Here is a 57,671-nt window from a genome sequence, read left to right on the forward strand (position 1 = left end):
CCGGTGATCGCCCCCCCGCCTTCAGCGGTCAGCGTCACGAATTTTCAAAACGGCAGCATTTTGACGGGCGCGGCGATGAGCGGGCAAGGAAAGCTGCGCAACCGCAACGGCGTGACAACCGCGACAATGTGCAGTTGTCGCAGATGTTCAAGCGACTGGCCGATCTTGCCGAACGCGTCAGCAGTGCCGAGTTGCAGGCGCAGCGCGCGCTGGTGCTTGCCGAGCGCCGTCTCGAGGCCGCTGATCAGGCAGGTCCGGTCACCGCCCGTCACGTCAAAGCCTTTGCCAGCGAAGTCGACCACGTCCATTCTGATCTGGCGGCTGTAGAGCGCGAGGCGCGGCGCGCCGTTCGCGACCTTATCGGCGAGACGCGCACGCTGGGCGGCAGCCACCTTGCCGATGATCCCCGCCTGTCGGCCATCATGGCAGCCATTCATTCGGTTGAAGCCCGGCTCGATCACATCAGCGAGCGGTTGAACAAGCCGGCGCCTCCCCTTCCACCCTTACATGATGACGGTCGGCTGGCGAAGATCGAGGCGCAACTCGTCGACATCGCCCGCCAGCTTGAGGATAGCGGATCGCAGCCGGTGTTGTCGATTGACGCCGGTTTGAGCGAAACCGTTCGCCAGATCGCCAGCCGGCAACGCGAACTGGAAGATTCGGCGGCCTCCCGCGACCAGGCTGATTTTCTTCATCATCAGCAGGCCCAGCGGGTCGACGCGGAGTCGCTGCGCGACATTCAGGAGCGTCTGAGCGGCCTTGCAGCGCAGATTGCCGCTTCGCGCCACGAGCCGTCCTTCGATCGTCGGCTGAATGACCTGCCCGAGCGCTTCGAAACATTGCGGCGCAGTCTCGAGCGCTCCGCAGGCGAGCCCCAGCTTGGGCAATTGCTGGCTGAAATCCGCATGCTCGATTCCAAGATCACCGGGGCGCGCGATGCGGAGGTCGACCCGCTGGCCCTGTCACGGATGGCAAGCCAGCTTGATGAGATGGGCGAATTGTTGCGGGCTGGCCAGCCCGGCGACGTTCTCGTTCATCTGAAAACAATCGGCGACAAGCTTGAACGACTGCAGCCAAGGCAGGATATCGCGACCATCGAGCGACTGCGCGAGGACATCGCGGGGCTGCGTGCCCAGATTTCAGAGCGACCGGCCGAGGCGGCAGCTTTTCACAGTCTGCCGGATGAGCGCATTGATGATCTGCGCCACCGTATGGAACAGATTCAGTCACTTCTGTCGACGCGTGACGAGACACCGGATGCGATCAATGTGCTCGCCGGGCGCATCGACGCGCTGGCGGTGCAGTTGCTGGCTAAAGGAACATCAGACACCACGCAGCGCATGATTAGCGAACTGCGCGGGCGTGTTGAGGAACTGGCAAGCCATCCGCCCGACACAACGGCCTTTTCGGTCATCGAAAAGCGTCTGACGGCGCTTGTTGATAAAATCGAGCGGGCGCAAAGCGAACGCCCCGCCGCCGAGACATCGTACAGCGACGTCGACAGCCGACTAAAGCGCCTGACTGAACTGATGGAATTGCAGCGCGACACCCCGCCGCAAAGTGATGTCATCCAGTCGCTGGAAAAGCATGTCAGCGAATTCCGGCGCAGCGCCGAAGGCTCAGACCGGCGTGTTACCGAAACGCTCAACTCGATGCACGAGGCGCTGACCCGCCTCAACGAGCGCATGCGCGATAACGCTCCGCCAGCCGAGATGCCCGTCACGCGCGCCGCCGCCAAGCCGGGGGCAGCCGTTCCTGCAGCACCACCAGCGCTCCCGGTCGACGCACGGTCGGCTGCAGCGAAAGCCCCCGTTCAAACCGATCAATCGGCCCTCAGTGCCGCTCGCGAAGCGGCTGCGCGTGCGGCTGAACTTCAGCGCGCTCATGATGATCGGGGCGAACTCGATCTGCCGCTTGAGCCAGGATCAGGACGCCCGCAAGCGCAGATGCCGCGAGCACCCGGCAAATTGCCAGCAGCGAAAGCCGATGCGGGGAGCGAGAGCCTTGGTGCGGGCGATCCGATCCGCGCTGCCCGCGTCGCCATACAGCGACAGACCGAGAAAGGCGGCGGCGCCAAAAGCAGCCTGCGCTCCTCATTTATTTCAGCCCTTCGGCGAAACGGCACGCCCAAAGCGGCAGCCGCGCCCTCGCCATCGGGTGATGCGTTGCTAGCAAGGCCCGCCCAGCGGGCACCCCGCAAAATCAGCGGCCTCGTCATCCGCGTCGGCGTTGCCCTGTCGATTGTCGCCATTGTGTTGAGCGCGGCGCGCATCGTCTGGTCGCTTGGCCAGTCGGGCGGCGACATCGCCACGCCGACGCATGACGAACGGCCGATCGGCAAATCACCATCCGAACCGACAAATGGCGAAAACACCCGTCGCAACGATGATGCAACCAGCAGTCTCGACAAGCGCGGCGAAGTGGCGTCATCACGTGTCGCGACGACACAGGCTGGCGTCACTCTGCCTGCGCTTCCCGAGGGCGTTTTATCCCAGCGCCTGAAGCAGGCGCTTGAAGCCCAGAACCCGCGCGCTTATTTCGATGTCGCCATTCGCCTGGCTGACGGCCGTTCGATCCCGCGCAATGTTGAAGCAGCCATCCCCTGGCTGGTGCTGGCGGCCGAGCGGGATCATGCGCCGGCCTATTACCGGCTGGGCAACATTTATGAGAAGGGGCTTGGCCCGAAGCGCGATATCGGCCAGGCGGTCAGCGCTTATGAGAAGGGTGCCGCCCTTGGCAACCGCAAGTCGATGCATAACCTTGCCACCCTTTATGCCGCCGGTATAGCGACGGGAAACCCAGATTATCAGCGGGCGTTCCCGCTCTTCGAGCAGGCAGCCGAGCTGGGGCTGGTCGACAGCCAGTTCAATCTGGCTGTGCTGCTGGTCAATGGGCTCGGCGCCAAGCAAAATCTCGGTGAAGCCTACAAATGGTTCACAGTCGCGGCGCAAAACGGCGACAAGGAAGCCAGCAAAAAACGCGATGAGATCGCGGCCCGCCTGAATGGCCAGGCACTGGTCGATGCCCGGCTGGCTGCGCAGAATTTCCGCCCCAAGGCGATTGCGGCGGCGGCCAACGAAGATACACCGCCCACCTTGCTGTTCGAAGACAATCCCCTCGCCGCGCCGACGGCGAGCGGGCCGCAGGCAACGCCAAATCTGGGAATTTCCGTTGCGCCGGCGAGCAAGCGCAGCTGAAACGTCGCGTCCACGATCAGCGCACCGCTAAATGGCTAGTCTTCCTCACTTGACGAGGGTCTGACCGCCCGGCACGACACAGGCTGACAAAGCGATGCTGATCGCAAACCTCCGTTTGCCGCGCCCGGCAGCGCCATGATGTGGAGCCATGATGATGTCAGTTCGAAACGGCGCTGGCGCTGCCACGTCAGGTGGCAATCATGGCCTGCAGCGCGCCATTATCGTCGGCATCATCGCCTTTCTGACTCTGATCGATCTTTTCGCCACGCAGGCCATCCTGCCAACGCTGACCCGCCATTACGGCGTCAGCCCGGCCGACATGGCGCTGGCGGTCAATTCCAGCACCATCGGCATGGCGGTTGCGAGCCTTGCGGTCGCGCTTTTAAGCCGACGCCTCAATCGCCGCACCGGTATCGTTGTCAGCCTGTCGCTTCTGGCCCTCCCGACGCTCCTGCTGGCGAATGCGCCTGACCTCACCATTTTTACCACGCTTCGCATCGTGCAGGGTTTGCTGATGGCAACGGCCTTCACCCTGACGCTGGCCTATCTGGGCGAAGAACTCAGCATGGAGGAAGCGCCACGCGCCTTTGCCGCCTATATCACGGGGAATGTCGCGTCCAACCTGATCGGTCGGTTATTATCTGCGTCCCTCGCGGATCATTTCGGGCTGGCGACAAACTTCTACGTTTTCGCCGGGCTTAACCTGCTTGGTGCCGGCCTTGCGCTGCTGGCCATCCATCCGGCCATGCGCCTCACCGGCACCGAGCCGCTGGGGCAGGCGGTCGCGTCCGTACGCAAGCATTTTTCCAATCCGCTCACCCGTTCGAGCTTTCTCATCGGCTTCTGTATCCTGTTTGTGTTCATCGGGACCTTCTCCTTTGTCAATTTCGTGCTGGTGCGCCCGCCGCTCAGCATCGGCCAGATGTCGATTGGCTTTGTCTATCTGGTCTTTCTGCCGTCAATCGTCACCACCCCGCTCGCCGGCAAGCTGGTTGCCCAACTTGGTACGCGCGCATCGCTGTTGATCGGGCTTGGTGCTGCCGCTCTTGGCCAGCCATTGCTGCTCACCGGAAATCTCGCCGCCGTCCTTCTCGGGTTGTCCATCATCGGGGTTGGGACTTTCTTTGCGCAGGCGACTGCCACCGGTCTTGCCAGTCGCGCGGCTGACGGCGACAAAGGAGCTGCGAGCGGCATTTATCTCGCAAGCTATTTCTCGGGCGGGCTTGCCGGCAGCGCTGTCCTCGGTCAGATTTTCGACCGTTTCGGCTGGACGGCGTGTGTCGCTGCGATGACCTTCGTCCTGGCGATCGCGCTGTGGATTTCGTTTCGACTGGCGCCCGCAGCAAAACAGTGAATTGAACCAGTCGCGCGTGGCTGCATTTGCCGGCGGTTCAGCCCGTCGGCGGGGTCTGGATTGCCAGTTCGCCTGCCCCGGCGCTGCGCAGCAGATGCCCTTTCATAAGCGCCGCCGCGCCACGCCTGTCGCCAGTCTCCAGAACATCCAGTATGTCAAGATGCTCTCGGGTGAGGCTTTCGAGCCCGTGTGCGTCGGGCATCTGGCAATAGGCAAAGAGCCGGCGCATATGGTTGACGCGCTTCAGCGTGTCGAGCAGGAACACATTGCCTGAACACTCAGCAATCGCTTCGTGGAATTCGCAACCAAAGCGGAACATTTCCGACAAATTATAGAGGCGCATGCCATCCCTCAGAACTCGCTCCTGATGCTCGCGGACAATGGCCATGCGCTCGGGGTTCCAGCGAAAGGTCGGTTCAAGAATGCCCGCCGGCTCGATGATCAGCCGCAGCCGCGCCGTCTGGGCGTTTCCCGTCGGGTCACGCAAGGATTGCGCGAACATCCAGCCATACCCCTTGGCGCGCTCGACCCAGCCCTCGGCGGCAATACGGTCAAGCAATCGCAGCAATTGCGCGCGCGTGAGATGGTAGCGGCGCATCAATTCCGCCTCGCTGACAATCACCGGAAACTGCCCGTCGAAATGATCCCGGGCGATCGCCTCGTAATGCTTCTCACCGACATCGGCAGCGATCAGAGCCTGTGGCGATGACAGGGACGCCAGCGGTACGCACAGGATGAACCCCTTGTGCGGTATCAATTTTGTCAAACCTTGCGTACTCAGAGCCAGAAGGGCTTGGCGGACAGGCGGGCGCGACACCCCCAGACGCTGCGCCAGGCGCGACTCATACAGACGTTCACCAAAACCGATGCCGTCACGGCGGATGATGTCAACAATCTGGCCGATCAGAGCGGGATTTGCTGATTTTTTTATTCGTTTTTGCATTGCGCGCGCCCTTTGATGTAGAATTACTGATTGACAGAAAAGTTCAATTATCTGTACTTCATCAATATAAAATACACAATTTTGATTTTACGGCTTTTGGAAAATTGACCCCGATGCACGGAAGCCAGCAACGTGACGTGGATATCTGCGAAGTCGGCCCCCGCGACGGGCTGCAATTGGTTAGCGAACTTGTGCCGACAGAGACGAAATTGCGCTGGATCGAGGCGCTTGCCGCGACCGGTCTGCCGGAGATAGATGCTGCGAGCTTTGTGCCCGCAACCTCCATGCCGCAATTTGCCGACGCCGCCGACATTGTCACCGGTGCCCGCAACCTGCCTGCGCCATGGCGCGTCGGCGCTCTTGCCCCCAACCTCAGGGGAGCCGAGCGCGCACTTGGAGCAGGCGCTGAAATGCTGTTTTGCATCGTCTCGGCCAGCCATAGCCACAGCCTCGCCAATACGCGGCGCAACCGCGAGGACCAGGTCAGGATCGTCGGCGATATCGTTCGCCTGGCCAGACAGGAGAAGGGGCGCCGTGTGCTGGTTTCTGGCGGCATTCCCACCAGCTTCGGCTGCTCCATCGAAGGCCGGGTGTCGGAAGCCGATGTATGCCGGGTTGCTGCCGATCTGGCGGAAAGCGGCGTCGACGAAATCGGACTGGCTGACACGGTCGGTTATGGCGATCCGGCCCTGGTCAGCGCGCGCATCAAGGCCGTGCGCCGGGCCGTTGGCAAGGACATCTCGCTGCGCCTCCATTTCCACAACACGATGGGGCTCGGGCTCGCGAATATCCTGGCCGGCCTTGAGGCGGGGGTCACGGTGTTTGATGCTGCCTCGGGCGGGCTTGGCGGCTGCCCCTTCGCTCCGGGTGCCTCGGGTAATGTCGCGACCGAGGATCTCGTTTTCATGCTGGAACAAATGGGGATGAGAACCGGCATCGATATCGACAAGCTTAATGCGGCAACCGATATTCTCGCCAAGGCGTTGCCAAATGAACGCCTGCGCAGTCATGTGCGCGAAGCAGGCGTACCGAAAGTCTATGGCTGCGCTGCATGAGCCTCGCGCCGCTGGCCGCCATGCCATTCACTGAATTCCCGCAGATGGTGACGAGGCCCCGTACGGATGGGGATCGATATCGCCATTTCGGCGCCAAGGCTGGATAAAGCGCCGACTACTCCTCCATGACATGATGTCCGCCACCCAGATCACGCCAGCGACGAAGCGGCGGCACGAAATCCGCGGATCGCACCGGGCTTGGTATGTCGCTGGTTGACAGCGCGCGCGCCGGCCGGCGCCGTGCCGGATCGGGAACAGGAACAGCTGCCATCAGGCGGCGGGTGTAGGGGTGGGCAGGATGATCGATAATGGCAGCGCGCGGGCCGATCTCGACGATCTCGCCCAGATACATCACCGCAACGCGGTGGCTGATGCGCTCGACGACCGCGATATCATGCGAGATAAAAAGGAAAGCGAGGCCAAGCTCATCCTGCAATTCCATCATCAGGTTGATGATCTGCGCCTTGATCGACACGTCAAGCGCTGACACGGCTTCATCGGCGACGATGAGTTTGGGCGCAAGCGCGAGCGCGCGCGCGATGCACAGACGCTGGCGCTGGCCTCCGGAAAATTCGTGAGGAAATCGCCCGGCCATGTCGGGGCTGAGGCCAACGCGCTTCAGCAGGGCGCCAACGCGCTCGGCTGCTTCCGCCCTGCCCGCAAGGCCGTGCACGATGATCGGCTCGGCAATGGCGCCGCCGACCGTCTTGCGCGGGTTGAGACTCGCATACGGATCCTGAAAGATCATCTGCATGCGCTGGCGCGCCCTGCGCAGCCCTTCACGATCAAGCGCGCGGACGTCGTGGCCCTCGAAGCGAATACTGCCGGCAAGCGGCTCGACGAGACGCAGGATGGACCGACCGGTCGTCGATTTGCCGCAGCCTGATTCGCCGACAAGCGCCAGCGTCTCGCCAGCGTGCAGGGCAAACGATATATTCTCCACCGCATGCACACGGGCACTGACTCGGGAAAAGACGCCACTCCTGACATCGAAGCGCGTGGAGAGGCCGGCAACCTCCAGGAGCGGCGCGCCTGCCGCATCGATGCGTCGCTGTCGCTTCGCGGGCATCGTCTCTGCGCCGCTCAGCACATCAATGAGAACAAACGGCTCCGGCTCGCTCCTGCCCGCCATGTCACCAAGCCTCGGCACGGCAGCGAGCAGGGCGCGGGTATAGGGCGCCTGGGGATTTTTGAAGAGCGCCGGCGTCGCCCCCTCCTCCACCTTCTCACCCTGAAGCATGACGACAACGCGATCAGCGATCTCGGCCACAACGCCCATATCGTGCGTAATGAAGGCAACCGCCATCTCCTCCTCGCGTTGCAGCGTCTTGATGAGTTCGAGGATTTCCGCCTGGATGGTCACATCGAGCGCGGTTGTCGGCTCATCGGCGATCAGCAAGCGCGGACGGCAGGCAAGGCTCATGGCAATCATGACGCGCTGGCGCATGCCGCCGGACAGGCGATGCGGGTAATCGTCAAGGCGGCTGGCGGCAGCGGGCATGCGTACGCGCTCGAGTATGCGCAACGTTTCGGCTGCAGCCGCACTGCGATCAAGACCGCGATGATAGATGAGCGCCTCGGCGATCTGAAAGCCGATGGTGAGCACCGGGTTGAGGCTCGTCATCGGCTCCTGAAAAATCATGGCGAGGCGATTGCCACGCAGCTGGCGCATCTCCTCTTCCGGCAGGCTGAGAAGGTCGCGCCCGTCAAACCGGATCTCGCCCGTGGTGCGGCTGTTGGCCTGAGGCAGCAATCCCATGATCGACAGGGCGGTGACGCTTTTTCCCGAACCTGACTCGCCGACGATGGCGAGCGTTTCGCCTGCCCGAACATCAAACGAAACATGGCGCACCACATCGCGCCATTGCCCGTCGACACGAAAGGATGTCGTCAGATCGCGAATGCTGAGAAGCGCTGCGCTCATGCCTCTCCCTTGAGCTTGGGATCGATGGCATCGCGCAGGCCATCGCCAAGGAGGTTCAGGGCGAAGACAACGATGAGGATCGCCGCGCCCGGCGCAAGCACGAGCCATGAGCTGTCGAGGATGTTCTCGAAGCCCTCGCGGATCATCCCGCCCCAGGTCGCGGCGGGAGGCTTCACGCCCAGCCCGATGAAGGCAAGCGAGGCTTCGGTGCGGATGGCGTTGGCAAGCCATAGCGACCCCATCACCAGAATTTCCGGCAGGATGTTGGGGAGAATATGGAGGCCCAGAATGCGTGCGTCGGAATAGCCAAGCGAGCGACACGCCTCGACGAATTCGCGCTCCTTCATGGCAATCGTCGGCGCCCGCGCGATGCGGGCGAAGGGCGGGATGGAGGTGAGCGCGATGGCAACGATGATGTTGATCATCGAGGGACCCAGCATGGCAACGATGATGAGGCCGAGGATGAGCGAGGGGAAGGCCAGCAGCACATCCATCACCTGCATGATGAGGGTATCGACGCGCCCGCCACGCCAGCCGGCCAGCATGCCGATGAGCGAGCCGATGACCAGCGCAAGCGCCGTCGAGGCAAGGCCGATGATAAGCGAAATGCGGGCGCCATAGAGCAGGCGCGACAGGATATCGCGGCCGAAATTATCCGTTCCCAGCCAGTAGGTGTCGCCTGGTCCTTTCAGGCGGGCAATGAGGTTCTGCTCGAGGGGGTCGTGCGGCGATAAAAAGGGCGCAAGCAGCGCCAGCATGACAACAAGAACAAAGACCACGAGCCCGACCCATGACGTCTTGTTGGCGTTGAAGGCACGCAATGTCGCCATCAGCAGATAGCGTACCGGCGAGCGCGGTTTTGCTGGCGCCGCGATGTCTGTCATCTGAGCTTCACCCGTGGATCGGCGATGCCGTAGGCAAGGTCGGTGAGCAGGTTCACGATGACAACGACGAGGGTGTAGATCACCATCATGCCCTGCAGCATGGTGTAGTCGCGCTGGTTGAGCGCGCCGACGATCAGCTTGCCAAGGCCGGGGCGGCTGAAGACAATCTCGGTCAGCACGGAATTGCCGATGAGAATGCCAAGATAAAGGCCGACGATGGTGATGACCGGGATCAACGCATTGCGCAGACCATGACGCCAGATCACGGCACGCCACGGCACGCCCTTGGCGCGGGCGGTGCGCACGTAATCCTCCTGCAACACCTCCAGCATCGCCGAGCGGGTGACGCGGGTGATATAGGCCGCTGTGATCAGGCCGAGATTGAGAGCCGGCAAAGTGATCGACTGATACCATTCATAGAACGTTGCATTCTTGCCGCTGATGACCGGAAACCAGCGCAGAGCGATGGCAAAACCCAGAAGCAACAGAAGCGCCGAGACAAAGGGCGGGAAGGACAGACCGAGCAGGGAGGCAATCCGCGCTGCGTAATCAACGAAGCGATTGCGCCTGACGGCAGCGGCAACCCCCAGAGGCACACCGATGACGATGCCGATGGCGAGCGAGAGCAGCGTCAGCTCGATTGTCCACGGCAGGACGTTCAGCACCTCGCCAATGACCGGGCGCCCGGTGACAAGCGATGTCCCCCAGTCTCCGCGCAGCGCGCCGGCGATGAACACGCTATATTGCTCGAACAGCGATTTATCGAGGCCCAGACGCTGGCGCAGCGCCTCGATGGTTTCGCGGCTTGCCTGATCACCCAGAATGAGCTGAGCCGGATCGCCAGGAACGATGCGCACCAGCACGAAGACAAGCGTCAGCACCGCAAAAAGCGTTACAAGCGCGAAACCACATCGCCGCACGAGAAAAGCCGTCATTACCACTCCCGACGGAGGCCGGGGATTGCGAGAAGCGCCCCCCGGCTGTCAACGGCTTACTTGGTGAAACGCGTTTTCTCGGTGATGGGCGGCGACAGATTAAGCGACCCGTTCAGCTCATAACCAAGATCAAGCGTGTCCTTCCAGGCCCATAGCTGCAGCTGCTCGTAGATGGGAATGCCGCAGACATTCTTCACCAGCTTCTCCTGTGCCGCCTTCCACAGCGCCAGCTGCCTGGCCGCGTCGGTCTCGGTGCGAGCGCCGCGGATGTCTGCATCCGCAACATCGCAATGGGTGAAGTTGGTGACAGCCGTTGGCTTGCCGACGATTGAATTCGAATCGTAGAACTGCGTCAGATAGACATCGGCCACCGGGAAGCGCGCTGCCTGATAGTGAACGATCGGCGACAGATCCTTGCGGATATTGGCATGGAAGGTTGCGTGTTCCACAAGCTCGATATCAAGGGTGATGCCAGCCTTTTTCAACTGTGCCTGCACGGCTTCAATCAACGTCTGCATGCCGGTGAGGGTGGTGTGGATCGTCTTGACCGTGACGCCATTGGGATAGCCGGCTTGCGTCAGCAACTGCCTGGCTTTGGCAATGTCGTAGGCGTAAAGCGCGGACTTCTGGTCAGTGCCGAGATAGCCGGAGGGAACCACTGACACCGCCTCGCGCGACGAGCCCTCGCCCTTGAACTGGACGATCGCCTTGCGATCAATGGCGTGGGCAATTGCCTGGCGAACGCGGATATCATCGAGCGGCTTTGCGGTGACGTTGAGATAGAGCGCCGACAATTCGCCAGGCTCCATGGCTTTTACCTTGACACCCGGCAATTTGGCCGTGCGGTCGACCCAGGTCTGGTCCTGTTTGCCATAGATCATGTCAAGCTCGCCGGACTGGAAGGCGAGATCGCGACTTGAATCGGCGGGGATATAGCGAAACGTGATGTCGTCGAGCTGTGGCGCGCCACGGAAATACTGCTTGTTGGCGACGAGCTTGACGAATTGCTGCGGCTGGTATTCGGCAAACATGAACGGGCCGGTGCCAATCGGGCGCTTGCCGAAATTGTCGCCCGCTTCTTCAGCAGCCTTCCTGCACACCATGTTGCCGCCATTGATGTTGGCGACATAGCCGAGGAAGCCTGCAACCGGCGTCTTCAGCGTGATTTTGAGAGTTGAGGGATCGACAACATCGATCTTGTCGACGGCGGAAAAATCGCCCGAATAGGAGGAGGTTGCCTTGGTCGCGGCGCGCTTCAGTGAGTAGGCCGCATCCTCGGCCGTAAACGGCCCAAAGCCGTGATGGCACTGGACGCCGGCACGGATCTTGAAAATCCATTCACTGCCATTGGCGTTCTGTGTCCAGCTTTCGGCAAGATCGGGCTCAATGAAATTGGGGCTTGCCTCGCCCGGCTTGATGCGCACGAGACCGTTGAAGACATAATTGAGGAGCCCCTTGTCGGGCGTCGTGGATGCCAGATGTGGATCAAGCTTGCCGGCGTCCGCCGAGCCCATGCCAATCACCAGCGATTTCTTCTGTGCCAGCGCCGGGCCGGCTGCCACGAGGCCGGCAAATGCCAGACCCAATATCCATTTTTTTGTCATGAATGCGCTCCCTTTGTTTTATAGGCGCGATTGTGGGCGAAAGGCAGCCGGTGATGCAAGCCTAAAGCGTCCGCAAACGCCGGTGTGCCGCATGATTGACGCCTCACACCATATCTTCCAGGCGGCAATTGACGAGGAGTTCAGCGATGCTGGCCGTGTTTGGCAGCGCCATGATGGTGGCGACCAGTTCGGCCAGATCAGCGGGATCGGTCATGTCGGCGGCAGCAAAATCCTTCACCGATGACGTCATGTCGGTGCGCACATAAGACGGGCACAATGCGGTTGCCCGGACACCCTTGTCCCAGCTGATGCGGCGCAGCGCATGGGTGAGCGCGACGACGGCAAATTTCGACATCTGATAGGCGACATTATCGCCGCGCACCCGCTTGCCCGACAGGGAGGCGACGTTGACGATGCGCCCCTGCCCTGCGGCTTCAAGATGGGGCAGGCACAGACGCGCGAGATTGAGCGGGGCCTTGCAATTGACGGCCCAGATGCGGTCAAGCTTTGTCTCGTCGGCCTGCATCAGCGGCATGGCGATGCTGATGCCGGCATTGTTCACCAGGCCGTCTATGCGCCCGAATCGGGTCAGCGTCGCCGCCACCCACTCCTTATGGCTAGCCCAGCTTTCCGCCTGATAGGGCGCGCTCATGAGGCGCGCCGGGTCGCGCCCGGCCGTAAAAGACTGGAGGCTTTTGTTGTCCCGCACGCCAAGGCTGAGATGGCACCCGCGCGCGTAGAGGATCTCAGCGATGGCCCGGCCGATGCCGCGGCCGGCGCCCGAGACGAGAACGACGGTTCCGGCCAGGTCACGCATGGCAAATCCCTCCTGTTGGCGCCCGCAATGGCAGCATGCTGGAGGCAGAGCGAGGATCAGCGCAAGGGGTGCTTGCAGGCACACCGTTATCAGGTCAGGTTTGGCGCTGGCGACACAACCGGACAGGCAAGCGATGAATACGCTCACGCAGGATCCCTATTGGTGGCAGGCAGCGCCCCGCGAGGCCGCATCCAACATCACGTTGCCGGCCAAAGTGGATGTGGCGGTGGTGGGGGCTGGCTATGCCGGGCTGTCGGCCGCACTCACCCTGGCGCGCGCCGGGCGCTCGGTCGTGGTGCTGGACGCGGGCGCCCCAGGCGCGGGCGCTTCCAGCCGCTCGGGCGGCATGATCGGCCATGGCCACCGCCTGTCCTACTCGAAGCTCATTGCGGCGCATGGCGCGCCGAAGGCAAAAGCGATGATCGAGGCGGGTATGGCGTCTCTTGCCTTCGTCAAGGAGATGATCGAGGCTGAGCGTATCGACGCGCGGCTGCAACCTGTCGGGCGCTTTCGCGGCGCCTGGACGTTAGCTGACTACGACGCGATGGGCCGCGAGGCGGACCTGCTGTCGCGCGATGTCGGCCTGCCGGTCGAGATCATCCCCAAAAGCGCGCTTCACCGCGAGATCGCCAGCGACTGCTATCAGGGCGGGCTTGTGTTCCACTCCCATGGCGGCGTCCACCCCGCCCTCTTCCAGCAGGGCCTGCTGGCGGTGGCGCGCAACGCCGGCGTCGTGGTGGCGGGCTATAACCCGGTGCTGCGCATCGAGACCGGCAAGCGGCAGCACCGCGTGATCACCGCCAGCGGCGTCGTTGTGGCGGGCGACGTGGTGGTGGCAACCAACGGCTATTCCGGGCCGGCTGTTGCAGATTTCGCGCGCCGCCTCGTCCCCTTCCCGAGCTATCTGATTGCCACCGAAGAGATCGGCGAGAACCGCGTCCGCGCGCTCATCCCCAATGGCAGGATGATCGTCGAAACGCGCGAGAAGCACCTCTACTACCGCCCCTCACCCGATGGCAAACGCCTCATCCTTGGCGGGCGCGCAGCACTTCATCCGATCGCGCTGATGGAGGCCGGCGAGCGGCTGCGGCGCGAACTCGTCGCCATTTTTCCCGATCTGCGCGACACTGCGATCACCCATGCCTGGACCGGCAATGTCGCCATGACGCGCTCTGATCTGCCGGGCATCGGCCAGCGGGGAGGCGTGTGGTATGCGCTGGGCTGCAATGGCTCGGGCGTGGCGCTGATGCCATGGCTCGGCCATCGCCTGGCGCAGAAGATATTGGGCAACCCCGAGGGCGCCACCGCCTTCGACGATATACCGTTTCGCGCCCTGCCCTTCTACGATGGTCGGCCGTGGTTCCTGCCGCTGATGACGGCGTGGTACCGGGGGCGCGACTGGTGGCGAGCAAGCAGAGTGGGTTGAGGCTGCGCCTTCATCCTGAAACGCTTGCCCGCTGTCGGGCTGCTCTGCTCTCCCCTGCGGGAGAGGATGACGCGCGAGCGCAGGGTGAGGGAGAGAATTGCACAATGATCACAAAAACCTTGAAGCCAATGAGGTATGTCACAACGCCGCTTGGTTACCCTTCCTTTTTCGCGGGAGGCATTCGCTTGCGGCCTCCCGTGCTCGCCGGGTCGTCGAAATCGTCGAAGTCCGTGAATTCAAACATCTCCATGAAATCCGAACGCATCATTTTCAGTGACATGCGATCGAGCCCAAATTCTTCGAAGAATGGACCTCGTTGCATCAGCTCCAACGCATCGCGAAATCTCTGCAAGGATTTTTGCCCCTCTTCCTTTTCCCCAGATCTGATTGCCCGGTACGCCTCAAGCGCGAGTTCGTAAAGCCATGGCACATCGTCGCGAAGTAAACCGGCAAAGAAAGGAATCTGTATTGGATGACGTGGTCCTTGTGCAACGCGATGCAGATAACTCCAAATTTACAACTCTCTCATTCCTTCGCAATCTCAATGCTCCAGCGCTCGCCAGCCTGAATATCCGACTGCGAAAGCCAAGGTTCAACAAAATGCAGAACAAGCGGAAACCATTCATGGAGAGCCTTCGCAAGGGCCTCGCTACGTTCGCCGCTCCAACTAATAAAAATCTTCATCGTCAATGCTCAGCCCTGATCACTCCATCCAGCGGTAGAGGACTTTGCTAATCCGCGCAGAGCAATAGTTAAACGCCGAGCATCGGCCCTAACAATTTCCAATCCCATCAATAAAGCAAAGATGCTCAGATCGATTCGAGCACACCCTGACGTTACCCTTCCCTCTCATCCTCACCTCAAAATTGTCGGCAGCCTCAGCCTCTTCTCCTTGGCGCAGGTGATTGCCTCCTCACAGCCAGCAACGGCACGGCGCCTATTGGCGCGTCAGGGTCATGGCAACGGGCGCGGGGCCGAGATTGACGGTTCCTTCGAACCCTTGCGTGCCCCTTTGCTGAAGGCGCGCAGCGAGCTCCTGGCCTTTATAGATCAGAAGCGTCCCGCTATCGAGCCGCCAGGCGGTTATGCCAAGAACCGGGCTGAAGGCCGGACAGTACTGGGTATCGGCTGTACCCTCGACGCCATTAGGCTGTCCGTTGAGTATGATCGTGCAAGGGGTAGCAACCGTATTTGGGTTCGACACCAGATATCGGCCAGGTGCACCAGTATTGGGCGAAAGGGGCGGGTTTGACGCTGGCACCAGTGGCCCCAGAAGTCCTCCCACAACCACGCCCGGCGCCACCACCCGCGAGGTGTCAGGGCTGATGCTGACGCTACTGGAACAAGCTGTCAGGGGCAAAGCGGCAACAAGGCACAGGAACCGGGCTACATGTCGGGCGATGGTCGTCTGCATGCTGGAAAACCCCTCCGACTAAACATGCCTATTCGTCCTTACGGCAGGCCAGAATGGATTGCAATGCCGGTTGCCTCGTAATGACGGCGCGGCTATTCACCTCACTTCCCCAAAAATCGTCGGTAGCCTCAAACCCTTCTCTTTGGCGCAGGTGATCGCCTCCTCATAGCCGGCGTCCGCATGACGCCACACACCCGAGGCCGGATCGTTCCACAGCACACGCTCAAGCCGGCGCGCGGCTTCCTTTGTGCCATCGGCGACGATGACCATGCCGGCATGCTGGCTAAACCCCATGCCGACCCCGCCGCCATGATGGAGCGACACCCAGGTGGCGCCAGAGGCGGTGTTGACGAGCGCATTCAGCAGCGGCCAATCGCTCACCGCGTCCGACCCGTCTTTCATCGCTTCGGTCTCGCGGTTGGGCGAGGCGACCGAGCCTGAATCGAGATGGTCGCGGCCAATCACGATCGGGGCTTTCACCTCGCCGCTCGCCACCATGTCGTTGAACGCCAGCCCGGCCTTGTGGCGATCACCAAGCCCGATCCAGCAGATACGCGCCGGCAACCCCTGAAAGGCGATGCGCTCGCGTGCCATATCGAGCCAGCGGTGGAGAGGGGCATTGTCGGGGAACAGCTCCTTCATGCGCTGGTCGGTCTTGTAGATATCCTGCGGATCACCCGACAGCGCGCACCAGCGAAACGGGCCGATGCCGCGGCAGAAGAGCGGGCGGATATAGGCCGGCACGAAGCCTGGAAAGGCAAACGCATTCTCCAGCCCTTCGTCTTTGGCAACCTGGCGGATGTTATTGCCGTAATCGAGCGTCGGCACGCCGGCGTTCCAGAAATCGACCATGGCGGCCACATGGGTGCGCATGGAGGCGCGCGCCGCCTTTTCCACCGCCCTGGGCTCGCTCTCCTGCTTCGCCCGCCATTCAGCCACGCTCCAGCCCTGCGGCAGATAGCCATGCAGCGGATCATGCGCCGAGGTCTGGTCGGTGACGATATCAGGGCGAGGGCCGCCAGATTTCATGCGCTTGACGAGTTCGGGAAAGACGTCGGCGGCGTTACCGACAAGACCTACCGATTTTGCTTCGCCTGCCATGGTCCAGCGGGCGATGAGGGCCAGCGCCTCGTCCAGCGTCTGCGCCTTCTCGTCGACATAGCGGGTGCGCAATCTGAAATCGATGCGCGTCTCGTCGCACTCAACCGCAAGGCAACAGGCGCCCGCCATGACGGCGGCGAGCGGCTGCGCGCCGCCCATGCCGCCAAGTCCGGCGGTGAGGATCCATTTGCCGGTGAGATTACCGCCATAATGCTGGCGGCCTGCTTCCACGAACGTCTCGTAGGTGCCCTGAACGATGCCCTGCGTGCCGATATAGATCCATGAGCCGGCGGTCATCTGCCCGTACATCATCAGGCCCTTTTTATCGAGCTCGTTGAAATGCGCCCAATTGGCCCAGTTCGGCACGAGGTTCGAATTGGCAATCAGCACGCGCGGGGCGTCCGTATGGGTTTTCACCACGGCCACCGGGCGGCCTGACTGGACGATGAGCGTCTCGTCCGATTCAAGGTCTTTGAGCGCAGCAACGATACGGTCGAAATCGCCCCATGAGCGGGCGGCCCGCCCGATCCCGCCATAGACCACCAGCTCATGCGGGTTTTCGGCGACATCGGGATGGAGATTGTTCATCAGCATGCGCATCGCTGCTTCCGTCTGCCAGGATTTGGCGGTGCGCTCCGGCCCGGTGGCGGGGAAGATGTCGCGAGCGTTCTTGCGGTCAAACATGGGTAATCCTCGTGATCAGATAGAAAGCTCAGGGGCCGCGAGGCCTGATGCCTCGACCAGCGCGCCGCTGGCAACCAGGGTAGCGGCAGCTTCAAGATCGGGCGCGAGATAGCGATCTTCCTCCAGACGTGGCGCCACCTGCCGCAGGCAGGTGACAACCTTGGCGAGCGGTGCGCTCGTCACCAGAGGGTGGCGAAATTCGATGCCCTGCACGGCGCACAACGCCTCGATACCAAGGATGCGGTCGAGGTTTTCGATCATACGCTGCAGACGCCGGGCGCCGTGGGCAGCCATGCTCACATGATCTTCCTGATTGGCGCTCGTTGGCGTTGAATCGGTGACGCAAGGTGTGGCGAGATGCTTGTTCTCGCTCATCAGCGCCGCACTCGTCACTTCGGCAATCATGTAGCCCGAGTTGAGGCCGGGATTGGGGGTGAGGAAGGGTGGCAGGTCAAAGCTCAGCACCGGGTCAACCATGAGGGCTACGCGGCGCTGCGCTATGGCGCCGATCTCGGCGATGGCCAGCGCGATCATATCGGCGGCAAAGCCGACAGGTTCGGCGTGGAAATTGCCGCCTGAGACGATCTCGCCACTCTCGATCAGGACGAGGGGATTATCGGTCGCGGCATTGGCCTCGATTTCAAGCGTGCGGGCAGCCATGCGCAGCACATCCATCGCCGCGCCCGTCACCTGTGGCTGGCAGCGGATGCAGTAGGGATCCTGGACACGGCTATCGTCATGGCGGTGGCTTTCGCGGATGACTGAGCCTTCCAGCAAAGTGCGCATATAGGCTGCCGCCGCGATCTGCCCCGCATGGCCGCGCAGGGTATGGATGGCCGGGCTGAGCGGGGCCGTCGAGCCCATGACGGCATCGGTCGAGAGTGCCGAGATCACCAGCGCGCCCTGCGCCGCGCGCCAGGCTTCAAACAGGCCGGCAAGCGCGAAGGCGGTTGAAAACTGCGTGCCGTTGATCAGCGCCAATCCCTCTTTGGGTCCAAGGACAACGGGGCTGAGGCCGGCTGCAGCAAGCGCCGCGCCAGCCGGCATGACATTACCCTGATATTCGGCCTGCCCCTCGCCGATCATCGCCGCTGCCATATGGGCAAGCGGGGCGAGATCGCCGCTCGCGCCCACCGAGCCTTGCGCCGGGATCACCGGCGTCACACCCTGCGCAAGCATCCCTTCGAGGAGCGCCACCACGTCCCAGCGCACGCCAGAGGCGCCGCGCCCGAGGCTCAGCAGTTTCAGCACCATCATCAACCGGGCATGGCGGCGGGCAATCGGCTCGCCCACCCCGCAGCAATGCGACAAGATGAGATTGCGCTGCAGGGTGGCGGTATCGCGCGCCTCGATCTTGAGAGACGCAAGTTTGCCAAAGCCGGTATTGACGCCGTAGACGGGGAGATTACCGGCAGCAGCGGCAGCAATCCGGGCATGGGCTACTTCGACGCCGGGGCGCGCCTTATCATGAAGGCGCGCGGGCGCCTCGGCCCAGTAGATGGCTGCGAGCGTATCAAGACCGACGGCGCCGGGTTGCAAGGTCATGACCTTCACAGACAGCCTCCGATAATGCGGGCATGAAGCGGATTGACACCAAAGCGATAGGAAAGCTCAGCCGGCTCGGCACAATTCCACACCGCCAGATCAGCCTTCAGCCCAGCCGCGATCCTGCCTCGATCATCACAGCCGAGCGCCCGGGCTGCGTGTCTCGTGGTGCCAGCGAGGGCCTCTTCCGGCGTCATGCGAAACAACGTGCAGGCCATGTTCATGGCAAGCAGCAGCGAGCCCAGGGGCGAGGAGCCCGGATTGAGATCGGTCGAGACGGCAATTGGCACACCCGCCTGGCGAAAGCCGTCAACCGGCGGCATCTGTTTTTCGCGCAGCGTGTAGAAGGCACCGGGCAGCAGGACGGCGACGCATCCGGCAGCCGCCATGGCAGCTATGCCCTCGTCATCGACATATTCAAGGTGCTCGCATGACAGCGCGCCGAAGCTCGCGGCAAGTTTGGCGCCACCCCGGTTAGACAATTGCTCGGCATGGAGCTTGACTGGCAGGCCAAGTCGTTTCGCCTCGCTAAAAAGCCGCGCCATCTGCGTCGTGGAAAAGGCAATTCCCTCGCAAAAGCCGTCGACTGCGTCGACAAGACCTTCAGCGTGGGCAACGCGCAGGCCGGGGATGCACACCTCGTCGATATAGGCATCCGCCCGGCCCGCATATTCCGGCGGCACGGCGTGAGCGGCCAGATAGGAGGCGCGGATATCAATCGGGCGCAAGGACGACAGCCGGCGGGCAGCCCGCAGCATGGTGCATTCGCTGTCAATCGTCAGCCCGTAGCCGGACTTGATCTCGACCATCGACACACCTTCAGCGATGAGACCGTCGAGGCGCGGCAGGGCGCTTTCGACGAGTTCATCGACGGTTGCAGCGCGGGTGGCGCGAACGGTTGACAGGATGCCGCCGCCAGCGCGCGCCACCTCCTCGTAAGTGGCGCCTTTGAGACGCATCTCGAATTCATGCGCCCGGTTACCGCCATGGATGAGATGAGTATGGCAATCAATCAGCGCCGGCGTCACCAGCCGGTTGCCGAAATCATGACGGGGGAGTGTGGCAAACCGCGCCGGTATCTGATCGCTGGCGCCAACATAAGCGATCATGCCATTCTCGACCCCGATCGCGCCGTTCTCGATCAAGCCGTAGGGTCTGTCCAACGCCTCCATGGTGGCGATGCGGCGGGCCGTGAACAGGGCGAGGTTTTGCGTCATGGCGGAGCGCTGATCCAGGTGCGGAACAAACCGGTTGATCGCATACCCTCTATGCGATTAGAATTATTATGTCTAGACATAATGAGAGGTGCTTTATGATCTTTGCCAAGCGAGCGCTGATCGATGGGCGGTGGTCCGAAAATGCGCGCCTGACGATTGCCGAAGGTCAAATCACGGTGCTGGAAACCGGGGCTGCTGCGCTGGCTGGTGATACGCTCGTTGATACGCTGCTACCGGCGCTCGCCAATCTGCACAGTCACAGTTTCCAGCGGGCGATGGCCGGGATGACGGAACACCGCGCGGCCGGGCGCGACAGTTTCTGGACATGGCGGGAGATGATGTACCGTTTTCTCGGGCGGCTGACGCCGGAGATGGTGGAGGCGATTGCAGCGCTTGTTTTCGTCGAGATGCTGGAAGCGGGCTACGCGTCGGTCGGCGAGTTTCACTACCTGCATCACCAGAGCGGCGGCACGCCTTACGACAGGCCGGCGGAATTGTCGTTGCGTATCATGGAAGCCGCCAGCGCCACTGGCATCGGTCTTACCCATCTTTCCGTACTCTACAGCTATGGCGGGGCTGGCAAAGCGCCCTTGGCTGGCGGCCAATTGCGGTTTGCCAACACGCTGGAGAGCTATCTTGAGCTGATCGAAGACGTGCGCCTGGGGGCGAAGGCAGCGCCGCACGATACTATTGTCGGCATCGCTCCGCATTCTTTGCGAGCAACCACGCCGGAGGATCTGACCGCACTTCTGGCGATCGTCGGCGATGGTCCGATCCACATGCACATCGCCGAACAACCAAAGGAAGTCGACGATATCACGACCTGGCTCGGGACCCGACCGGTGGCGTGGGCGCTTGACAATCTGCCGCTCGACCATCGCTGGTGCATGATCCACGCCACTCACATGAATGACGCAGAAACGGCAGGTCTGGCGCGAAGCGGGGCGGTCGTCGGCCTGTGCCCGATCACCGAGGCAAATCTCGGTGACGGGCCGTTCAATGGCCGCTCCTGGCTCGCGGCCGGCGGTGCGTTTGGTATCGGCTCCGATTCCAATGTGCGCATCTCGCTCAGCGAAGAGTTGCGAACGCTTGAATATTCCCAGCGCCTGCGTCATCTCGAGCGCAACGTCATGGTTGCGGATGTCGGTTCGGTTGGTCTCCACCTCTATCAAGGAGCAGCGCACGGCGGCGCGCAGGCGCTGCGACGCAATTGCGGCGCGATTGCCGTCGGCAAGCTCGCCGATCTGGTTGCCATCGACAGCACCCATCCGGCGTTGTGCGCACTTGACGCCGACCAGATCGTCGATGGTTTCATTTTCGCCGGCTCGGATACCATCATTACTGATGTGTGGTCGGCTGGTCGCCACCAGGTGCGTGGCGGGCGACACATAGCGCGCGAGGCGGTGCACAGACGCTGGCGCAAGGTCGCCCATTCGCTTTTTACGGCACGCTAGACGGTCATGGGCAGCACCGCATCGGCGATGATCACGATCACACAACTCGCGGCAGACAGGACGAGCTGCTGCCGGCAGCCGAGCGCTGCGGCACCCACGGGAAGCCGCGCGCCGTCAACCTGCACAAGCCCCTCGATACAGATCGCGGCAGCGACAGCGGTGGCGTGCAGATTGATGTTGGCCGGGCCATCACGTCGTGACATGTCGGCGTTGAGATTGCTGGCGTCGAAGATGAAATTGAGGTCGCGTACGGGGCCTTTCGTCAGGCGCCCTTCTATTGCTGCATCGCCGGAAAAGCGTACGGGCTGGCGCGGCTTTGCCGTCAGGATGGCGTCGTCTGCTTCGAGGGTCATACCGTTGCCAGTGATGACCGTCAGCAGCCGTGTCATGCCAGGGAAAAGCGAAAAGGCGCCGTCGCTGGCGACCTCGGCGATGCTGAGGCGCCACAGCATGGCGCCATTGCGCTCGTCGCGCGCAATCTCGTGGGTGACCCCGCCGCCATTCTTCCATGGCATGGTCGTGAAATCACCGGGGAGCAGAATGGTTGCCATGGTGTTCGTTTCGCTTGTGGCAAAGCTGCACATGCCTGTGAGGGCATCAGGCATGAACCGGGAATTACGTACATACTACAGTCGTGAGCAGGTCAACCCATGATGACCAATGGATCGCTCGAGCGCGCCTCCTTCCGCCATATCAAAGAGGAAATCCTGCGCCGGGTCACCCAGGGCGAATGGGGACCGGGTACGCTGCTGCCGGGAGAAATCGAGCTTGCGGTTGAATTCGGTTGCTCGCGCGCCACCGTCAATCGCTCGCTGCGCGAACTCAGCGAAGCGGGGCTGCTTGAGCGCCGGCGCAAAGCCGGAACCCGGGTCCGCCTTACGCCGCTGCGCCAGGCGCGCTTTGAAATACCACTCATCCGCGAGGAGATCGAGGCTGCTGGCGCCGCCTACCGCTATACACTGCTCCAGCGCGCGGTTGGCCCGGCGCCTGTGGCAATGCGCAAGCTGTTCCATACCAGACCGCGCGAGCGGCTTCTCCATCTCCTGTGCCGGCATGATTCCGACGGCGCGCCCTATCAGCTGGAGGATCGCTGGATCAATCTTGCGGCCTTGCCACAGGCAGGCACTGCTGATTTTTCAACGCTGGGCCCCAATGAATGGCTGGTCCGCGCGGTTCCCTATTCGCAGGTTGAAATCAGCTTTCTGGCCGAGGCTGCCGGTCCTGCCGCCTGCGAGCATCTAGGCTATGCAAGCGGCGAGCCGGTGTTCATGACCGAGCGCACGACGTGGTGGGAAGGGCAGACGCTCACCCATGTGCGGCTTGCCTATCGGCGCGGCCATCGCATGACGGCGCGCTATTGACACGACGCCGGACGTCGCCGCTGAACACATCGCCCGCGACCAGGAACTGCAGCGAGTGTCCTTGAAAATTGTCAGACTGCCCCTTATTGAAGCTAAAGGGATGACAATCTGCTAGCTTTTTGCCTTTCACCGACTAGTGGCGCTTCTTCGGATTTGTTGGTCGATGGCTGACGTATTCATTTCCTATAAATCGGACCGGCGTGCGGCTGTCGAACATCTGACGCGCATCCTTGAGCTTAATGGCTACAGCGTGTGGTTCGATTATGGACTGCTGTCGGGGCAGAATTTCGCCCGCCAGATCGAGCGGGAAATCAGAGCTGCTAAAGTCGTTCTCGTACTGTGGTGCCAGTTGTCTGTCGACAGCGAATGGGTGAACGGCGAGGCACGACTGGCAACGCGCCTGGGAAAGATGATCCCCGCGTGGATTCAAGACGTTGATCTTCCGCTCGAATTCAACGGTGCTGATACCATCAATCTCGAGCATTGGGACGGCTCGCCGCGCAGCCATGTGCTTGACCGCCTGTTCGAACAGATCGGCGCCAGAGTCGGACGGGAGCAGGTGCCACAAATCGCCGGGTTGAAGGATTTTGATAGTTTGTGGCGCCGGTACGGAGCGCCAAATCTGTTAAGTTTTCCGCTTGAAAAAGTAATTCCGGAATTTGAAAAAAACGATGGCTCGCCCAGCGAAGCCCGGCACGTGACGAGCAGACCTTCCGTCACACCTTCTGATGAGCCAGTCGACAAATCCGGCCAAGATAACCGCAGCGATGGACATTCAGCCGCCGCACGCGAGAAAAAGACAGGAAGTTCCTCTGCGTTCCTGATGTTTACAGCTGGCCTGCTACTTGCCGCGCTGCTCGGCGGCGGAGGGTATGCGACTTGGCATTACCTGCGCCCGGCGGCCCAACCGCCAATCATCGTACCACCGCCGGTCGAAGCCCAGACGGCAATCATCGCCCCGCGACCAGTCGAAACCCAGACACCAATCGTCACACCGCCGCAAGTCATCGCCCCGCCGCCAATCGAAACGCAGACGGCAGTCATCGCCCCGCTTACCCTGCCAAGTCCGAGCAGAGAAAGGACGCCCGGACGCAGCGAGAACCAGTTTCGCGACTGCGAGGCATGCCCGCTTATGGTTATGATTCCGGAGGGTAAATTTCTAATTGGATCGCCCGATGCGGAAAGCGGTCACAAGGCAAACGAAGCGCCGCGACGCGAGATTTCCATCAAACGCAAATTTGCGATCGCGCGTTTGGAAGTATCATTCGCGGAATGGGATGCCTGCGTCGCCGATAGCGGATGTCGCTCGTACCGCCCCAATGATTATGGCATGGGCCGCGGCAACAGTCCGGTGATCTTCGTCTCCTTCTTCGATGCCATTGCCTATGCTGCCTGGATGTCGACGAAGACGGGCGCAACTTACCGTCTGCCCTCGGAGGCCGAGTGGGAGTTCGCCGCCCGCGGCTGTATTGCCGCGGGTTGCGCCAATGATCCCTTTGGATTTGGCGGCGATATCGGGCCTGACTTGGCCAATTACAATTGGAACACTGCTTACAATGGCAGTCTCAGACGTCAGCCGCGACGCCAGACCATGGCGGTCGAGGAAGGCTCCAAGGCGAACGGCTTTGGTCTTCTCCACGTTCACGGCAATGTTGCCGAATGGGTTCAGGATTGCGTCAATGGCAGCTATGATCGCCTTCCCGAGAATGGTGCGCCCGCGACCAGTGGCGATTGCCGTTCGCGTGTTGTGCGCGGGGGCAACTGGAATGATAATCCACGTGAGCTGAGGTCATCGGCGCGCGCCTTTGAAGAAGCGACAACACGCTCGCACCTCATCGGCTTCAGACTTGCGCGTGATTTGACAAAATAGCGTTGTATACAGCTCGGGCAAAGGCGTCGTCGATGATGAAGGATTAAGGATCAAGATATGCGGCACCGATTAGCAGGGTTCATTGTCACCGCTGGCGTTATTGTTTTGACGTTGATCGGGTCCGCGCAAGCCCAGACCAGGCGGGCTTTCCTTGTCGGGAACAATGCCTACAGCGATAAGAACCTGCAAAGACTGTCACGGTCGGTTGCCGATGTGAAGGATCTTGAGGGCGAACTGATTGAAGCCGGTTTTGACAAGAAAAACATCAAGCGTCTGGAAAACGTAAAAACCAAAGCAGAGTTCGACAAGCAGTTCGATGCCTTCCTGAAGACCGTTCGGGCTGACGACATCGTTTTCTTTCACTTCTCCGGGCATGGCTTTGGCATCGAGGAAAAACAGGATAATTTTTTGCTGATGGGGGATATCAAGAGCCCCTTTACTTTTACTCGCTCGAAATTGCCGGCAAATGAGCAGAAGGACGCGGCGATCACGCGATTGCGCATTACCACCTATCTTGGTGATTATCAGGAGCAGGAGGTGGCACGAGGCGGCGTCTCAACCAGGGAAATCACCAAAAAGATAGCAGCCGTTAAGCCAAAGGCAGCAATCATTGTCCTTGATGCCTGTCGCACCCTGCTTACTGACGACGGGCTTGATTCCAGGACCATCGAGCGTAGCTCCACCAGCGGCAGCCGATTAGTGCCGGCCGAGGGCGTGCCGCCTGGGTTCCTGATCCTTTATTCCGCATCATTTGGCGAGCAGGCCATCGAAGCGTTCAATCAATACGACCGGCGGCGAAACTCGCTGTTTACCGAGGTGCTGCGACAGGAAATGATCCGTCCCGGCCAAACGGCGGTCGAACTTGCCGAGCGCATTAAACTGGTCACACGCGATATCGCCTCGCTATATGGATTGCAGCAGGAACCTGAATTCTATCACAGCTTCGACAAGGCTGAGGACTTCTTGTTTATCGATTCAATCGGCAGTGAACGCTTCAAGCTCGATGTTGAACCGTGCAAGGATAGTCTCAGCGATATCAAGGACATCCGCAAGCTGCCGACGCGTGAAGCACTGGACAGCCACCGCCGTCGTTTTTCCGGCTGCGAAACGGCTGAGGAAGCGCGCCGACTGATCGCCCAGATCGAACTTGGTTCCGATGAGCAGCCTGACCGCTGCGACGGCTCGCGCATCGACCTCATCGACAATCTGCGCCAGTTGCGGCCAGAGCTTCTGGAGCGTCACGCAAGGCGCTTCGAGGGATGTGCGAGCGCGGAGGCGGCAACGCGTCTCAACAATGTCGTCAAGTCCCCGCCCGGCAGCGACGAGAACAGCCTCAAATGCCAGACGGCTTTCGCCGAGAGCCTGCGCCAGCTTCAGCGCGAGAACCTTGAGCGATTCATCACCACCTTCGCCCAGTGCCCGGCACGCGGCGCCGTCGAGGCGGTCCTGGCTGCCTTGCCGCCCGGTTCGGGCGAGCTTGGTGATGTGAGGATCACACGTGGCGCCATACGCCGCATCGATTCCTGCGATTATTTTGCTGCCTCCGAGCAAGATAAAGCCCGGCCGCCCGAAGTCCCCGGCGTATTTTTTTCCTATGTGCGATTTGAAGATGCGATCGAGGCCTGCGAGAAATCAATCAGGGAGAATCCGCGCATCAGCCGCTACCTGTTCAATCTGGGGCGCGCCTATCACCGCAAGGGATGGGATGAAAAAGCTGGCTCGAAAGAACGAGACGACAATTTCCGCAAGGCACGGACAGCCTACGCCGACGCTGAAAAGCGTGGCTATGTCAGCGCGCTCAACGGCCTGGCTGTTCTTCTTGGCAACACTGGCGACGGCAAGGAAAATGAGGATGAGATTGTGCGCCTCCTCGAACAGGCGGCACAGCAAGGCCATCCGCTTGCCATGTATAATCTGGCGAGGCGCTACGCTGCGGGCGACGGCATTTTACAACGCAATCTGAAGAAAGACTACCAACGCGATCTGAGGAAAGCCTACGAGCTGTTCGCCCGCGCAGCCGAAGGCGGCTATGTGCCAGCGATGGTGCAGGCGGGTTATGCGCTGCGATATGGCCGCGGCGTGGCACAGAACCCAAGGCGCGCAGTCGAGACGTTGCTGCGCGCGGCAGATGCTGGCTCCATCTTCGCCAAGCGATATCTCGGGCAAATCTATTTCGACGGAGTGACCAATAGTTCGGACCGCAATCTCAGAGTCGAAAAAGATCGGCAGCTGGCGCTTCTTTTCCTTAGCCGGGCAGCAGACGAAGGTGACAGCTATTCCCGCAAGCGGGTGGCGCAGTTGATGGAGGAGGGCGACGGCCTGCCATCAACGCAACCCGAGCTTGCCGAACGCTTCTGGCGGCTGGCGGCAAATGGTGGTGATAGCGAAGCGCAGTATAATTTTGCTGAGCGTCTACGCACCGGAACCGTTCTGATACGCCCTGAATTCGGTGCGAAGGAAGCTATTTTGCTTCTGCAGCGGGCTATGGCACAAGGCTCGGCCCCGGCGGCCAAGCGGCTGGCGGAAATCTATCGGCGAGGTGAGCTCGGTGAGACGATTGATATCGATAGAGCCATCAAATATGCTTTTCAAACGATCGCGCTTGCATCACGTACAGCACCCAGTAACTGGGCTGGCAGTCCCTATTACGAGATTTCAGCTGGCCATCTGTTAGTGGAAATGGCGCGTAATGGCGAGGCGGTGGATGCTCGCGGTCGACCATTATTCAGCGCGGATGAAATTGAACGGTTGGAAAAATTCTACGGAAAACCGGATGGGGACACGAAAACCGTCAAGGTTCGCCGCGTCGAGATACCGCTGTATTATTCCTGCGAGAATTCGAAGCAGCGCGTTCCGTGGCGCTATGATCATATCTGGATCTGGGATTGGGGTCGTGCAACCTCGCCAACCGAAGCCCAGATCACGCTCCTTGAACACAAGAATCTATACTGCGCCGACAATCGTCCCGAGCGTCAAACGCTGATTGCCAGCTTCGAAACGGCAAAGCGCAACAAGGTGCTCTTTGCCGATCTGATCGAACAGCAAATCAGAGCGGCACAACTTGCTGAAGCGACGAAAAATAGCAAGAAACGCAAGTGAACCGACGCAGGCGCCGGCCGATCAGCCTGCGGATGGGCTTGCGCGCCATGGTCAGAACAAATATATTTCTTGTATCGTAAAAAATGCATATTCGCTTGCGCGGAGGCTTTTATGATCATCACATGTGGTCAACGTTATCTGGCGATTGGTTGTGCCGTGCTGATGACGGCTTCCCTGCCGCCGCGGGAGACCCATGCAAGAGGCTTTGACACTGGATTGGCGATTGGTGTCGGCGCTGCCATTATCGGTGGGCTCCTCGCCAACGGTAACAGAAATGCGCAGGCTGGAGTTCGCCGCGAGACCCGCGGCACGAAGTCGGCAAAGAAATCGCGGGCACGTCAAAGTGATACCGCGTCCACGACCAATGAAAGCAGCTCGTCGCCCTCAAATGAGCAGGTTCTCTCGTCGCTTGCCGGTCCTGCAGGTAAAGTGTCTCTTCCCGTCCTTGCGACGTTCCGTTCCAGCACGGTGATCGGTTCAGTTGGCACCGTCTCGGAAAACGACAACATCCTCAAACTGCGCTCGAACGATGAGGAACGTGATTATTCTTCGAAAATGGCGACGATCCTTCAACGTTTTCAAATCGAAAACAAGGATCGCCGGAGCGGCGACGTCACGGCTTTGGCGATCGAGACCGCTCTGGATGAAGCTTTACGCAAGTCTCGGCTGGACCAGTTTGAAAGTTTCCTCAACGAGAACTGGACGACCGATCGCCTGCGGGTGATGATTCTCAACCGGGTCATTGGCGAACTGCCCTCGCTGTTTAACGGCAACAATCGCGGTCTGGCGCCGATGGCAACACTTCATTCGCTGATCCAGCGCTCAGCCGAAGCGATCTATGTACGGCTCTTCGAGTCCTCGGAGCTTCTTGCGGCAAACAAGAGTATTGTCACCTTCCAGCGGCGCGTCTACGAGGCGCAAGGGAACGGCGCCGCGCCTGTCAATGTGTCCGACGCTGCTGACGCTGCTTCCGCCCATGAGACCGAACAGAAGCTTTCGGAAGAACTGCGGGAGCGCGCTGACTCCATTCTCTCCAGCGCCGCCAAATTGGCGATTTCGCGTTATGAAACAGCCTTTCGTCTCGATCCCAACAGCTTTGCGCTTCGCTATCGCGCCCAGCGGATCATGTATGATTGCTTGTCGGAGTATGTCGAGGAAATCACCACGTCAGCTTCAGCGACAAGCCTGGCTGAAATTCCCGAGATCGAAAGGCGTGCCTTTCAAACCGCTTTGAATACATGCAATGATTGGCTGGTCGTGACGTTTGGTGAATCGCTCGACAAGCTGAAGGAGCAGAAGCCCTATCCTATTCGCGTCATATGGTCGGCCGGTGGGCCCAAGGACGAGCCTAAACTTTACGGGCGGGCTAATCGAGGCTTGTAGATTCTGTTGAGGCCTTCGTTGGATCAACGGATGGCAATCAGCGATTTTGACAGGCCGAAGACACGCTCCGAGCTGATGCTTGCATCGGGAAACAAAGCGCTCATACGTTTGCGGTCAATGAGAATTGAATCTTCAATATAGCGCTGCGCGTCGTCAAGCGTGGCGGCGCGGGGAAAGGCGCCGCAGTCAAAGCGCATGACGAGGGCGAGACGCACCGGCTCCGGCAGCCAGTGGAAGAACGGCACACGGAAATGCGGCTCCAGCGGAAACCAGAAATCCGGTGTCTGGACGAAATAGCGCGGCGCCAGTCGCCTCACCTCACGCGCCATGGCGCGCATGGCCTGCCAGCGGCCCACATGCTCCAGGACTGAATTGGAATGGACGACGTCAAAGGAATTATCGGCAAATTCCGCCATGTTGGTGCAATCGCCAACGCGGCTTTCGAAGCGCTGATCATCGAGGCGCTGGGACATCAGATTAATCAGGACGAAGCTGACAGAGCGGCCTGACCAGACGGCCTCAAGATCACGCCAATACTCGATGTTGCCGCCCAGATCGACGATCCGGCAGTGACCTTTGCGGGCGATGACCTCATCGACGATCTTAACGAAGCGCACCAGCCGCCGGGCACGAAAATCAGTCTGCGTGCCCCAATGCTGTTCACCGATATGAATAGCGGCATCCGACATGGTATAACAGTTCCTCGCTCATGACGTTTCGATTTGATCAACTACTAGCTGGCAGAATGATCCGGCCGGCGGCGGCCTTCGCCGGAGCGTCGGTCGCGTCGCCGAAAGCGCCTGGCACAGCGCCGTAAGACACGCGTTTTCTACGCGCAAACCCGGTTATTGCGAAGCCATTTCCCTGATCAAGGTTAAGCTCGATGACGGTCAACAGACGCGATCTCCTTGCTCTTCTCGCAGCCCCTCTGGCGTCCGGAACCATACCGGCGATCGCGGCTGAGGGAACCAGCCTCGGGGCGGTGGCGGCCGCCGTTGGCATTGCCTTTGGCTCTGCCTTTGATCGTGAAGTTTTCGATGATGCGGATTATCGCAAGCTCATCGCCAGCGAGACGCGCCTGGTTACGGCGGAGAATGCGCTGAAGTTTGACTGGCTGCGCCCGAAGGGGCCCGATGCCGACTTCTCGACCGCTGACCGGATCGTTGAATTTGCCCGCCACAACGACCTGCTGCTGCGCGGGACAACATTGGTGTGGAACGACAATCCACCACCCTGGCTGCGCCGGTCGAGCCTCACCGAGCTGCGGTACCTCTTTGATCGCCATATCGACGAAACACTCACCCGCTATCGTGGGCGCATTCATTCATGGGACGTCGTCAATGAGCCCTTCTACCCGCCGCAGCGCCTGCCCGGCGGCTATCGCCAGGGGCCGTGGTATGACGCGTTCGGGCCGGCATATATCGAGCGGGCTTTCCGTCGTGCCGCAAGCGTTGATCCGGCAACACGGCTTGTCCTCAATGAGGCGTTCTGCGAGCAGCAGGATGCGCTGGGCATCAGCGTGCGCGCTGGTTTGTTGAAGCTCGTCGAGCGCCTCAAAGGCGAAGGCGTACCGCTCCATGCCATCGGATTACAGGGTCATCTCAAGCCGGCGCTGCCTTTCGACGATCAGGTGTTCGTTGAATTTCTGACCAGGCTCGCCGGGTTTGGCGTTGATCTCTACATTACCGAACTTGATGTCGACGATGGCGGCATGCCTGATGACATCAACAAGCGCGATCTCATGGTGGCAAGTCGCTATCGCGATTTTCTGAAAGCGGTGCTGACGGTGCCAGCCGTCAAAGCCGTCATCACCTGGCAGTTATCCGACCGCTACAGCTGGTATGGCGAGCTGGCGCGGCGCAAACATCCGCCGGGACGACGGCCACGCCCCCTGCCCTATGATGACGGACTGCAGCGCAAGCCCGCCGCGCAGGCGATGATCGAGGCGTTGCTGACGCGGGTGAAGTAGACCATTCATGGGGAGCTTGGTGAAGGCCGGAGCGACAGGAGCCGCTGGATAGCCAATCCGCAGATGCGCGGAAAGCCGGCAGCGATTGCCAGCGCGAATGTGATGGCTCCCGCCAGAATGTGTCCGACCAGTTCAACGCGGCTATGCGCCGGCGGCAGAATATGGAGGACCAACATCATCGCCGCGACGGCAACAATGACCCGCAAGACATCGAGAGGGCGCAAATAGTAGCCGAAAATTCGATTGACGGTAACGAAGCTTGCCAGCGTGACGATTGCGTTGGCAATCAGGCAGCCCATGACGGCGCCGCGCCCGCCATCAAGATGCAGCCCGATATAGCATGCAAGCAGAACCAGAACTGCCTCGGCACCAGCGAAGATAATGTCAAGCTTCGGGCGATTGAACAGAAGGAAACATTGATCGGTCGCGTGAATGCGAAAAATTCGCACCGCGCCGGTTGCGATCGCCAGCGGCAGAATATCCCGGGTGATGGCGCGGTATGGTTCGGAGACGAGCGCATCGACCAGCGGAGCGTTCAGCATGATGACACCGGCAACGGTGGGGATGAGGGCGGCGAGCAACAAGGCGCCATTGCTGGCAAGTTGCGGCAGGGCGGCCCGCTGACCGGCCTCGCGTACTTTCTCCACCGCCAGCGTGAAGCCGGCCGTGGTGGCGAGCTGACCGGTGAAGGTGGTTGCGCGCATGCCAAGCCACCAGCCGACCGAGATGAGGCCGACGCCCGCAAGGCCCTGTTCATGCTCGACGACAAAACGAAGTCCATGCATGGCAACCCAGGCCAGCGCATTGCCGATCATGAGCGGCGCGCCATAGGCGAAGGCGCCGCGCACCAGCGAGAGATCAAGCCGCGGGCGCAAGGTGGAGGTGCGGATGAACGACCAGGCGAGCACCAGCCCCAGAGCCTGGGCAAGCGCATAACTCCACAGGACGATTTCCGGCGTTGGTGCAAACAGCAGGACAGCGACGATGCCGAAGGCAAGACCAAGAACCGAGCCGCAGCTGTTGAGGATTGTATAGGCCAGAATGGCTGAACTGGCACGTGATCGATCCGCGAAATGCCAGGTGAGGTTGCGCGTCAGCGTGAAGGCGAGCGTCGCGGCCAGCAAGTTCATCCCCGGCAGTTCATGAAAAACAACAAGCAGCGCAAGGGCGACGAATAATGTCTGCAGGATTGTTGCAGCGAGCTGGATGGCGATTTCAACGCCGTCAAAACGCAAGATATCATCGTTGTGGCTGGTGATGTAGCGCAACGCATAGGCGCTCCACCACGACAACACCAGTAACAGGGCCAGTTCCTGGATAGCCCACACCAGGACATAGGTGCCGAAGGCTTCCGGCGCCAGAAAATAAGTCCATATGGCTGCCGCAAGAAACTGCGCCAGCGGCCCCATGATCTGAGCGGGCATGTAAATGAACGTACGGCGCAACAACATCATCAGCCCCGTTCAGCGATCTGCCGCTGTGCGGCGCAACAAGACCAGAGAGAGGATAACCATCAGGGTAAAGGAAAGTGTTTTCGCGGCGATCGATTCGGACGATGACGCGACCAGGATGAAATAAAAGACGACCCATCCCCCTTCCTTGCGCGATGCCTTGGCGATGCTTTTGCACAGGCAGAAAAGACCAGCCAGAAAGATCGTCGTGCTGAGCAAACCGTAATGGGCGACCAGGCTGACCCAGAAGCTTTCAATGCCATATTCAAGGCCAAGCTGACGCTTGAGCGTGGTTATCAGTTCGGCGTCGGGGCCGAAAATGAGATCGTGCATAGGTAGTTCGGCGAGCAACACGAACATTTCTAAACGGGTCTTCGCCGATCCGTCATCGTCAAGGAAGCGGGCGACGAACTGATCGAAAAGACCTGCATCAAAGGCAAGGGCGACTGCGGTCGCGAGCAGCGGCACGGCAATGGCAAAGAGCCCGGCCGCCATGGCGGTCAATCGCTTCTCGCGAACGGCGCGCACAAACCACAAGACAATGATCACGGCGGCGAACGGGACCACCAGAACGGCGGCCGCACGACCGCCAAACACCACCAGCGCCAGAACCTGCAACATGAGGGCCGGCGCGCGCAGGGTTGGTGCCAGATCGCGTCCGCCGCCCAGAAGAAAGCTGATGACGTAGCAGCCAATGGCCGCCGCGTTGGCAAGCGGATGACCGAAGATGGCACTCGGGCGCCAGTCGCTCGTCAGTTCAGCGCCGCTGACAATCAGCGGTGTCAACCGCCAGCCACTGCCTAACTCGACGATGCCGAGCAGGGCATTGAGCGCGAAGATCAGATGGATGGCGACTGCCAGTCGACGCAGCGTTTGCTCGTCAAGACGCGCGAGCAGCACGAGCAGGAAGGGCGGCAGCAGGAATGTATCGATGATGTTGGTGAAAGGTCCTTTGAGGACGAGCGAAATATGCACCAGAAGAAACAGCCAGGCGACGAGAAACAGCAGCAACCCATGATGGCGTCGCACGATATCGTCAATCGCGATAAACGGATTACCCGGCGCGCACAGAAGAGCCAGCATCGCCAACGACGCGATATAGGTCGCGGGATGAATCTTTGTCAGAGGCAACCCGCCCTCAACATCGTAGGGAATACCCAGTGCCGACAGGGCCAGATTGGAAATCATGAGCGCTACCAGCACGGCAATGATGCTGCATACCACCGCCATCGTCTGAAAGAGATTGTGGCGGCGCGCCGTTGCGGGAACGTAATAGATTGCCTCGCTCATGATGCTCACACCGGCTCATAACGCTTGACGATGTCGGGCGATGCCATGTTGAGAATGACGCCGGCAAGTTTGTGCTGTGGCAGGCGCAGCGCATCCAGTGCTTCCTCGACCGCCTCACGCCGCGTGGAATTGGCGCGGACGATCAGCACCGTGCGATCAATCAGATCACCAAGCGTGCGCATGGATGCCTCGGCAATAGCCGGCGCGCCATCGACAAGAACGACGTCATACTGTCTGGCGGCAGCGGCAAAAAGACGTTCCCACTGGATACGGGTCGGACGCGGCGCGGCCTCGTCGTTGCTGACTGGCAGGATGGAGAGGTTTTCACCGCCGCTGACAACCGCCTTGGCGAGTTCGACGCGCTCGCTCAGAACGCCAAGCAGGCCAAGACTTGCCTGTGGGGCGATACGACGCGAGAGAGCCGAGCGTGTGAGATCGCCATCGATCAGCAACACACGTTCGCCATGCCCTGCCAGGGTGAGAGCGAAATTGTGCGACAGGGTGGTCTTTCCTTCCCCCGCCTCGGCTGACACCATGAGAAACGTTCGCGCCTTGGCGTTCTGCCGCTCTTCACGCAGGCAGTCGCGCAAACGATAGAGCGCGGCGGTGAACGCCCGGCCATCGGCAAGCGTCGTCTTTTTGGCCCGACGCAGGAAGGGGAGATTGGCTGCAAGGACAGTCCCGTGATCATCGCGCGCCACGAGCGGAATGGCGGCCAGAAGATCAAGCCCGATATGGCGACGGATGTCCTTGCCACTGCGGAACGTGTCGTCGAAATGCTCGCGCAGCAAGGCCAGCGTGGCGCCAAGCCCCGCGCCAAAGAACAGGGCAATGCCGAGGATCAGCAGGCGAGGCGGAAAACTCGCACCGTCGGGAACCACTGCCGGGGCAATGATACGCGCAGTATTATAGCTCAGGCGCTCCTGTTCGCTCGTCTGTTTGGCGCGGATGAGGAAGGCCTCATAAAGCGCGCGGCTGGCCTCGACCTCGCGATCAAGTTCGCGCAGCTTGATCTTCGCACCATCGGTCGCGGTCGACTGCAGCTGGAGGCGATCAAGTTCACGGCTCAGTGTCTGTTCGCTGGCGCGCGCTGCGTCGCGGTCGCTGCGCGCTGAGTCAGCGATCCGCTTCAGCTCTTCGCCGATGAGGGCGCGGATATTCTGGAGCTGGGCACGGACGGCTGCGACCGATGGGTGGCGTGGCCCCAGCGTGTTGCTGAGGTCAACCTCACGACGGCTGATTTCCGCAAGCTGCGCGCGGAGCGCCTGAACCACATTGGACGCAAGCGCATCGCTTAACGCGCCGGTATCGCCGCCAGCACGAATGACGCGCTGGAGCTGCTCATAGCGCGCATCGCTTTCGGAAACGCGGGCGCGCGCCAGAACAAGCCGCTGGTTGAGTTCGGAGAGCTGCTGTTCGCCAACCAGCGTTCCCTTGGCGGCAACAATGCCGTTGGCACTGCGGAAAGCCTGCACCTTGTCCTCGGCAGCGCGGACATTATCACGCAGCGCATCGAGCCTGGAGGTCAGTTCGCCGGTTGCCTGGCGCGTCACAGCGCGGGCGGCCTCGTTCTGGTCATCGATATAGGCTTCGGCAATCGCATCGGCGAGGCGGGCGGCCTTTTGCGGCTCGCGTGACGTCACGCGGGTTTCGATGACATAGGTCTTCTCGGCACGCCTTACGGACACACGCCGCTGCAGGACATCAAGCGCGCGCGCCGCCGGATCGGTGTGATCAGTCTTGGTGCTGCCGCCCAACATGCGACGAAGCGCCGATGACAGCCCGCCCGAGGTGCTGACGGCGCCGAACTCTGTATCCTGAGCGAGGTTCTGCGCATCGACGACACGGCGCAGCACCGTTTCCGATGTCAGCAGTCTGAGCTGGCTTTCGATCAGCGAGGTATCGATGCCGATGCCGCCGGTGCGCACTTCCGTCTGCAATACTTTCTGGTCGCGCGGATCAATCAGAAGCTGGGTTGAGGCGGTAAAGAGCGGCGGCGTGACAATCAGAAAACCGATCGCGGCAAGGACAGCCGCCACCAGCGTTGCCAGAACCGTCATCCGGCGCTGCTTCAGCACATTCACAAGTCCGCGCAAATCAAGGCCGTCGGCCGCGCCAGCGTTTGGCGCTGATTGCTGCGGCCGTGGCGGCCACGTCTCGACGTGAGGCATTTCGGCACTGTGAACGGTCATATCGTTACTCCAAACCTAGTTGAGCCTGTGCCAATGCGGAACAATGCTCTCGGCTTAACGTGAGCGCAGCAAGGCCTGTGCCAGCTAACCGCGCGACGCGAGATTGCCGGGCTCAAGGCCAGGCGTTGATGGTGGGAACCGCTCCCCTTTGGTGGAGCCCGCAAAGCGGGCGCGGGCGAGGCGGGCAAGAAAGACGAGATTGCCGAGCAGATAGCGGCGCCACAGACGTGCCGGTTCGAGGATGAGGCGAAAGAGCCATTCAAGCCCGGCGCGGCGCATCACACGAGGAGCACGCGGTACAACGCCAGCAAGAAAATCGAACAGGGCGCCAACGCAGATCGCCAACTCGCAATTGAAGGCGGAGAAATGTTGCTCAACGAATTTTTCCTGGTCGGGATTGCCCAGCGCCACCAGCAGAAGATCGGCGCCGGAGGCGCGCACAGTTTGCAGAACAGCCGGTATGTCGGCAGGAGCAAAATACCCATGATGGAACCCGACCACGTCGTGCGGCCAGTCGCGCAGCTTCATCGCCGCCGCAGCGCGCTCAGCGATGCCCGGCCGACCACCCAGCAGGAAGATACGGAAGCGATGGCGCGATGTGCTCAGATAACGCGGAACGAAGTCCGTGCCGTTGAGGTTGGCGTTGAACCGCCGGCCAAACAGAATGCGAGCGGCGATATCGACCCCTATGCCATCGTTGAGAACCATGAAGCGGTTGAGGCAGGAGCGGAAATCGTGATCGCGCGCGGCGATATTGCTGCCATGGGCGTTGAGGAAGGCAAGCTTGACCCGGTGCCCCCTGCCGATTTCATCGTCAATGGTGGCGACCGCGGTTTCAGCGCGCGCGTTTACCACGCCAACGCCCATGATATTCAGACGGGCAATCGTCTCAGTATTTTCGTCCTGTGACCCGTTATGGTGTAAAAAATGTTGATTCATAACTATTCCTCACCCAAATCGTGCCGCGGTGACACAAAGCGATGCCCGCAGCGCTGCGCTGGTTAAGGATTTGCAAAGGATGTACCGACCGCCAGGTGCACTGTGCCGCCGGGCCGTCTGAAGGATGACCAACCGGTGTTAAGGTAAAGATCCGGGAGGGGGTGCAGATTATTGCACCGTGCACTGGCGCTTTGCGTAGGTTCAGCGCGACATGGGATTTTCGCGGGGTGCGCCGTTAAACACCTTCCTATTGTCGATCACCTGAAGCGCGATCTCAACCGGGCGATTGCTCGTAATTTAATCGTATCAAGACTTTCTTCATCGCTTCGCCTTAATCTCAACTCCCCAAGTGTTGTGAAGTGAGTACGGCGTGATGTCCACCACCGGGCTGGCCGATTCTTCGACCGTTGCGGCGCGGCTAGCTGAGTTCCGGGTTCTTGATGGGCTCAACCCGCGAGCCGTGCGGCAGGTAGCGCGCATGGGATCATGGCTTTGCCTGCCAGGTGGCCTTGAGCTTGCCCGCGAGGGCAGCCATGACCGCTCCCTCTTTTTCATTCTCTCCGGAACCATGAGCGTTCAGGTCAGCGACGGGCGCGGAGCGCTTGAATGCGTCGCCCATGTGCCTGCCGGCGAGACCGTAGGCGAAATGTCGCTCCTTTCGGATGAACCCCACAGTGCGCGGCTGATTGCGCACCGCGACTGCGAGATCTTCGTCCTGGGGCGCGACGCTTTCGAGCGCATTGCCGCGCACCATCCGCAGATCCTGCGCAATCTGTCGCTGCTGCTGATCGAGCGACTGCGCCGCACCACCTCGCGCGCCCTGCTGCATCCACGCTGCCGCGCCATTGCGCTGCTTGGTGAAGGGCATCGTGACGAGGTCCACGATATCGCGATGCGGTTGCTGCCGGCGTTGAAAAACCTCGGCCTGTCGGTCGAGTGTCTTGATGCCACGGCCCAGGGCCGCCCGGCTGAATGGTACCAGAGGCTCGAAGCGCACCACGACATCCTTCTTTATCTCGCCAGCGAGCAGGACACGGTATGGTGGCGGCAGGCTGAACGTCAGGCTGACCGCATCATGCTGGTTGGCAAGGGGGAGCGGCCGCCGCCGGGCAACAATGAAGTGCGTGCGCACAAGCCGGCTGACCGGATTGTGCTTGGTGATGACTTGATGCCGGTCGAGACGACCAGCTTGCGGCCGGTCGCAGGGCTTCGCCATGTGGTGCGCCGCGGCGTCGCGCGCGATATCAACAGGCTGGCACGCCATCTTTCCGGGCGCGCTGTGGGGCTCGTGCTGTCAGGGGGCGGCGCCCGCGGATTTTCCCATGTAGGTGTCTATCGCGCGCTGACGGAAGCCGGCGTGCCGATCGATGCCATTGGCGGCACCAGCATGGGCGCGCTGATTGCGGCTGGAATTGCACGCGAATGGGATGTCGCCGAACTCCAAGCCCGGCTCAAGGCCGCCTTCGTCACCTCAAATCCGATTTCGGACTTCACCCTGCCAACCGTCTCGTTCTTCGGCGGGCGCAAGGTCCGCAGCCTGCTGGAGCGCAATTTCGGGCCGATCAAGATTGAAGACCTTGCCCTGCCCTATCTCTGCGTCACCGCTGATCTCACATCGGGCAGCGATGTGGCCCATCGCACCGGTCTGCTTTCCGAGCGGCTGGCGGCAAGCGTCGCCCTGCCGGGGCTCCTGCCGCCGGTTGTCATCGATGATCACATCCATGTCGATGGCGGCATCATGAACAATCTGCCGGTCGATCATATGCGCCGGCTTACCACCGGCCCGATCATCGCGGTTGATGTTTGTGGCGATACGTCGCTGGGTGGCGCGCGCGGCACGATCCCTGGCATCCTGTCGATCCTGGCGCGCACCGGCACTGTCGGCAATGAATGGCAGCGCCGCGAGGCAAGACGCCAGGCAAGCATCCTGATCGAGCCCAGCGTGTCGATGGTGGGGTTTCGCGACTGGCCGCTTTTTGATCGCGCTGCGGCGATTGGCTATGAGACCACGTGCCGCAGTCTTGAAACATGTGCCGACAGCTTTGCCGCATTGACGGCGCTGGCCAACAAATCGGCGGCGTAACCACCTCCCAGCCTGCATTGAAAACGTCACGTTTCACGCCTAGCCTTTTGCCGGTAGCGGCAGGGGGCACGACCAATGAAACTGATCACGACGGCATGGCTGGCCATCAGCACCATCGCATGCACCTTTGGGACGGCGGGGCATTTGTCCGCCCAGACCATTTTTCCGGTGGATCGCGCCCGCTTTCTCGTTGGCTCGCGGCTTGATGTCAAAATCGAGTTTCAGGGCGTGGTCACGGCCGATAAAATCAAGCTGTCGATCAATGGCGCGGACGCAGCCGGCGTTCTTGGCAAGCAAGGCCAATTGATCGAGCGCGAAGATGGCGCTGAGCGGTCGTCCGTCCTGTTTCGGGATGTGAGCCTGACCAAGCCCGGCAGTTATAAGGTGGAGGCAAGCGACGGCGTGCTCAGCGGGCAAGTGGTCTGGGAAGTCTATGACACACCTGAACCACGCCGCGCCAAGAACGTGATCCTGTTCGTTGGGGATGGTCTGTCGAATGCGCATCGTGTTGCCGCCCGCGTCCTCTCCAAAGGCATCACGGAAGGGAAATATCGCGGCAAGCTGGCGCTCGACACCATGCCGGCGACGGCGCTTGTCGCGACGTCGGGTGTTGATTCCATCATTACCGATTCCGCCAATTCGATGAGCGCCTACACGACGGGGCATAAATCCAGCACTAACGCGCTTGGCGTCTACGTCTCGCGCGCGCGATCCAACACCGATCATCCCAAAGTCGAGACCATCACCAGCCTCGTTCAGCGTCGCCTGGGCATGGCGGTCGGCATCGTCACCAACACCGAAATCGAGGACGCGACGCCCGCCGCCATGGTGGCTCATACGCGCCGGAGAGCCGATTACAATATCATCGTTCAGCAGATATTCGAGGCCAGACCCGACGTCATCCTGGGGGGCGGCAGCGCCAACTTCCTGCCGAAATCGACGCCGGGCTCGCGGCGCAATGATGAGGAGGATTATATCGGGAAATTCCGCTCCGCCGGCTATGAGTATGTTGCAACGGCAACCGAGCTTGCCGCCCTCAGCGCCAAACCCGAGACCACGAAGCTGCTTGGTCTCTTCAACAGCGGCAACATGGACGGCGTGCTCGACCGGCGCTTCCTCAAGGGTGGATCGGTCAAGAAATTCCCCGACCAGCCCGATCTGACCGATCAGGTGCGCGCGGCGCTGTCGATCCTGGCGAAGAACGACAAGGGCTTCTTTCTCATGGTGGAGAGCGGCCTCATCGACAAATACACCCACGCGCTTGATATGGAGCGCGCCGTCTACGACACGATCATGCTGGATAATGCGGTGAAGATCGCCCGCGATTTTGCCGCACCTCGCAACGATACGCTGATCCTGGTGCTCGCCGACCATACCCACCCGATCGGCATCGTCGGCGTCATGCATGATGACATGCAGGGCGCGCTGCCCAACGCGCCGTTGCGCGAGCGACTGGGCGTCTACGCTCAGGCCGGATACCCCAATTATCCCGCTCCCGATGCGCAAGGCTATCCCGACCGCGTTGATGTGAGCCGCAGGCTGGCGATCTTCTCAGCCAGCATTCCTGATTATTACGAGACGTTCCGTCCCAAGCTGGATGGGCCTAACGCACCCTCGCTCGCCGGCCAGGGTGAAGGGGCGACGTCCCGTCCCAATCCGAAATATGCCGACGCTCCGGGCGCGCTGCTGGTGCGCGGCAATCTGCCGTCGAATGCCAATTCCGACGTGCACAGCGCCGAGGATACGCTATTGTCGGCGGCAGGCCCCGGCAGCGAACGCGTCCAAGGCTTTCTCGACAACACCGAAGTATTCGAAGTGATGGCGCGTGCGCTGGCGCTTGGCAACGTGCCCTGACGACGGACATGCGGGAGCGGGCAGCGCTCCCGCTCAGTCGCGCAGCAATTCGTTGATCGACGTTTTGGAGCGGGTTTTTTCGTCAACCCGCTTGACGATCACCGCACAATAAAGCGACGGACCCCAATTCTCGCCCGGGAGCGCCTTGCCGGGAAGCGAGCCTGAGACCACGACCGAATAGGGCGGCACGCGGCCGATGTGGATTTCACCTGTCGTGCGATCCACGATCTTGGTGGAGGCGGAAATGAATACGCCCATCGACAGAACGGAACCCTCGCCGACGATGACGCCCTCCACCACTTCCGAGCGGGCGCCGATGAAACAATTATCCTCGATGATCGTCGGATTGGCCTGCAATGGTTCGAGCACGCCGCCGATGCCAACGCCGCCCGACAGATGAACGTTCTTGCCGATCTGGGCGCAGGAGCCAACGGTTGCCCAGGTATCGACCATGGTGCCGCTGTCGACATAGGCGCCGACATTCACAAAACTTGGCATCAGCACGACGCTTGGCGCGATAAAAGCCGAGCGCCGCACCACCGCATTCGGGACGGCGCGGAAGCCGGCTGAAGAAAATTGCGCCGCGTCCATCGAAGCGAATTTAGACGGCACCTTGTCCCACCAGCCACCGCCGCCCGGCCCGCCCGACACCAGCGCATTGGGCGTCAGGCGGAAGGAGAGGAGAACGGCTTTCTTCAGCCATTGATGCACGAGCCAATCGCCATTGATCTTTTCAGCAACCCGCGCCTTGCCGCTGTCGAGCGCCTCCAGAGCGTGCTCGACGGCCTCGCGCACCTCGCCGGTCGTTTGCTCGTTGACACTGGCACGATCGTCCCAGGCGGCATCGATGATACGGCTTAATTCACTCATGGCGTTCCCTCTTCCCAGCCGCTCTTTGCCTGCTTGAGCATGAAGCGTCAATTACCTGCCGCACCAACAGGCTGATGGCGGTTCACCTGCTGTAGAAAACCTGCAAGATCGCTGGTGACATGATCGATATGGCGGCGCTCGGTATCGCCAACGATATTCCATTCGGCATGAACGGTTGGCGCGGCAATGCCGGACGGGGTCACCAGGACGGTGCGCATGCCAAGCGCGTGCGGCACGGCGAGGTTATGCGCCAGGTCCTCGAACATGGCAGCGTGCACGGGATCGATGCCGTGGCGCGCCAGAAAGCGCTCATAGGCGTGCGGTTTCGGCTTGGGCGTGAAGTCAGCGTCGGCGATGTCGAAAATATCATCGAAATGCGACAGAATCTCCAGACGCGAGGCAATCGTCTCGGCATGGCGGCGTGAGCCATTGGTGAGGATGAAGCGCCGTCCCGGCAGGCGCGACAAGGCAGCAGACAGAGCAGGCGCCGGCAGGATCGCTGAATGATCGATATCATGGACAAACGCCAGATAGGGCGCGGGGTCGATGCCATCGACCGTCATCAGCCCGTTCAGAGATGTCCCGTGCTGGCGATAATAATATTTCTGCAACTGACGGGCCGACATGCCATCGATGCCATGGAAATGCGCGATCCATGCGGTGATGCGCTGATCAACCTGCTGAAACAGGTTGATCTCGGGCGGGTAGAGGGTGTTGTCGAGATCGAATATCCATTCACGGACATGGTCGAACACTGCAGGCTGAGCCAAGGATCGCCTCAGCGCTTGATCAAAGTACCCGAGCCGTGCTCGGTGAAGAGTTCCAGCAGGACGGCGTTGGCCACCTTGCCATCGAGGATGACAACCGCCTCGACGCCGCGCTCGATGGCATAGATGCAGGTCTCGATCTTGGGGATCATGCCGCCGGTGATGGTGCCATCCTTCATCAGCGCGCGGCACTCCTCAATCGACAATTCCTTGATGAGCTCCTTGTTCTTGTCGAGTACGCCTGGAACGTCGGTCAGAAGGAGAAGGCGCTTGGCCTTCATGGCGCCGGCGATCGCCCCGGCGAACGTGTCGGCGTTGACATTGTAGGTCTCGCCCTTGTGCGAGGTGCACACAGGGGCCAGCACCGGGATCAACTCGCGGCGGACGATGGTGTCGAGCACCGTGGTATCGACGCTTTCCGGCTCGCCAACGAAGCCGAGATCGACCACTTTTTCGATCTGCGAGCCGGGATCGACGACAGTGCGGGTTGCCTTCACCGCACGCACCATATTGCCATCCTTGCCGCACAGGCCGATTGCCTTGCCACCCGCATCGTTGATGTAGCCGACGATCTGCTTGTTGAGCGATCCGGCAAGCACCATCTCGACCACCTCGACGGTGGCGGCGTCGGTGATGCGATGACCGGCAGCAAACGAGCTCTTGATACCGAGCTTTTCCAGCATGGCGGAGATCTGCGGGCCGCCGCCGTGGACAACGATGGGGTTGATGCCCACCTGCTCCAGCATCACCATGTCGCGGGCAAAGGAGCGCGCCTTGGCCTCATCGCCCATGGCATGACCGCCATATTTCACGACGATGATCTCATCATCGTAATGCTGCATGTGCGGGAGGGCTTGCGTGATGATCCGCGCCTGTGACTGCGGATCGATGAGGTCGTCCATGGCGCTCTCCTCAATGTGGCTGGCGAAGCGAATAGCCGTTTCAGCAGCAACGATCAACGCGCCATTGCCCGCCTTCCCTATCAGGCTCGTTCACAGCCCCGGCATGGTGGCGATGGCGGCACGCAATTCCGCCAAACCCCAGCCTTTTTCCGATGATGTCGACAGAAACAAGGGATGAGCGGCCGGCCGTTTGGCAAGTGCGAGCCGTGTCGCCTCGAGGCGGGGAGCGATCTCGGTCGGCTTCAGCTTGTCGAGCTTGGTCAGCACCACCTGATAGCCAACCGCCGTCTTGTCCAGCAAATCCATCACCTCGACGTCGACCTTGCCGGGACCGTGGCGGGCATCAATCAGCAGCAACAGGCGGGCGAGATTGGGGCGCCCGCGCAGGTAGGAGATGACGAGATCGGTCCAGGCGGCGACCTTTTCGCGAGGCGCTGCGGCATAGCCATAACCCGGCATGTCGACGAGATGGATGCGCTCGCCAAGCGTGAAGAAGTTGATTTCCTGGGTGCGCCCCGGCGTGTTCGACGTTTTGGCAAGCGTCCGGCGCCCGGTCATGGCGTTGACAAGCGAGGATTTGCCGACATTCGAGCGCCCGGCAAGCGCCACCTCGACGCGGCTGTCGATCGGCGGCAGACCTTCAAGCGCCACCACGCCTTTGACGAAACCGCTTGGTCCGGCAAACAGCAAACGGCCAGCCTCGAGCGCTGCCGCGTCGAAAGGCGGTTCGGCATAAAGCTCCGGCGGGTCAGATGCCGCCATTGTTCAAGGTACGGCCCGTGACATCACGATTTCTTTTCCGCACTCTTGCCGAACATCGAGGCAATATTGTCCCACAGCTCCACCTTCACGCCCTGCTTGCGCATCATCATGTATTGCTGCGTCACCGACAGAAGATTATTCCACGCCCAATAGATAACGAGACCGGCGGGGAAGGAGGCCAGCATGAACGTGAAAATAACAGGCATCCAGGTGAACATGGTTTTCTGAACCGGATCGGGCGGATCAGGGTTCATCTTCATCTGGATGAACATGGTGACGCCCATGATGATCGGCCAGGCACCCATCTGCAGGAATTCCGGCATCTGCACGGGGATGAGCCCAAAAAGCGTGAAGAGATTGGTCGGGTCAGGCGCCGAGAGATCCTTGATCCAGCCAATGAATGGCGCATGGCGCATCTCGATGGAGACGAAGATCACCTTGTAGAGCGCGAAAAAAACCGGAATCTGGATGAGCACCGGCAGGCAGCCCGACAAAGGATTGATCTTCTCGCGCTTGTAAAGCTCCATCATCTCCTGCTGCTGCTTCATTTTATCGTCGGGATAGCGTTCACGCAGCGCGACCATTTCGGGTTGAACTTTCTTCATCCGCGACATGGATTCATATGATTTGTTGGCAAGCGGATAAAAGACCGCCTTGATCAACACTGTCACCAGGATGATTGACCAACCAAAATTACCAAAAACGTGGAAAAAATAATCGATAATCCAGAAGAGAGGCTTGGTAAGAAAGTAGAACCAGCCCCAGTCGATGAGCAGGTCGAAACGGTCGATACCGAGGGTGGTGCGATAATTATCAACGACCGTTACTTCCTTGGCGCCGGCAAAGACACGGTGCGAGAACGTGATCGTGGAGGCGGGCGCAAGCGTGCGCGCGCTGCCTAAAACATCTGCCTGATAGATTTCGCCCGCGCCAGCACCCGAGGCGTTGAAACGTCCCTGAACGGCTTCCGCCTGTTCGGGGATGATTGTCGCGGCCCAGTATTTATCCGTGATGCCAACCCAGCCGCCAGTCGCCTTTTCCGTATATTGGGAGGCCTTCTTGATGTCAGCGTAGGTGTATTCCTTCAGGCCTGCCTGACCGAGAACGCCGATCAACCCTTCATGCAGGATGTAGAAACCGGCAACCTTCGGCGTGCCATGGCGGGAGACAAGGCCGTAGGGGTAAAGCGTCAGAGTGTCGCTGCCGGTGTTGCGGACCTCTTCGTTGATGGTGAACATATAGGCATCATCAACCGCGTAGGTGCGACGAAACTGCTGACCCTTGCCGTTATCGTAGACGAGTGTCACCGGCGTTGACGGGCTGAGGGCGCCACTGCCCTCCTGGCGCCACAGCGTGTCCGCGCCCGGCATGCCCGACCCTGCGGCCCCCACAACCCCTGTTTCGGCATAAAACGCAGCGGCCGTGCCGGAAGGCGAGAAAAGCGTGATCAGCGGGCTGCCGGGGTCAACCGTCTCGCGGTATCCGGTCAGCTTCAGATCATCAATGCGACCACCCTTGAGGGAGAGCGAGCCCTGCAGGCGAGCGGTGTTGATGGCAACCCGTGGCCCTGCCGCCAGCGCGGCCTCTCGCGTCAAAACGCCTGTCGGAGATGGATTGACAGGTGCTGGTGCGGCGCCAGGCGATGTGGGGACAGGTGGTGCGCCAGGCGCGGCGGTATTGGTTTGAGGCGCAGTGGTGCCTCGCGGTGCGGCTACCTGTTCGGCCGCCTGTTTCAGGCGCTCCTGCTCGACGCGGGGATTGACCACCAGAAACTGCCAGCCAAGAAGGACCAGCAGCGACAGGGCAAACGCCAGGATCATATTGCGTGTGTTATCGTCTTTCATAATCGATCGCTTCCATGACCGGTCGCATTGCTCTGAGGCGCGGTGACGCCCTGTGTTGCAGCTCTCTCACCGTGCCCTCGCGCCTCGGCAGAGGCATGGGCGCGCTGAAGGGATTTGCTGAAGTCTCGCATCAACTGGCGAAAATCAAGTGACAATGCATCGCGCCGGCCAATGAGGACGTAGTCAAAGCCCGGCCGGGCATCCATATCTGCGGCAAGACGGACAATTTCGCGCAGGCGCCGACGGATACGATTGCGCTCAACGGCGTTACCGGTTTTCCTGGTGACGGTGAACCCAAATCGCGCCGGCCCTTCTCCCCGCGCCAAAGCTTCGCCACGCGCCTTGGCCTGAACGCTGAAACCACGCGATGACGCCCGCGCGCCGGTCGCGGCGGCAAGAAATTCCCGGCGTTTCGTCAGACGTTCGATGGAAATCACGTCCGACGCGTTCCGTCCCTCAAGCCGACAAGCGCTTGCGACCACGAGCCCGACGCGCTGCAATGACCTTGCGCCCCCCATTGGTGGCCATGCGCGAACGAAAACCGTGACGACGCTTGCGCACGATCTTGGAGGGTTGATAAGTGCGCTTCATTCTCTGTTCCGCGCCCGGCGCGGCCTCTTTCTCGACGGGCGAGCGACTGCGCCACGAACGCAATCACATCGCCAAACCAACATCATATCTCGCGGCTCGCATATCTCGCATCTTGGCGACCGCACGGCAGGGCATAAAAAAACCCCGCGCGCAGCAGCAAGCGGAGGCGTGCTTTACTGGCGCGGCTTATACGCAAACGAGCGGCAGGCGTCAATCACGCAAGCTTGCGACCCTCGCCAGCATAAAGATATTGCCCGCTGGTCATCCTCATGCCCTAAGCTGGCGGGATTGCGATGACATGCGGCGAGGGAATTGGCGATGGATAACGAAGCCCCAGGAGCGCTTGCGGCCGGGCCTGACAGGCGGGGGGACGCGGCGGTGACGGATTTGAGCGGGAAACGTAAATCCTTCGCGCCCTGGATCATCGCACTTGTCTTTGTTGGCGTCACAATCGCTATTTTTGCGAGCGGCGTTCATCGTTACCTGTCTTTTTCGACGCTAGTGACCTACCAGGATTCGCTTCATGACATGGTTGCGCGCAATCCTGCCGTGGCGCCGCTGCTGTTCGTGCTGGCTTATGCGCTGGCGGTTGCCTTTTCCATTCCTGGCGCCGTTGTTCTGACGGTGACCAGCGGGTTTCTTTTTGGCGGCATCCTCGGCACCATGCTGACACTCACCGGTGCCACGATCGGTGTCGCCGGCATTTATGCCATCGCTGGTAGCGCCCTTGGGCCTGCTGTCAAACGCCTCGTCGAAGGCCGGCTCGCCAGTATCAATGAAGGGTTTCGCGAAGGGGTCTGGAGCTATCTGTTCTTCCTGCGCCTCGTGCCGCTCTTTCCCTTCTGGGTCGTCAATCTGGCAACGGCTTGCCTGCAGGTGCCGCTTGTTCCGCTGCTGGTCACCACCTTTCTCGGCACCCTGCCGGCAACACTCGCCTTTTCCTTCGCGGGCGCAAGCTTTGCCGAAATCGTTCGCAGTCAGGGCGAGGCGCTGCGCACCTGTCAGGCAAGCGGTGCGACAACATGCGGCGTGACTTTCGACGCATCGCATGTGATTTCGCCGCAAATTCTGGCAACATTCGTTGCGTTAGGGGTCATGGCGCTGGTACCTGTAGCAATGAAAACGTGGCGCCGCCGCAGCAAAAGTGTCGGCAAATTCTGAGCGTGCACGGCTAGGAGCATTGGTTGACCATCATCGCCTGCGATCTTTGTGTCATCGGTGCCGGTTCCGGCGGATTGTCGGTGGCCGCCGCCGCCGCCGCCTTTGGCGTCAACGTGGTCCTGATCGAGCGCGGCAAGATGGGCGGCGATTGCCTGAATACCGGCTGCGTCCCGTCTAAGGCCCTGATCGCGGCCGCTCACCAGGTTCATGCCGCGCGCCATGCCAAGGTCTTTGGCATTGATGCCGACCAGATCACTGTCGATTACGCACGCGTTCACGATCATATCCACGATGTCATCGCCACCATCGCGCCGGTTGATTCGCAGGAACGGTTCGAGAGCCTGGGGGTCACGGTACTGCGTGGCGAGGGACGCTTCGTTTCGCCATCGACCGTCCAGGTTGGCGACAGCACGGTCCGCGCGCGCCGCTTCGTGATTGCCACCGGTTCGCATGCGGCTGTGCCACCGATTCCCGGTCTGAAAGACGTGCCTTATCTGACCAATGAATCGGTATTTGATCTCAAGGCGCTCCCCGCCCGCCTCCTTGTCCTTGGCGGCGGGCCGATTGGCTGCGAGCTTGCCCAATCATTCCAGCGGCTGGGAAGTGCGGTCACGGTCATTGAAATGGCACGGCCGCTGGCCAAGGATGATCCTGAGGCTGCTGCCATCGTCATCGAGGCGATGCGCCGGGACGGCGTTGAATTCATGCTTGGCCGCAAGGCTGGCGCGGTCACACGAGACGGCGACATGATCACCCTCAGTCTGGAGGGCGAGGATGGCAGCGTGTCACAGGTGTCGGGGACGCATCTGCTGGTGGCGACCGGGCGCCGGCCGATCCTTCACGGGCTCAATCTCGAGGCTGGAAACATTGCCTCGACACCGCGCGGCATTACCGTTGACAGCGGGCTGCGCAGTGTGACCAACCGGCGCGTCTATGCGGTGGGCGACGTGGCGGGCGGCGCGCAATTCACGCATGCGGCCAATTATCATGCCGGGCTGGTGATCCGAAACGCCTTGTTCCGCCTGCCTGTCAAGGTCGAGGCGACCGCCATTCCCTGGGCGACCTATACCGAACCGGAGCTGGCGCAAGCCGGGCTGACGGAGGACGCCGCGCGCCGCATGCATGGCGATATTCGCGTCATGAACGCCCCCTTCCACCACAATGACCGGGCGATCGCCGAGCGTGACACGGATGGCTTCATCAAGGCCATCACCACGAAAACGGGACGCGTTCTGGGCGCCACCATTGTGGGACGCGGTGCGGGCGATATTGCGGGGCAGTGGCAAATGGCCGTCAACCAGAAGATGAACATTCGCGCCTTTGCCGGCACCGTCTATCCCTATCCGACGCGCGCAGAAATATCCCGACGCGCGGCGATCGCCTATTTTGCGCCGAGCCTGGCGTCACCTTGGCTGCGCCGCCTGATAGCGCTCCTGCGTCATCTCGGATAGGCCAACATGAACTACTCATCCCCGCCCCCATCACAAAAGCAGTCGGCAGACAGCGTCGAAGACGCGCTCGCTACTCCCTTCATTCAGGGTGGGTTGTCAGAAAAATTGCTCATATTGACTATTTTCTTCGTGCTTCTGGCTGAAATCCTGATCTACATCCCATCGATCAGTAATTATCGGCTGACGCAGCTCCAAGACCATCTATCCGCCGCCCGGACAGCCGCGCTCGTGCTGGATGCAGCGCCCGAAGGGCTGGTGCCGCGCGCGCTCGAATTGCAGATCCTGCAGCAGGTCGGCGCACGGGCGATCATCCTCAAGCGCGGCAACGCACGGCGGCTGCTGGCGTTTTCCGACATGCCGCCGACCGTGAGCACGACATTCGATCTTCGTGATGCGTCACGTATCAAGAGTGTGTTTGATGCCTTTGCCACCCTCTTTGGCACAGGGCCGCAGATCATAGGCCTCATCGGAGACGCACCTCGGGAAGGCGAGTTCGTCGAAATTGTCATGAGCGATGAGGAGCTACGCGCCTCGATGTGGCGCTTTTCGCTCAATATCCTTCTGCTGTCGCTGGTGATTTCGATCTTCACCGCCGCGCTGGTCTATCTCTCGCTTCTGGCACTTTTTGTTAAGCCGATGCGCGAGATATCAGCCAAGATCATGGCGTTCCGCGAGGCACCGGAGGAGCCCAGCGCCATCATGGCGCCCAGCGACCGACAGGATGAAATCGGGCTGGCGGAGCGGGAATTACGCCGCATGCAGCGGCAAATCCAGACAGCGCTGGTGCAGAAAACGCATCTTGCCGCGCTTGGTCTGGCTGTGTCCAAGATCAGCCATGATCTGCGTAACATCCTCGCCTCGGCGCAGCTTTTTTCCGACCGCCTGTCGAGCGTGTCGGAGCCAACCGTGCAGCGTCTGATGCCGCGTGTGATCGGCTCTATCAACCGCGCCATTGCTCTGTGCCAGAGCACGCTTGCCTATGGCCGCGCCGCTGAACCGGCTCCCAACCCACGGCATGTGCGCTTCAAGATGTTGATCGACGATGTCGGGGCAGCGCTTGGCCTTGGCGAGGGTTATCCCGCCTGGATCAATGAGGTCGACGACAAGGCAACCGTCTTTGCTGATCCCGAGCAGCTTTACAGGGCGTTTCTCAATCTTGGCCGCAACGCGGTGGAAGCTTTGCGCGCGCAGCCGCCCAGGAATGGCGGGGCAATTCGTATCGCCATGCGCGCCAGCGAGACGAGCGTGATTATTTCTATGGCGGATAATGGTCCAGGCATTCCGGCAAAAGTACGTGACAAACTGTTTCAACCCTTCGCTGCCAGCGGCAATAAAGGCTCGGGACTTGGTCTTGCCATTGTCGCCGAACTCATTCGCGGCCATGGCGGAACCATCACTCTTCAGCCGTCGCCGGTTGGGACATTGTTTGAAATCGAGCTGCCTGCGCAAACAACGGGCAGGGCGTGATTTTAAGCAAAAAACTAGCTCGACTATCCTTTTTTGCTAAAAATCCGTCTTATGCCTATTTCTGCGGACATAGAGCCGATGGTGCAGCGCGAAAGAAGGCGGGCACGGCTTAACCACATCACAGGTCGCAAGCCGCCTGCCTATTGAAGCCCTGTCATGTTTTCGTTACAGAGCCGTCCAGCGCGGGCGGTGATCACATTCATCCACCCGCCGACTGAAGGGTGATGGACGTCAGCACTGCCGCTAGAGCAGGGCGCATGGGAGGGTTTCAGTGAAACAGACAGGCATCTTCAACAGCGCTGCGGGCGCCGCGGAATTCGGGCTTGGCAAGGCGTCATCCATTCAGTGGAACCTCACCGAAGCACCGCTTTACGAAGCAGCGATTGCGCGCGGCGAAGCGCAGGTGGTTGCCGGCGGTCCGCTGGTTGCCGAAACCGGACAGCACACCGGCCGCTCACCCAAAGATAAATTCATCGTCCGCGATGACACCACCGATCAGTCGATCTGGTGGGATAACAATGCGGAGATGTCGCGGCAGCATTTTGATACACTGCACGCCGATATGCTGGCGTTCGCCGCCGACAAGGATCTGTTCGCCCAGGATCTCTATGGCGGGGCTGATCCCAAATACCGCATCAATGTGCGTGTCTATGTCGAAAAGGCGTGGCATGCGCTGTTCATCCGCCATCTGCTGCGCCGCCCTTCCCGCGAAGAGCTTGCAAGCTTCGTCCCGCAAATGACGATCCTCGATCTCCCCTCCTTCAAGGCTGATCCCAAGCGTCACGGCACGCGCAGCGAGACCGTCATTGCCTGCGATTTCACCCGCAAGATCGTGCTGATCGCCAATTCGGCCTATGCAGGCGAAATGAAGAAATCCGTGTTCAGCCTGCTGAACTTCCTGCTGCCGCCGCAAGGGGTGATGCCGATGCATTGCTCGGCCAATACCTCAACGGAGGGTTCGGCGGCGGTCTTCTTCGGCCTTTCGGGCACCGGCAAGACGACGCTGTCGTCGGATGCCTCGCGCATTCTCATCGGCGATGACGAACATGGCTGGGGACAGGACGGTATCTTCAATTTTGAAGGCGGCTGCTACGCCAAGATGATCCGTCTGTCGAAGGAGGCGGAGCCGGAAATCTATGAGGCGGTGAGCCATTTCCCGGCGGTACTGGAAAATGTCGTCATTGATCCTGATACCCGCCGCCCGCTTTTTGATGATGGCTCAAAGACGGAAAACACGCGTGGCGCCTATCCCATGCACGTCATCCCCAATGCGTCCGAAACCGGGCTTGCCGGCCATCCGCGCAATATCATCATGCTGACGGCGGATGCTTTCGGTGTCATGCCGCCGATTGCCAAACTCAATCCGGCGCAGGCGATGTATCATTTCCTGTCAGGTTATACGGCGAAGGTTGCTGGCACCGAGCGTGGCGTGAGCGATCCGACCGCCACGTTCTCCACCTGTTTTGGCGCTCCCTTCATGCCGCGCCACCCGTCTGTCTATGGGGCGTTGCTGAAAGAGCTGATCGCCAAGCATCAGGTCGATTGCTGGATCGTCAACACCGGCTGGACCGGTGGCAGCTTCGGGGTAGGCCGGCGCATGCCGATCCAGGTGACGCGCGCGCTTCTCAATGCAGCGCTCAACGGGACGCTGAAGAGCGCCAGTTTCCGTACCGACCCTTATTTCGGTTTCCAGGTGCCAACCGATGTGCCGGGCGTTCCCGTGCACATTCTCAACCCGTTCAAGACATGGGCGGATAAAGCGGCCTTTGATGCGACCGCCCGCAAGCTGGTTGCCATGTTCCAGGAAAATTTCACCAAGTTTGAAGCCCATGTCGACCGCGAGGTGGCGTTAGCCGCGCCGTCGATCCGGCTGGCTGCCGAATAACGCTCGCGGTATTCCAGAAAAGAAAGGCCGGGTCCAAAGCCCGGCCTTTTTTGATTTATATAGCGCGGCGCTAAACGCCGACGGCCTGCACTTCACGGACTTCCGGCACGAAATGCTTCAGCAGGTTCTGGATGCCGTGCTTGAGCGTCGCGGTCGATGAGGGGCAGCCGGAGCAGGCGCCGCGCATATTGAGATAAACCACGCCATCGGCATAGCGGCGGAAGGTGATGTCGCCTCCATCCTGGGCGACTGCCGGGCGGACCCGCGTTTCGAGAAGATCCTTGATGGCTTCGACGATCTCGGCATCTTCCGGCGCGAACTCCTCCTGCGTGGCTTCGCTTAAGGACGCCTCCGCCATGACCGGGGCGCCGGACAGGTAATGCTCCATGACAGCGCCGAGAATCGCTGGCTTGATATGCGCCCACTCCTCGTCCGCGGTCTTGGTTACGGCAACAAAATCCTCGCCAAAGAAAACCGTCGCCACACCTTTGAGCGCAAACAGCCGCTCGGCCAGAGGTGATGCAATCGCATCCTCCGCCTGGCGAAACTCGCGGGTGCCGCTGCCCAGGACCGGCTTTCCCGGCAGGAATTTCAAGGTGGCGGGATTGGGCGTTGCTTCGGTCTGGATAAACATCGGGGCCTCGCTGGCAGGTTACCGCCTGAGATTGTGATGACGACAGGCTGCTTCAAGCCGTCTTATGGCATAAATCGCTCAGGATAGCGCATCAATTTCCGCATCGCTGAGATGTCCAGGAACGATGGTGATGGGAACAGAAAAGGAGGAAATCGCCCCGCCCGCCAATGCAGCGATCAACGGGCCCGGTCCCTCACGCCCGGTGCCCGCCGCCAGAATCAGGATGGCGATATCCTCATCCTCGCTGATGAGGCGCAATATTTCGGCAGCCTTGTCGCCCTCGCCCACATGGCGTTCAGGCTCAAGGCCGGAGACGGCGCGTACGCGGATGGCTGCTTGTTGCAGCGCTTCTTCAGCCGCGTCCAGCGCTTCCTGGCGCATCAGCGCTTCGACACCTGCCCAGGACTGGCGGTCCGGCGGCGCGCTGATTGCCAGCATCACCACCTGGCCGCCGGTCGATTGCGCGCGTCTGGCGGCGTAATAAATGGCGCGGTCGCTCTCCGCCGTACCATCAACGATGATGAGGAATTTGCGCTGATGTCCCGGTTCACTCGACCGACGTGGCGATTGCGGCATGGCACGGCCTCATGAAGGATCAGGATTGGGGTCCAGACCTATTAATTTCAGCGCAAAGGTCGCTGGCGGGAAGCGCGAGATCGCGAAGCAAGCCTGCGGGAAGTCTAAAGACTTTCAAAGGCTTGCGACCAAAACACTGGTGAGCTGGATATCGCGTTTCCAGCCGCGATCCGCAGGACATGAAAGGGGTGGCGAACTGGTTCGTCGAAAGGCTCAACCATACGCAAGGGTATGCTTTTCGCCTTTCTCCTACCATTTCATCCACCCTTTTCATGCCGTTGCGTTGAAATTAATAGGTCTGGACCCTAGGCGATCAGTGACAAGCCTAGCCGTTTCAGCGGCTGCGCAACAGGCCGACGATATCGCGAACCTCGCGCATGACCGGGGCCGCAATCGCGCGCGCGCGCGCTGATCCCTCGGCAAGAACAGCCTCGACAGCACCTTCATCATCAAGCCAGCGGCGCATGTCAGCCGAAATCGGCGACAAGCGGGCGACCGCGGCATCAGCCAATGCCGTCTTGAAGCGCGAAAACTGCCCGCCGCCGAATTCACCGAGAACAGACGACACATCCGCGCCCGTTAGTGCGGCATAGATGCCAACGAGATTTTCAGCTTCCGCCCGCCCCGCGAGCCCTTTTTCTTCCGATGGCAGAGGCTCGGGATCGGTCTTGGCCTTGCGGATCTTCTGGGCAATCGCCTCAGGGCTGTCGGTCAGATTGATACGCGAATAATCGGAGACATCCGACTTCGACATTTTCTTCGTGCCATCGCGCAAGCTCATTACGCGGGTCGCCGGCCCGGTGATCATCGGCTCGGGGAGCGGGAAGAAGACCTCGCCAAACCCATGGCTGGCGATCGAGCCGGCGAAATCCATATTGAATTTCTGGGCGATGTCACGCGACAGTTCGAGATGCTGCTTCTGATCATCGCCGACCGGCACGTGGGTTGCCTTGTAGACCAGAATGTCGGCTGCCATCAGCACCGGATAGGCATAAAGCCCGACCGCCACGTTTTCGCGATCCTTGCCGGCTTTTTCCTTGAACTGCGTCATGCGATTGAGCCAGCCGAGACGGGCGACGCAATTGAATATCCAGGCGAGTTCCGCGTGCTCCGCAACCTGGCTCTGGTTGAAGATGATCGACTGTTTGGGATCAAGGCCACAGGCGAGATAGGCTGCTGTCACTTCAATAATGGCGCGGCGCAATGCGACCGGGTCCTGCGCAACGGTGATGGCGTGCAGATCAACCACGCAATAGATGCATTGATGGGTCGACTGCATCGCGATCCAGTTGACCATGGCGCCAAGATAATTGCCAAGATGAAGATTGCCGGTTGGCTGCATGCCCGAGAATACCCGCGGCGCAAAAGGCGTGGTCATTATTCGCTTCCCTGTTTCCGGCGCTGCTTATCGCCGCAAGCACGCAGGCTGGCAAGGGGCGATGTCACCTCAACGAGCGGGCGGCGGGCTGTCGCTGAAGACGGCCAGAAGTGCGGTGCGGATGTTCAGCTGAACCTGCTTTTCCTGAATTTTACCACCCAGAAGGTTCGTGACATAAAATACGTCAACCGCGCGCTCGCCAAAGGTGGAGATATGCGCCGAGCCGATATTGAGATCAAGATTGGAGAGCGCGGTCGTCAGATCGTAAAGCAAGCCCGGCCGATCAAGGCCGGAGACTTCGACGACGGTAAACGCATCCGACCAGGAATTATTGACAAGGACGTCGGGCTCGATCTCAAAATGCCGGTAGCGAGGTCGTTTGGCCAGACGCTCGGCTACAAGCTGGGCCAGGCGCAGCTTGCCGGACAAGACATCGCGTATCGATTTGGCGACACGCTCGGTGCGCGCCAGTTCCTCGTCCTCACGCTCGAAAGCGCGCGTGAGGAAGATTGTGTCGAGCGCCTCGCCCCTGGTCGTTGTGAAGATCTGGGCATCAACGATATTGGCGCCGGCGGCAGCACAGGCCCCGGCGATCGTTGCCAGCAGGCGCGGGTGATCGGGGGCAAGTACCGTCAGCTCGGTGATGGCGCGGAAGGCGTCGGTCTCAACCGAAGTCGCCAGTCGCAGGCCGGAGCGGCGGGAGTCTCGCAGCAGGCCCGCATGCGCCACTTTGCGGCTTGTTTCAACCTTGAGCCAATAGGGAGGATAGTGACGGGCAAGCAATTCGGCGCGATCCTCGTCGCTCCATGTCGACAATGCCGCCGCCAGATCGGTCTTTGCTGCTTCGACGCGATGGCTGCGATCAATCTGGCTGTGCCCGCCGGCAAGCACAGGCTCCGTCTCGTAGTAAAGGGTGCGCAGCAACTGCCCCTTCCAGCCATTGAAGACGCCAGGGCCGACGGCGCGAATATCGGCAACCGTCAGGATCAACAGCAGCTTCAGACGCTCAAGGCTCTGCACGGTCGTGGCGAAGGCGGAGATGGTCAGCGGATCAGACAGATCGCGCGACTGGGCAATCGTCGACATGGTGAGATGTTCGCGCACGAGCCAGGCAACGGTATCGGTCTCAGCTGCCGTCAAGCCAAAGCGTGGCGCGAGGTGGCGGGCTACTTTCTCGCCCGCCAGTGAATGATCCTCAGCACGCCCCTTGGCGATATCGTGGAGAAACAGCGCCACATAAAGAACGCGCCGCGACTGGATGGTCGCAAAGACTTCCGTTGCCAGCGGATGCTCTTCTTTAAGGCGCCCGTTCTCGATATCGGAAAGGATGCCAATGCTGCGTAGGAGATGCTCATCAACCGTGTAGTGATGGTACATGTTGAACTGCATCATGGCGATGACGCGGCCGAACTCGGGAACGAACCGGCCGAGAACGCCCGCTTCATTCATGGCCCGCAGCCGCAATTCAGGCGCGTCATGCGAGGTCAGCAATTCGAGAAAGACGGCATTGGCCGCAGGATCATCCGCCAGCCTGCTGTCGAGGAGATGAAGCGAGCGGGTGACCGCCCGCAAGGCGTCGGGATGCAACGACACGTTCAGCGCCTCGGACGCCGCGAAAAGCTTGATGAGATTGATCGGCGCGCGCTCGAACACCTGGTCGTCGCGCAGCGTCAGACGATTATTGACGATCAGAAAATCGGGATAATCGGGTGCTGCCACAGGGCGCTGGCCACGGAAGCGGCGCACGAAGCGGTTGAGGAGCGGCGGCGGCTTGACATGGCGCGCTTCAAGCGCGGCAGAGAGGATGCGGGTGAGATCGCCCACGGTCTTCGCCACCATGAAATAATGCTTCATGAAGCGCTCGACGGCGCGCAGCGCCGAATTGTCGCGATATCCCATCCGCAGCGCCACCGCCGCCTGGACGTCGAAGGACAGGCGCTCTTCGGCACGGCCGGTCAGGAAATGGAGATGGCAGCGCACGCGCCACTGAAATTCTTCGCATTTTTCGAAACGGCGCAGCTCGTTGCGGTCGAAAACACCGGCACTGACCAAGTCACGCGGGCTGCGTACACGGTAGACGTATTTGCCGATCCAGTAGAGCGTGTGCAGGTCACGCTGGCCACCCTTGCTTTCCTTGATATTGGGCTCGACGAGGTAACGTGTATTGCCGGCACGGCGATGGCGCTGATCCCGTTCGTTGAGCTTGGCGGCAACGAATTCGACGGCGGTCCCCCGCGCCACCTCGCGGTCGAAGCGCTGCATCAACTCGTCATGGAGGGCCGGATCGCCCCACAGATGACGGGCTTCAAGGATCGAGGTGCAGATGGTGGTATCATCT

45 protein-coding genes (2 of these 45 only partly in view) are annotated in these 57,671 nt (G+C 60.8%); 16 read left to right on the forward strand and 29 right to left on the reverse strand.

Going from position 1 to position 57,671, the window contains the following annotated elements; all coding sequences use genetic code 11:
* Positions 1 to 3,197 carry the 3' portion of a hypothetical protein gene (locus tag ACINK1_RS01115; RefSeq protein WP_376799794.1) on the forward strand. It extends 154 nt beyond the left edge of the window, so only the last 3,197 of its 3,351 coding nucleotides appear in the window; its start codon lies beyond the left edge, outside the window; the stop codon is at positions 3,195 to 3,197.
* A 148-nt stretch (positions 3,198 to 3,345) separates the two neighbouring features.
* Complete coding sequence (locus ACINK1_RS01120; RefSeq protein ID WP_376803058.1) at positions 3,346 to 4,551, forward strand: MFS transporter; 1,206 nt, start codon at positions 3,346 to 3,348, stop codon at positions 4,549 to 4,551.
* A 37-nt stretch (positions 4,552 to 4,588) separates the two neighbouring features.
* Here ACINK1_RS01120 and ACINK1_RS01125 read toward each other — a convergent pair whose 3' ends face one another.
* Positions 4,589 to 5,494, reverse strand: coding sequence for a GntR family transcriptional regulator (locus ACINK1_RS01125; protein WP_376799792.1), 906 nt, complete (start codon positions 5,492 to 5,494; stop codon positions 4,589 to 4,591).
* 113 nt (positions 5,495 to 5,607) lie between these two features.
* Between ACINK1_RS01125 and ACINK1_RS01130 the strand changes: the two genes are divergently transcribed.
* Positions 5,608 to 6,549 carry a hydroxymethylglutaryl-CoA lyase gene (locus ACINK1_RS01130; protein WP_395759936.1) on the forward strand — a complete coding sequence of 314 codons (942 nt, stop codon included), beginning with the start codon at positions 5,608 to 5,610 and terminating at the stop codon, positions 6,547 to 6,549.
* 115 nt (positions 6,550 to 6,664) lie between these two features.
* Here ACINK1_RS01130 and ACINK1_RS01135 read toward each other — a convergent pair whose 3' ends face one another.
* The 5 genes from ACINK1_RS01135 to ACINK1_RS01155 form a co-directional block, all read right to left on the reverse strand.
* Entirely contained in the window at positions 6,665 to 8,473 is a 1,809-nt protein-coding gene (locus ACINK1_RS01135) for an ABC transporter ATP-binding protein (RefSeq protein ID WP_376799790.1), read from the reverse strand.
* Entirely contained in the window at positions 8,470 to 9,357 is an 888-nt protein-coding gene (locus tag ACINK1_RS01140; protein WP_376799789.1) for an ABC transporter permease, read from the reverse strand. The genes ACINK1_RS01135 and ACINK1_RS01140 overlap by 4 nt, the downstream gene beginning before the upstream one ends.
* Positions 9,354 to 10,292: an ABC transporter permease gene (locus ACINK1_RS01145; RefSeq protein ID WP_376799788.1), complete on the reverse strand. Its 939-nt coding sequence runs from the start codon at positions 10,290 to 10,292 to the stop codon at positions 9,354 to 9,356. Before ACINK1_RS01145 ends, ACINK1_RS01140 begins: the two co-directional genes overlap by 4 nt.
* Positions 10,293 to 10,348: 56 nt before the next feature.
* Positions 10,349 to 11,896 (reverse strand): ABC transporter substrate-binding protein, encoded by a 1,548-nt coding sequence (locus tag ACINK1_RS01150; protein ID WP_376799787.1) that lies wholly within the window; start codon positions 11,894 to 11,896, stop codon positions 10,349 to 10,351.
* 103 nt (positions 11,897 to 11,999) lie between these two features.
* Positions 12,000 to 12,713, reverse strand: coding sequence for an SDR family NAD(P)-dependent oxidoreductase (locus tag ACINK1_RS01155; protein ID WP_376799786.1), 714 nt, complete (start codon positions 12,711 to 12,713; stop codon positions 12,000 to 12,002).
* Between the two features lie 133 nt (positions 12,714 to 12,846).
* Here ACINK1_RS01155 and ACINK1_RS01160 point away from each other — a divergent pair, with 133 nt between their 5' ends.
* The gene (locus ACINK1_RS01160) at positions 12,847 to 14,139 is read left to right on the forward strand and encodes an FAD-binding oxidoreductase (protein WP_376799785.1); all 1,293 of its coding nucleotides are present in this window, start codon (positions 12,847 to 12,849) and stop codon (positions 14,137 to 14,139) included.
* A gap of 154 nt (positions 14,140 to 14,293) precedes the next feature.
* Here the strand turns inward: ACINK1_RS01160 and ACINK1_RS01165 are convergent, their stop codons facing one another.
* The 6 genes from ACINK1_RS01165 to hutI all read right to left on the reverse strand — a co-directional run bounded on the left by ACINK1_RS01165 (position 14,294) and on the right by hutI (position 20,100).
* On the reverse strand, positions 14,294 to 14,569 hold the full coding sequence (locus tag ACINK1_RS01165) for a hypothetical protein (protein ID WP_376799784.1): 276 nt from the start codon (positions 14,567 to 14,569) through the stop codon (positions 14,294 to 14,296).
* 95 nt (positions 14,570 to 14,664) lie between these two features.
* Complete coding sequence (locus ACINK1_RS01170) at positions 14,665 to 14,823, reverse strand: hypothetical protein (protein WP_376799783.1); 159 nt, start codon at positions 14,821 to 14,823, stop codon at positions 14,665 to 14,667.
* A 253-nt stretch (positions 14,824 to 15,076) separates the two neighbouring features.
* Positions 15,077 to 15,553, reverse strand: a complete 477-nt coding sequence (locus tag ACINK1_RS01175; protein ID WP_376799782.1) for a hypothetical protein — start codon at positions 15,551 to 15,553, stop codon at positions 15,077 to 15,079.
* Positions 15,554 to 15,649: 96 nt separating this feature from the next.
* Positions 15,650 to 17,338 carry a urocanate hydratase gene (hutU, locus tag ACINK1_RS01180; RefSeq protein ID WP_376799781.1) on the reverse strand — a complete coding sequence of 563 codons (1,689 nt, stop codon included), beginning with the start codon at positions 17,336 to 17,338 and terminating at the stop codon, positions 15,650 to 15,652.
* Positions 17,339 to 17,353: 15 nt separating this feature from the next.
* Complete coding sequence (gene hutH, locus ACINK1_RS01185; RefSeq protein WP_376799984.1) at positions 17,354 to 18,898, reverse strand: histidine ammonia-lyase; 1,545 nt, start codon at positions 18,896 to 18,898, stop codon at positions 17,354 to 17,356.
* The gene (gene hutI / locus ACINK1_RS01190; RefSeq protein WP_376799780.1) at positions 18,889 to 20,100 is read right to left on the reverse strand and encodes an imidazolonepropionase; all 1,212 of its coding nucleotides are present in this window, start codon (positions 20,098 to 20,100) and stop codon (positions 18,889 to 18,891) included. The genes hutH and hutI overlap by 10 nt, the downstream gene beginning before the upstream one ends.
* Before the next feature lie 95 nt (positions 20,101 to 20,195).
* On the opposite strand from hutI, the gene ACINK1_RS01195 reads away from it, so the two are divergent.
* Complete coding sequence (locus tag ACINK1_RS01195; protein ID WP_376799779.1) at positions 20,196 to 21,554, forward strand: formimidoylglutamate deiminase; 1,359 nt, start codon at positions 20,196 to 20,198, stop codon at positions 21,552 to 21,554.
* Here ACINK1_RS01195 and ACINK1_RS01200 read toward each other — a convergent pair.
* Positions 21,551 to 22,159 (reverse strand): HutD family protein, encoded by a 609-nt coding sequence (locus tag ACINK1_RS01200; RefSeq protein ID WP_376799778.1) that lies wholly within the window; start codon positions 22,157 to 22,159, stop codon positions 21,551 to 21,553. The two genes, ACINK1_RS01195 and ACINK1_RS01200, sit on opposite strands and share 4 nt — an antisense overlap.
* A gap of 45 nt (positions 22,160 to 22,204) precedes the next feature.
* Here ACINK1_RS01200 and ACINK1_RS01205 point away from each other — a divergent pair, with 45 nt between their 5' ends.
* The 4 genes from ACINK1_RS01205 to ACINK1_RS01220 all read left to right on the forward strand — a co-directional run bounded on the left by ACINK1_RS01205 (position 22,205) and on the right by ACINK1_RS01220 (position 29,267).
* On the forward strand, positions 22,205 to 22,915 hold the full coding sequence (locus ACINK1_RS01205; protein ID WP_376799777.1) for a UTRA domain-containing protein: 711 nt from the start codon (positions 22,205 to 22,207) through the stop codon (positions 22,913 to 22,915).
* A 163-nt stretch (positions 22,916 to 23,078) separates the two neighbouring features.
* Entirely contained in the window at positions 23,079 to 24,785 is a 1,707-nt protein-coding gene (locus ACINK1_RS01210; protein WP_376799776.1) for an SUMF1/EgtB/PvdO family nonheme iron enzyme, read from the forward strand.
* Between the two features lie 57 nt (positions 24,786 to 24,842).
* Positions 24,843 to 27,884, forward strand: a complete 3,042-nt coding sequence (locus ACINK1_RS01215) for a caspase family protein (RefSeq protein ID WP_376799775.1) — start codon at positions 24,843 to 24,845, stop codon at positions 27,882 to 27,884.
* 111 nt (positions 27,885 to 27,995) lie between these two features.
* Entirely contained in the window at positions 27,996 to 29,267 is a 1,272-nt protein-coding gene (locus ACINK1_RS01220; RefSeq protein WP_376799774.1) for a hypothetical protein, read from the forward strand.
* A gap of 23 nt (positions 29,268 to 29,290) precedes the next feature.
* Here ACINK1_RS01220 and ACINK1_RS01225 read toward each other — a convergent pair whose 3' ends face one another.
* A complete protein-coding gene (locus tag ACINK1_RS01225) occupies positions 29,291 to 29,956 on the reverse strand; it encodes a methyltransferase domain-containing protein (protein WP_376799773.1) in 666 nt (221 codons plus the stop codon).
* A gap of 194 nt (positions 29,957 to 30,150) precedes the next feature.
* On the opposite strand from ACINK1_RS01225, the gene ACINK1_RS01230 reads away from it, so the two are divergent.
* Positions 30,151 to 31,236, forward strand: a complete 1,086-nt coding sequence (locus ACINK1_RS01230; RefSeq protein ID WP_376799772.1) for an endo-1,4-beta-xylanase — start codon at positions 30,151 to 30,153, stop codon at positions 31,234 to 31,236.
* A gap of 5 nt (positions 31,237 to 31,241) precedes the next feature.
* Here the strand turns inward: ACINK1_RS01230 and ACINK1_RS01235 are convergent, their stop codons facing one another.
* The 4 genes from ACINK1_RS01235 to ACINK1_RS01250 all read right to left on the reverse strand — a co-directional run bounded on the left by ACINK1_RS01235 (position 31,242) and on the right by ACINK1_RS01250 (position 37,108).
* Positions 31,242 to 32,690, reverse strand: coding sequence for a lipopolysaccharide biosynthesis protein (locus ACINK1_RS01235; protein ID WP_376803312.1), 1,449 nt, complete (start codon positions 32,688 to 32,690; stop codon positions 31,242 to 31,244).
* Between the two features lie 9 nt (positions 32,691 to 32,699).
* On the reverse strand, positions 32,700 to 33,977 hold the full coding sequence (locus ACINK1_RS01240) for a VpsF family polysaccharide biosynthesis protein (RefSeq protein WP_376799771.1): 1,278 nt from the start codon (positions 33,975 to 33,977) through the stop codon (positions 32,700 to 32,702).
* Positions 33,978 to 33,982: 5 nt separating this feature from the next.
* Positions 33,983 to 36,169 carry a GumC family protein gene (locus ACINK1_RS01245; RefSeq protein ID WP_376799770.1) on the reverse strand — a complete coding sequence of 729 codons (2,187 nt, stop codon included), beginning with the start codon at positions 36,167 to 36,169 and terminating at the stop codon, positions 33,983 to 33,985.
* Positions 36,170 to 36,253: 84 nt separating this feature from the next.
* Entirely contained in the window at positions 36,254 to 37,108 is an 855-nt protein-coding gene (locus ACINK1_RS01250) for a WecB/TagA/CpsF family glycosyltransferase (protein ID WP_376799769.1), read from the reverse strand.
* A gap of 373 nt (positions 37,109 to 37,481) precedes the next feature.
* Here ACINK1_RS01250 and ACINK1_RS01255 point away from each other — a divergent pair, with 373 nt between their 5' ends.
* Together ACINK1_RS01255 and ACINK1_RS01260 are read left to right on the forward strand one after the other, a co-directional pair.
* Positions 37,482 to 39,191, forward strand: a complete 1,710-nt coding sequence (locus ACINK1_RS01255; RefSeq protein ID WP_376799982.1) for a patatin-like phospholipase family protein — start codon at positions 37,482 to 37,484, stop codon at positions 39,189 to 39,191.
* A gap of 75 nt (positions 39,192 to 39,266) precedes the next feature.
* Positions 39,267 to 41,045 carry an alkaline phosphatase gene (locus ACINK1_RS01260; protein WP_376799768.1) on the forward strand — a complete coding sequence of 593 codons (1,779 nt, stop codon included), beginning with the start codon at positions 39,267 to 39,269 and terminating at the stop codon, positions 41,043 to 41,045.
* A gap of 33 nt (positions 41,046 to 41,078) precedes the next feature.
* On the opposite strand, the gene dapD is transcribed toward ACINK1_RS01260, so the two are convergent.
* The 7 genes from dapD to rpmH all read right to left on the reverse strand — a co-directional run bounded on the left by dapD (position 41,079) and on the right by rpmH (position 46,781).
* Positions 41,079 to 41,915 carry a 2,3,4,5-tetrahydropyridine-2,6-dicarboxylate N-succinyltransferase gene (gene dapD, locus ACINK1_RS01265; protein WP_376799767.1) on the reverse strand — a complete coding sequence of 279 codons (837 nt, stop codon included), beginning with the start codon at positions 41,913 to 41,915 and terminating at the stop codon, positions 41,079 to 41,081.
* A 47-nt stretch (positions 41,916 to 41,962) separates the two neighbouring features.
* Entirely contained in the window at positions 41,963 to 42,685 is a 723-nt protein-coding gene (locus tag ACINK1_RS01270; RefSeq protein WP_376799766.1) for a pyrimidine 5'-nucleotidase, read from the reverse strand.
* An 8-nt stretch (positions 42,686 to 42,693) separates the two neighbouring features.
* A complete protein-coding gene (argB, locus tag ACINK1_RS01275) occupies positions 42,694 to 43,584 on the reverse strand; it encodes an acetylglutamate kinase (RefSeq protein ID WP_376799765.1) in 891 nt (296 codons plus the stop codon).
* A gap of 90 nt (positions 43,585 to 43,674) precedes the next feature.
* Positions 43,675 to 44,346, reverse strand: coding sequence for a ribosome biogenesis GTP-binding protein YihA/YsxC (gene yihA, locus ACINK1_RS01280; RefSeq protein ID WP_376799764.1), 672 nt, complete (start codon positions 44,344 to 44,346; stop codon positions 43,675 to 43,677).
* 23 nt (positions 44,347 to 44,369) lie between these two features.
* Positions 44,370 to 46,190, reverse strand: coding sequence for a membrane protein insertase YidC (gene yidC / locus ACINK1_RS01285; protein WP_376799763.1), 1,821 nt, complete (start codon positions 46,188 to 46,190; stop codon positions 44,370 to 44,372).
* Positions 46,187 to 46,627 carry a ribonuclease P protein component gene (rnpA, locus tag ACINK1_RS01290; protein ID WP_376799762.1) on the reverse strand — a complete coding sequence of 147 codons (441 nt, stop codon included), beginning with the start codon at positions 46,625 to 46,627 and terminating at the stop codon, positions 46,187 to 46,189. Before rnpA ends, yidC begins: the two co-directional genes overlap by 4 nt.
* A gap of 19 nt (positions 46,628 to 46,646) precedes the next feature.
* Positions 46,647 to 46,781: a 50S ribosomal protein L34 gene (gene rpmH / locus ACINK1_RS01295; protein ID WP_376799761.1), complete on the reverse strand. Its 135-nt coding sequence runs from the start codon at positions 46,779 to 46,781 to the stop codon at positions 46,647 to 46,649.
* 318 nt (positions 46,782 to 47,099) lie between these two features.
* Between rpmH and ACINK1_RS01300 the strand changes: the two genes are divergently transcribed.
* The 4 genes from ACINK1_RS01300 (at position 47,100) to ACINK1_RS01315 (ending at position 52,745) form a co-directional block, all read left to right on the forward strand.
* Complete coding sequence (locus tag ACINK1_RS01300) at positions 47,100 to 47,942, forward strand: TVP38/TMEM64 family protein (protein WP_376799760.1); 843 nt, start codon at positions 47,100 to 47,102, stop codon at positions 47,940 to 47,942.
* Between the two features lie 23 nt (positions 47,943 to 47,965).
* Positions 47,966 to 49,393 (forward strand): NAD(P)/FAD-dependent oxidoreductase, encoded by a 1,428-nt coding sequence (locus ACINK1_RS01305; protein WP_376799759.1) that lies wholly within the window; start codon positions 47,966 to 47,968, stop codon positions 49,391 to 49,393.
* A 6-nt stretch (positions 49,394 to 49,399) separates the two neighbouring features.
* Positions 49,400 to 50,860: a sensor histidine kinase gene (locus ACINK1_RS01310; RefSeq protein WP_395759937.1), complete on the forward strand. Its 1,461-nt coding sequence runs from the start codon at positions 49,400 to 49,402 to the stop codon at positions 50,858 to 50,860.
* Between the two features lie 271 nt (positions 50,861 to 51,131).
* Positions 51,132 to 52,745 carry a phosphoenolpyruvate carboxykinase gene (locus ACINK1_RS01315; protein WP_376799757.1) on the forward strand — a complete coding sequence of 538 codons (1,614 nt, stop codon included), beginning with the start codon at positions 51,132 to 51,134 and terminating at the stop codon, positions 52,743 to 52,745.
* Between the two features lie 70 nt (positions 52,746 to 52,815).
* On the opposite strand, the gene ACINK1_RS01320 is transcribed toward ACINK1_RS01315, so the two are convergent.
* The 4 genes from ACINK1_RS01320 to ACINK1_RS01335 all read right to left on the reverse strand — a co-directional run.
* A complete protein-coding gene (locus ACINK1_RS01320) occupies positions 52,816 to 53,379 on the reverse strand; it encodes a NifU family protein (RefSeq protein WP_376799756.1) in 564 nt (187 codons plus the stop codon).
* 78 nt (positions 53,380 to 53,457) lie between these two features.
* The gene (locus tag ACINK1_RS01325) at positions 53,458 to 53,955 is read right to left on the reverse strand and encodes a universal stress protein (protein WP_376799755.1); all 498 of its coding nucleotides are present in this window, start codon (positions 53,953 to 53,955) and stop codon (positions 53,458 to 53,460) included.
* Between the two features lie 334 nt (positions 53,956 to 54,289).
* Entirely contained in the window at positions 54,290 to 55,333 is a 1,044-nt protein-coding gene (trpS, locus tag ACINK1_RS01330) for a tryptophan--tRNA ligase (protein WP_376799754.1), read from the reverse strand.
* 69 nt (positions 55,334 to 55,402) lie between these two features.
* Positions 55,403 to 57,671 carry the 3' portion of a [protein-PII] uridylyltransferase gene (locus tag ACINK1_RS01335; RefSeq protein WP_376799753.1) on the reverse strand. The gene runs 542 nt beyond the window's last position, so only the last 2,269 of its 2,811 coding nucleotides appear in the window; its start codon lies off the right edge, out of view; it ends in the stop codon at positions 55,403 to 55,405.

This window comes from Raskinella chloraquaticus (SeqCode) (genome assembly GCF_021731865.1).
GTDB lineage: Bacteria > Pseudomonadota > Alphaproteobacteria > Rhizobiales > UBA4765 > Raskinella > Raskinella chloraquaticus.

Bases quoted from the DNA above. Each gene is read 5' to 3' on its own strand.
- ACINK1_RS01120 (WP_376803058.1), top strand. From the start codon at position 3,346: ATGATGATGTCAGTTCGAAACGGCGCTGGCGCTGCCACGTCAGGTGGC.
- ACINK1_RS01125 (WP_376799792.1), bottom strand. From the start codon at position 5,494: ATGCAAAAACGAATAAAAAAATCAGCAAATCCCGCTCTGATCGGCCAG.
- ACINK1_RS01130 (WP_395759936.1), top strand. From the start codon at position 5,608: ATGCACGGAAGCCAGCAACGTGACGTGGATATCTGCGAAGTCGGCCCC.
- ACINK1_RS01135 (WP_376799790.1), bottom strand. From the start codon at position 8,473: ATGAGCGCAGCGCTTCTCAGCATTCGCGATCTGACGACATCCTTTCGT.
- ACINK1_RS01140 (WP_376799789.1), bottom strand. From the start codon at position 9,357: ATGACAGACATCGCGGCGCCAGCAAAACCGCGCTCGCCGGTACGCTAT.
- ACINK1_RS01145 (WP_376799788.1), bottom strand. From the start codon at position 10,292: ATGACGGCTTTTCTCGTGCGGCGATGTGGTTTCGCGCTTGTAACGCTT.
- ACINK1_RS01150 (WP_376799787.1), bottom strand. From the start codon at position 11,896: ATGACAAAAAAATGGATATTGGGTCTGGCATTTGCCGGCCTCGTGGCA.
- ACINK1_RS01155 (WP_376799786.1), bottom strand. From the start codon at position 12,713: ATGCGTGACCTGGCCGGAACCGTCGTTCTCGTCTCGGGCGCCGGCCGC.
- ACINK1_RS01160 (WP_376799785.1), top strand. From the start codon at position 12,847: ATGAATACGCTCACGCAGGATCCCTATTGGTGGCAGGCAGCGCCCCGC.
- ACINK1_RS01170 (WP_376799783.1), bottom strand. From the start codon at position 14,823: ATGAAGATTTTTATTAGTTGGAGCGGCGAACGTAGCGAGGCCCTTGCG.
- ACINK1_RS01175 (WP_376799782.1), bottom strand. From the start codon at position 15,553: ATGCAGACGACCATCGCCCGACATGTAGCCCGGTTCCTGTGCCTTGTT.
- hutU (WP_376799781.1), bottom strand. From the start codon at position 17,338: ATGTTTGACCGCAAGAACGCTCGCGACATCTTCCCCGCCACCGGGCCG.
- hutI (WP_376799780.1), bottom strand. From the start codon at position 20,100: ATGACGCAAAACCTCGCCCTGTTCACGGCCCGCCGCATCGCCACCATG.
- ACINK1_RS01195 (WP_376799779.1), top strand. From the start codon at position 20,196: ATGATCTTTGCCAAGCGAGCGCTGATCGATGGGCGGTGGTCCGAAAAT.
- ACINK1_RS01200 (WP_376799778.1), bottom strand. From the start codon at position 22,159: ATGCCTGATGCCCTCACAGGCATGTGCAGCTTTGCCACAAGCGAAACG.
- ACINK1_RS01205 (WP_376799777.1), top strand. From the start codon at position 22,205: ATGATGACCAATGGATCGCTCGAGCGCGCCTCCTTCCGCCATATCAAA.
- ACINK1_RS01210 (WP_376799776.1), top strand. From the start codon at position 23,079: ATGGCTGACGTATTCATTTCCTATAAATCGGACCGGCGTGCGGCTGTC.
- ACINK1_RS01215 (WP_376799775.1), top strand. From the start codon at position 24,843: ATGCGGCACCGATTAGCAGGGTTCATTGTCACCGCTGGCGTTATTGTT.
- ACINK1_RS01220 (WP_376799774.1), top strand. From the start codon at position 27,996: ATGATCATCACATGTGGTCAACGTTATCTGGCGATTGGTTGTGCCGTG.
- ACINK1_RS01225 (WP_376799773.1), bottom strand. From the start codon at position 29,956: ATGTCGGATGCCGCTATTCATATCGGTGAACAGCATTGGGGCACGCAG.
- ACINK1_RS01230 (WP_376799772.1), top strand. From the start codon at position 30,151: ATGACGGTCAACAGACGCGATCTCCTTGCTCTTCTCGCAGCCCCTCTG.
- ACINK1_RS01235 (WP_376803312.1), bottom strand. From the start codon at position 32,690: ATGATGTTGTTGCGCCGTACGTTCATTTACATGCCCGCTCAGATCATG.
- ACINK1_RS01240 (WP_376799771.1), bottom strand. From the start codon at position 33,977: ATGAGCGAGGCAATCTATTACGTTCCCGCAACGGCGCGCCGCCACAAT.
- ACINK1_RS01245 (WP_376799770.1), bottom strand. From the start codon at position 36,169: ATGACCGTTCACAGTGCCGAAATGCCTCACGTCGAGACGTGGCCGCCA.
- ACINK1_RS01250 (WP_376799769.1), bottom strand. From the start codon at position 37,108: ATGAATCAACATTTTTTACACCATAACGGGTCACAGGACGAAAATACT.
- ACINK1_RS01255 (WP_376799982.1), top strand. From the start codon at position 37,482: ATGTCCACCACCGGGCTGGCCGATTCTTCGACCGTTGCGGCGCGGCTA.
- ACINK1_RS01260 (WP_376799768.1), top strand. From the start codon at position 39,267: ATGAAACTGATCACGACGGCATGGCTGGCCATCAGCACCATCGCATGC.
- dapD (WP_376799767.1), bottom strand. From the start codon at position 41,915: ATGAGTGAATTAAGCCGTATCATCGATGCCGCCTGGGACGATCGTGCC.
- argB (WP_376799765.1), bottom strand. From the start codon at position 43,584: ATGGACGACCTCATCGATCCGCAGTCACAGGCGCGGATCATCACGCAA.
- yihA (WP_376799764.1), bottom strand. From the start codon at position 44,346: ATGGCGGCATCTGACCCGCCGGAGCTTTATGCCGAACCGCCTTTCGAC.
- yidC (WP_376799763.1), bottom strand. From the start codon at position 46,190: ATGAAAGACGATAACACACGCAATATGATCCTGGCGTTTGCCCTGTCG.
- rpmH (WP_376799761.1), bottom strand. From the start codon at position 46,781: ATGAAGCGCACTTATCAACCCTCCAAGATCGTGCGCAAGCGTCGTCAC.
- ACINK1_RS01300 (WP_376799760.1), top strand. From the start codon at position 47,100: ATGGATAACGAAGCCCCAGGAGCGCTTGCGGCCGGGCCTGACAGGCGG.
- ACINK1_RS01310 (WP_395759937.1), top strand. From the start codon at position 49,400: ATGAACTACTCATCCCCGCCCCCATCACAAAAGCAGTCGGCAGACAGC.
- ACINK1_RS01320 (WP_376799756.1), bottom strand. From the start codon at position 53,379: ATGTTTATCCAGACCGAAGCAACGCCCAATCCCGCCACCTTGAAATTC.
- ACINK1_RS01325 (WP_376799755.1), bottom strand. From the start codon at position 53,955: ATGCCGCAATCGCCACGTCGGTCGAGTGAACCGGGACATCAGCGCAAA.
- trpS (WP_376799754.1), bottom strand. From the start codon at position 55,333: ATGACCACGCCTTTTGCGCCGCGGGTATTCTCGGGCATGCAGCCAACC.